This is a genomic window from Pseudomonas sp. LB3P93 (assembly GCF_054898025.1).
Window position 1 is genome coordinate 5,784,878 of sequence record NZ_CM142713.1, and the last position, 55,704, is coordinate 5,840,581.

61 protein-coding genes (2 of these 61 only partly in view) are annotated in these 55,704 nt (G+C 57.0%); 16 read left to right on the forward strand and 45 right to left on the reverse strand.

Annotated elements, in window-relative coordinates; genetic code table 11:
• A protein-coding gene (locus ACYZT8_RS26430; RefSeq protein ID WP_461977132.1) for a mechanosensitive ion channel family protein crosses the window boundary here: on the reverse strand, positions 1-1,449 show its 5' portion. The gene continues 669 nt to the left of window position 1, outside the view; 1,449 of the gene's 2,118 nt are visible here — the first part of the coding sequence; the start codon lies at positions 1,447-1,449; its stop codon lies beyond the left edge, outside the window.
• A gap of 353 nt (positions 1,450-1,802) precedes the next feature.
• Between ACYZT8_RS26430 and ACYZT8_RS26435 the strand changes: the two genes are divergently transcribed.
• From ACYZT8_RS26435 to ACYZT8_RS26455, 5 genes are all read left to right on the forward strand, one after another.
• Positions 1,803-3,005: an MFS transporter gene (locus ACYZT8_RS26435; protein ID WP_461977134.1), complete on the forward strand. Its 1,203-nt coding sequence runs from the start codon at positions 1,803-1,805 to the stop codon at positions 3,003-3,005.
• Positions 3,006-3,215: 210 nt separating this feature from the next.
• On the forward strand, positions 3,216-4,142 hold the full coding sequence (locus ACYZT8_RS26440) for a DUF72 domain-containing protein (protein ID WP_461977136.1): 927 nt from the start codon (positions 3,216-3,218) through the stop codon (positions 4,140-4,142).
• Complete coding sequence (locus ACYZT8_RS26445) at positions 4,139-4,936, forward strand: endonuclease/exonuclease/phosphatase family protein (RefSeq protein WP_461977138.1); 798 nt, start codon at positions 4,139-4,141, stop codon at positions 4,934-4,936. Before ACYZT8_RS26440 ends, ACYZT8_RS26445 begins: the two co-directional genes overlap by 4 nt.
• Positions 4,933-6,228, forward strand: coding sequence for a cardiolipin synthase ClsB (gene clsB / locus ACYZT8_RS26450; RefSeq protein WP_461977140.1), 1,296 nt, complete (start codon positions 4,933-4,935; stop codon positions 6,226-6,228). The genes ACYZT8_RS26445 and clsB overlap by 4 nt, the downstream gene beginning before the upstream one ends.
• Positions 6,215-7,201, forward strand: coding sequence for a lysylphosphatidylglycerol synthase domain-containing protein (locus tag ACYZT8_RS26455; RefSeq protein ID WP_461977142.1), 987 nt, complete (start codon positions 6,215-6,217; stop codon positions 7,199-7,201). The genes clsB and ACYZT8_RS26455 overlap by 14 nt, the downstream gene beginning before the upstream one ends.
• Positions 7,202-7,336: 135 nt before the next feature.
• Here the strand turns inward: ACYZT8_RS26455 and ACYZT8_RS26460 are convergent, their stop codons facing one another.
• From ACYZT8_RS26460 to ACYZT8_RS26470, 3 genes are all read right to left on the reverse strand, one after another.
• Positions 7,337-8,095: an alpha/beta hydrolase family protein gene (locus tag ACYZT8_RS26460; protein WP_461977144.1), complete on the reverse strand. Its 759-nt coding sequence runs from the start codon at positions 8,093-8,095 to the stop codon at positions 7,337-7,339.
• Positions 8,085-9,194, reverse strand: a complete 1,110-nt coding sequence (locus tag ACYZT8_RS26465; protein ID WP_461977146.1) for a DUF3182 family protein — start codon at positions 9,192-9,194, stop codon at positions 8,085-8,087. The genes ACYZT8_RS26460 and ACYZT8_RS26465 overlap by 11 nt, the downstream gene beginning before the upstream one ends.
• A 296-nt stretch (positions 9,195-9,490) precedes the next feature.
• Positions 9,491-10,489: a GlxA family transcriptional regulator gene (locus ACYZT8_RS26470; RefSeq protein WP_461977148.1), complete on the reverse strand. Its 999-nt coding sequence runs from the start codon at positions 10,487-10,489 to the stop codon at positions 9,491-9,493.
• 104 nt (positions 10,490-10,593) lie between these two features.
• Between ACYZT8_RS26470 and ACYZT8_RS26475 the strand changes: the two genes are divergently transcribed.
• From ACYZT8_RS26475 to ACYZT8_RS26520, 10 genes are all read left to right on the forward strand, one after another.
• On the forward strand, positions 10,594-11,148 hold the full coding sequence (locus ACYZT8_RS26475) for a cysteine hydrolase family protein (RefSeq protein ID WP_461977150.1): 555 nt from the start codon (positions 10,594-10,596) through the stop codon (positions 11,146-11,148).
• A 282-nt stretch (positions 11,149-11,430) separates the two neighbouring features.
• On the forward strand, positions 11,431-12,012 hold the full coding sequence (locus ACYZT8_RS26480; protein ID WP_461977152.1) for a YjfI family protein: 582 nt from the start codon (positions 11,431-11,433) through the stop codon (positions 12,010-12,012).
• A gap of 24 nt (positions 12,013-12,036) precedes the next feature.
• Positions 12,037-12,735: a PspA/IM30 family protein gene (locus ACYZT8_RS26485; RefSeq protein ID WP_150638493.1), complete on the forward strand. Its 699-nt coding sequence runs from the start codon at positions 12,037-12,039 to the stop codon at positions 12,733-12,735.
• 169 nt (positions 12,736-12,904) lie between these two features.
• Positions 12,905-13,468 (forward strand): rhomboid family intramembrane serine protease, encoded by a 564-nt coding sequence (locus ACYZT8_RS26490; RefSeq protein WP_461977155.1) that lies wholly within the window; start codon positions 12,905-12,907, stop codon positions 13,466-13,468.
• Positions 13,469-13,539: 71 nt separating this feature from the next.
• Positions 13,540-14,574, forward strand: coding sequence for an ion channel (locus tag ACYZT8_RS26495; RefSeq protein ID WP_461977157.1), 1,035 nt, complete (start codon positions 13,540-13,542; stop codon positions 14,572-14,574).
• Entirely contained in the window at positions 14,561-15,238 is a 678-nt protein-coding gene (locus tag ACYZT8_RS26500; RefSeq protein ID WP_461977159.1) for a DUF2491 family protein, read from the forward strand. Before ACYZT8_RS26495 ends, ACYZT8_RS26500 begins: the two co-directional genes overlap by 14 nt.
• Positions 15,239-15,252: 14 nt before the next feature.
• Entirely contained in the window at positions 15,253-15,681 is a 429-nt protein-coding gene (locus ACYZT8_RS26505) for a DUF350 domain-containing protein (RefSeq protein WP_131062034.1), read from the forward strand.
• An 18-nt stretch (positions 15,682-15,699) separates the two neighbouring features.
• Complete coding sequence (locus ACYZT8_RS26510) at positions 15,700-16,419, forward strand: DUF1190 domain-containing protein (RefSeq protein WP_461977161.1); 720 nt, start codon at positions 15,700-15,702, stop codon at positions 16,417-16,419.
• Positions 16,420-16,431: 12 nt separating this feature from the next.
• The gene (locus ACYZT8_RS26515) at positions 16,432-17,589 is read left to right on the forward strand and encodes a glutathionylspermidine synthase family protein (protein ID WP_461977163.1); all 1,158 of its coding nucleotides are present in this window, start codon (positions 16,432-16,434) and stop codon (positions 17,587-17,589) included.
• A gap of 158 nt (positions 17,590-17,747) precedes the next feature.
• Positions 17,748-19,952, forward strand: coding sequence for an OsmC domain/YcaO domain-containing protein (locus ACYZT8_RS26520; RefSeq protein WP_461977165.1), 2,205 nt, complete (start codon positions 17,748-17,750; stop codon positions 19,950-19,952).
• 70 nt (positions 19,953-20,022) lie between these two features.
• Here ACYZT8_RS26520 and ACYZT8_RS26525 read toward each other — a convergent pair whose 3' ends face one another.
• The gene (locus tag ACYZT8_RS26525; protein ID WP_149420155.1) at positions 20,023-20,553 is read right to left on the reverse strand and encodes a single-stranded DNA-binding protein; all 531 of its coding nucleotides are present in this window, start codon (positions 20,551-20,553) and stop codon (positions 20,023-20,025) included.
• A 9-nt stretch (positions 20,554-20,562) separates the two neighbouring features.
• Entirely contained in the window at positions 20,563-21,960 is a 1,398-nt protein-coding gene (locus tag ACYZT8_RS26530) for an MFS transporter (RefSeq protein ID WP_461955945.1), read from the reverse strand.
• A gap of 191 nt (positions 21,961-22,151) precedes the next feature.
• On the opposite strand from ACYZT8_RS26530, the gene uvrA reads away from it, so the two are divergent.
• Positions 22,152-24,986: an excinuclease ABC subunit UvrA gene (gene uvrA, locus ACYZT8_RS26535; RefSeq protein WP_461955946.1), complete on the forward strand. Its 2,835-nt coding sequence runs from the start codon at positions 22,152-22,154 to the stop codon at positions 24,984-24,986.
• 65 nt (positions 24,987-25,051) lie between these two features.
• Here the strand turns inward: uvrA and bfr are convergent, their stop codons facing one another.
• From bfr to rplA, 39 genes are all read right to left on the reverse strand, one after another.
• On the reverse strand, positions 25,052-25,516 hold the full coding sequence (bfr, locus tag ACYZT8_RS26540; protein ID WP_007943775.1) for a bacterioferritin: 465 nt from the start codon (positions 25,514-25,516) through the stop codon (positions 25,052-25,054).
• Positions 25,517-25,665: 149 nt separating this feature from the next.
• Positions 25,666-27,120 (reverse strand): catalase, encoded by a 1,455-nt coding sequence (locus ACYZT8_RS26545; protein ID WP_461977168.1) that lies wholly within the window; start codon positions 27,118-27,120, stop codon positions 25,666-25,668.
• 209 nt (positions 27,121-27,329) lie between these two features.
• The gene (gene rplQ, locus ACYZT8_RS26550) at positions 27,330-27,716 is read right to left on the reverse strand and encodes a 50S ribosomal protein L17 (RefSeq protein ID WP_008145500.1); all 387 of its coding nucleotides are present in this window, start codon (positions 27,714-27,716) and stop codon (positions 27,330-27,332) included.
• Between the two features lie 42 nt (positions 27,717-27,758).
• Complete coding sequence (locus ACYZT8_RS26555; protein ID WP_003186012.1) at positions 27,759-28,760, reverse strand: DNA-directed RNA polymerase subunit alpha; 1,002 nt, start codon at positions 28,758-28,760, stop codon at positions 27,759-27,761.
• Positions 28,761-28,782: 22 nt separating this feature from the next.
• Positions 28,783-29,403 carry a 30S ribosomal protein S4 gene (gene rpsD / locus ACYZT8_RS26560; protein WP_003210056.1) on the reverse strand — a complete coding sequence of 207 codons (621 nt, stop codon included), beginning with the start codon at positions 29,401-29,403 and terminating at the stop codon, positions 28,783-28,785.
• An 18-nt stretch (positions 29,404-29,421) separates the two neighbouring features.
• Complete coding sequence (gene rpsK, locus ACYZT8_RS26565) at positions 29,422-29,811, reverse strand: 30S ribosomal protein S11 (protein ID WP_002555466.1); 390 nt, start codon at positions 29,809-29,811, stop codon at positions 29,422-29,424.
• Between the two features lie 30 nt (positions 29,812-29,841).
• Positions 29,842-30,198 (reverse strand): 30S ribosomal protein S13, encoded by a 357-nt coding sequence (gene rpsM / locus ACYZT8_RS26570; protein ID WP_003186020.1) that lies wholly within the window; start codon positions 30,196-30,198, stop codon positions 29,842-29,844.
• A gap of 130 nt (positions 30,199-30,328) precedes the next feature.
• On the reverse strand, positions 30,329-30,445 hold the full coding sequence (gene rpmJ / locus ACYZT8_RS26575) for a 50S ribosomal protein L36 (RefSeq protein ID WP_002555468.1): 117 nt from the start codon (positions 30,443-30,445) through the stop codon (positions 30,329-30,331).
• Positions 30,446-30,473: 28 nt separating this feature from the next.
• On the reverse strand, positions 30,474-31,802 hold the full coding sequence (gene secY / locus ACYZT8_RS26580; protein WP_461977170.1) for a preprotein translocase subunit SecY: 1,329 nt from the start codon (positions 31,800-31,802) through the stop codon (positions 30,474-30,476).
• Complete coding sequence (gene rplO, locus ACYZT8_RS26585) at positions 31,803-32,240, reverse strand: 50S ribosomal protein L15 (RefSeq protein WP_007896782.1); 438 nt, start codon at positions 32,238-32,240, stop codon at positions 31,803-31,805.
• A 3-nt stretch (positions 32,241-32,243) separates the two neighbouring features.
• A complete protein-coding gene (rpmD, locus tag ACYZT8_RS26590) occupies positions 32,244-32,420 on the reverse strand; it encodes a 50S ribosomal protein L30 (RefSeq protein ID WP_003186033.1) in 177 nt (58 codons plus the stop codon).
• A 2-nt stretch (positions 32,421-32,422) separates the two neighbouring features.
• Positions 32,423-32,923 carry a 30S ribosomal protein S5 gene (gene rpsE / locus ACYZT8_RS26595; protein WP_007943782.1) on the reverse strand — a complete coding sequence of 167 codons (501 nt, stop codon included), beginning with the start codon at positions 32,921-32,923 and terminating at the stop codon, positions 32,423-32,425.
• 3 nt (positions 32,924-32,926) lie between these two features.
• Positions 32,927-33,277 (reverse strand): 50S ribosomal protein L18, encoded by a 351-nt coding sequence (gene rplR / locus ACYZT8_RS26600; RefSeq protein WP_003186037.1) that lies wholly within the window; start codon positions 33,275-33,277, stop codon positions 32,927-32,929.
• Between the two features lie 10 nt (positions 33,278-33,287).
• A complete protein-coding gene (gene rplF, locus ACYZT8_RS26605) occupies positions 33,288-33,821 on the reverse strand; it encodes a 50S ribosomal protein L6 (protein ID WP_007896774.1) in 534 nt (177 codons plus the stop codon).
• Between the two features lie 12 nt (positions 33,822-33,833).
• On the reverse strand, positions 33,834-34,226 hold the full coding sequence (gene rpsH, locus ACYZT8_RS26610) for a 30S ribosomal protein S8 (protein ID WP_003186040.1): 393 nt from the start codon (positions 34,224-34,226) through the stop codon (positions 33,834-33,836).
• A gap of 209 nt (positions 34,227-34,435) precedes the next feature.
• Positions 34,436-34,741 (reverse strand): 30S ribosomal protein S14, encoded by a 306-nt coding sequence (rpsN, locus tag ACYZT8_RS26615; RefSeq protein WP_003176414.1) that lies wholly within the window; start codon positions 34,739-34,741, stop codon positions 34,436-34,438.
• A 13-nt stretch (positions 34,742-34,754) separates the two neighbouring features.
• Positions 34,755-35,294, reverse strand: coding sequence for a 50S ribosomal protein L5 (rplE, locus tag ACYZT8_RS26620; protein ID WP_003176415.1), 540 nt, complete (start codon positions 35,292-35,294; stop codon positions 34,755-34,757).
• A 20-nt stretch (positions 35,295-35,314) separates the two neighbouring features.
• Positions 35,315-35,629 carry a 50S ribosomal protein L24 gene (gene rplX / locus ACYZT8_RS26625; protein ID WP_003176416.1) on the reverse strand — a complete coding sequence of 105 codons (315 nt, stop codon included), beginning with the start codon at positions 35,627-35,629 and terminating at the stop codon, positions 35,315-35,317.
• An 11-nt stretch (positions 35,630-35,640) separates the two neighbouring features.
• Positions 35,641-36,009 (reverse strand): 50S ribosomal protein L14, encoded by a 369-nt coding sequence (gene rplN / locus ACYZT8_RS26630; RefSeq protein ID WP_002555479.1) that lies wholly within the window; start codon positions 36,007-36,009, stop codon positions 35,641-35,643.
• A 23-nt stretch (positions 36,010-36,032) separates the two neighbouring features.
• Positions 36,033-36,299, reverse strand: a complete 267-nt coding sequence (gene rpsQ, locus ACYZT8_RS26635) for a 30S ribosomal protein S17 (protein ID WP_003176419.1) — start codon at positions 36,297-36,299, stop codon at positions 36,033-36,035.
• Positions 36,300-36,301: 2 nt separating this feature from the next.
• Positions 36,302-36,493 (reverse strand): 50S ribosomal protein L29, encoded by a 192-nt coding sequence (rpmC, locus tag ACYZT8_RS26640; RefSeq protein ID WP_002555481.1) that lies wholly within the window; start codon positions 36,491-36,493, stop codon positions 36,302-36,304.
• Positions 36,493-36,906, reverse strand: a complete 414-nt coding sequence (gene rplP, locus ACYZT8_RS26645) for a 50S ribosomal protein L16 (RefSeq protein ID WP_008145497.1) — start codon at positions 36,904-36,906, stop codon at positions 36,493-36,495. The genes rpmC and rplP overlap by 1 nt, the downstream gene beginning before the upstream one ends.
• Before the next feature lie 12 nt (positions 36,907-36,918).
• A complete protein-coding gene (gene rpsC / locus ACYZT8_RS26650; RefSeq protein ID WP_003176422.1) occupies positions 36,919-37,605 on the reverse strand; it encodes a 30S ribosomal protein S3 in 687 nt (228 codons plus the stop codon).
• Between the two features lie 13 nt (positions 37,606-37,618).
• Complete coding sequence (rplV, locus tag ACYZT8_RS26655) at positions 37,619-37,951, reverse strand: 50S ribosomal protein L22 (RefSeq protein ID WP_003103908.1); 333 nt, start codon at positions 37,949-37,951, stop codon at positions 37,619-37,621.
• Positions 37,952-37,964: 13 nt separating this feature from the next.
• Positions 37,965-38,240, reverse strand: a complete 276-nt coding sequence (rpsS, locus tag ACYZT8_RS26660) for a 30S ribosomal protein S19 (RefSeq protein ID WP_002555486.1) — start codon at positions 38,238-38,240, stop codon at positions 37,965-37,967.
• 16 nt (positions 38,241-38,256) lie between these two features.
• The gene (rplB, locus tag ACYZT8_RS26665; RefSeq protein WP_003176423.1) at positions 38,257-39,081 is read right to left on the reverse strand and encodes a 50S ribosomal protein L2; all 825 of its coding nucleotides are present in this window, start codon (positions 39,079-39,081) and stop codon (positions 38,257-38,259) included.
• A 14-nt stretch (positions 39,082-39,095) separates the two neighbouring features.
• Positions 39,096-39,395, reverse strand: coding sequence for a 50S ribosomal protein L23 (gene rplW / locus ACYZT8_RS26670; RefSeq protein ID WP_002555488.1), 300 nt, complete (start codon positions 39,393-39,395; stop codon positions 39,096-39,098).
• Entirely contained in the window at positions 39,392-39,994 is a 603-nt protein-coding gene (rplD, locus tag ACYZT8_RS26675; RefSeq protein ID WP_007896707.1) for a 50S ribosomal protein L4, read from the reverse strand. Before rplD ends, rplW begins: the two co-directional genes overlap by 4 nt.
• Before the next feature lie 12 nt (positions 39,995-40,006).
• Positions 40,007-40,642, reverse strand: coding sequence for a 50S ribosomal protein L3 (gene rplC / locus ACYZT8_RS26680; protein ID WP_003186059.1), 636 nt, complete (start codon positions 40,640-40,642; stop codon positions 40,007-40,009).
• A gap of 80 nt (positions 40,643-40,722) precedes the next feature.
• The gene (gene rpsJ / locus ACYZT8_RS26685) at positions 40,723-41,034 is read right to left on the reverse strand and encodes a 30S ribosomal protein S10 (protein WP_003186070.1); all 312 of its coding nucleotides are present in this window, start codon (positions 41,032-41,034) and stop codon (positions 40,723-40,725) included.
• A 156-nt stretch (positions 41,035-41,190) separates the two neighbouring features.
• The gene (tuf, locus tag ACYZT8_RS26690) at positions 41,191-42,384 is read right to left on the reverse strand and encodes an elongation factor Tu (protein ID WP_007896660.1); all 1,194 of its coding nucleotides are present in this window, start codon (positions 42,382-42,384) and stop codon (positions 41,191-41,193) included.
• Positions 42,385-42,415: 31 nt separating this feature from the next.
• Entirely contained in the window at positions 42,416-44,521 is a 2,106-nt protein-coding gene (gene fusA, locus ACYZT8_RS26695) for an elongation factor G (protein ID WP_438662389.1), read from the reverse strand.
• 30 nt (positions 44,522-44,551) lie between these two features.
• Positions 44,552-45,022, reverse strand: coding sequence for a 30S ribosomal protein S7 (gene rpsG / locus ACYZT8_RS26700; RefSeq protein WP_002555493.1), 471 nt, complete (start codon positions 45,020-45,022; stop codon positions 44,552-44,554).
• A gap of 117 nt (positions 45,023-45,139) precedes the next feature.
• Positions 45,140-45,511 carry a 30S ribosomal protein S12 gene (gene rpsL, locus ACYZT8_RS26705; RefSeq protein ID WP_002555494.1) on the reverse strand — a complete coding sequence of 124 codons (372 nt, stop codon included), beginning with the start codon at positions 45,509-45,511 and terminating at the stop codon, positions 45,140-45,142.
• Between the two features lie 216 nt (positions 45,512-45,727).
• On the reverse strand, positions 45,728-49,927 hold the full coding sequence (gene rpoC / locus ACYZT8_RS26710; protein ID WP_008145492.1) for a DNA-directed RNA polymerase subunit beta': 4,200 nt from the start codon (positions 49,925-49,927) through the stop codon (positions 45,728-45,730).
• A 64-nt stretch (positions 49,928-49,991) separates the two neighbouring features.
• Complete coding sequence (gene rpoB, locus ACYZT8_RS26715) at positions 49,992-54,065, reverse strand: DNA-directed RNA polymerase subunit beta (RefSeq protein WP_028621541.1); 4,074 nt, start codon at positions 54,063-54,065, stop codon at positions 49,992-49,994.
• Positions 54,066-54,285: 220 nt separating this feature from the next.
• Positions 54,286-54,651 carry a 50S ribosomal protein L7/L12 gene (gene rplL, locus ACYZT8_RS26720; RefSeq protein ID WP_010467258.1) on the reverse strand — a complete coding sequence of 122 codons (366 nt, stop codon included), beginning with the start codon at positions 54,649-54,651 and terminating at the stop codon, positions 54,286-54,288.
• Between the two features lie 80 nt (positions 54,652-54,731).
• Complete coding sequence (rplJ, locus tag ACYZT8_RS26725) at positions 54,732-55,232, reverse strand: 50S ribosomal protein L10 (protein WP_010467255.1); 501 nt, start codon at positions 55,230-55,232, stop codon at positions 54,732-54,734.
• Between the two features lie 198 nt (positions 55,233-55,430).
• Positions 55,431-55,704: the end of a 50S ribosomal protein L1 gene (rplA, locus tag ACYZT8_RS26730; RefSeq protein ID WP_007896626.1), read on the reverse strand. 422 nt of this gene lie beyond the right edge of the window; the window shows 274 of its 696 coding nt (coding positions 423-696); its start codon lies off the right edge, out of view — the gene reads right to left on this strand; it ends in the stop codon at positions 55,431-55,433.

The window sequence follows — 55,704 nt, forward strand, 5'->3', positions numbered from 1 at the left end:
CCCGAGATTGGCCATGGTCGTGATCGCGCAAATTACCACCAGGATGATTTTGATCGCGTTGCGCAGCAGCGGCAGGATGGTTTTGACCCGCGTGCTGGGCTGCGTCGTGCGTTTGTTGAGCGGCGGTTTCAGCGCTTCCTGGATTGCCGTATCCAGCACAACCCACAACAACCAGGTCACCAAAAAGATCAGACCCATGCTGCTCAACGCCTCACTGAGCGCCCGGCCCACCGAGTTGCGCTCGGCGAATTCGAACAGCGACACACCCCAGATCCGCCCAAGGATTTCGATGAAGGCGACGGCCATGACGATCCGCAGCAACGCATGCAGCAGACTGAGGAAACGCTCCTTGTAGGCGCTGCTGTGCTGGATTGCTGTGACCTGACGGGACTTGAACATGTGCTGGAAAATCGTGCTGAGAAACACCGTGGCGATCAGCAGGATGGTGGTGAACAACGCACAGCGCAGGGCTTTCTGATTGTCCTCGCCGACGCCGAGCAGGTTGATCGCCGAGACCATCACCATCAGCAGGATCGGCCAGTACCAGAGCCCGGAAAAGATCCGCAGGGATTCCTGCAGCGACGGCTGTTTGAGGCGCTGGGCCAGCGGCCGGTTACGGATCAGATGCGCCACCGGACGCCTTAGACGAATCACCAGTAATCCGAAGATGATCGAAACGAAAAAACCGGTCAGCACTGCAACGCTGCTGGTGATGTTGCCGCCCAGTTGTCGGGCGATTTGCGGGCTGGTCAACGCATCGCTGAGCGCGGCGAGGAAGCCGATCAGGAACAGCGGTCGTGGGCAGAAATCGCGGATGATCTGCACCGCCGTCCGCTTGTGGCCGGTGTTGAACATGACGATTACGCAGAGCAGCATCGAGGTCGAGAAAATACCGCTGCTGGTGGCGTAGGCGAAACACAGCGCCAGCGCGCGGCCCACCGAGGCGGGCAGGAAATGGCTGACGTAGAGGGTTAGCGGCAGACAGACCAAGGCCGGTAGCGTGTAAGGCAACACATAATTGAGCAAATCCTGACTGCGTTGGCGGGTGCTTAGCCAGCGGCCCTGGTTCAAGCGTTTGGCGAGGATCCCGCCGAGCACCGTGAGCAAGGCAAAGGTGCCGAGCCAGACGCCGGACAACATCAGGAAGTCGCCGATCACGCTCCAGCCTGAACGGCTCGAGGGTCGATTGACCAGTTTGTCCACCTCATCCGCCGCCCGATCGGCCCGCAGGCGCCAGGCGTCGACCAGGTTTTCGTTAAGGTCGAGCTTGTCCTGGACGTCGTCGATGCTGGAACTGATGGCCCCGAGCAGACCGCCCTGGACCAGTGGTTCCGGCGCAGCGGGTTCCTCGGCAGCAGCGGGAACACCCGGCAGCGCGGCGGCTTCCAATTCGTTGCTGCCCAGAAACAGCAGCGCCCCCAGTAGTATCGCGGTCTTGAACTTGAGCAAAACGGGAAGCTCCTTGGGAAGGGTCTGTAAGGAACTGATCGGCAAATGGCGGGCAAGTTCGGTTTTGCCCGTGAGATAACAGCCAGCACATCCCCCTGTGGCGAGGGAGCTTGCTCCCGCTGGGGTGCGAAGCGCCCCCAAAAACATGCAAACCCGAGCTCTCCAGGTACACCGCGCTGTATGGCTTTGCGACTGCTGCGCAGCCGAGCGGGAGCAAGCTCCCTCGCCACAGGGTTTCATTTGCCTGCGAGATATTTGACCTGAACGCAAATATCAAATGCCCGCCCCTCTATTTTTCCGCACAACCCAAACCCCGACACTGCGCTCCATCAATCAATCCCGGAGTTGCAGTCATGCCCATTGCTTTGCTCGCGCTGACCCTCAGCGCCTTCGCCATCGGGACGACCGAGTTCGTCATCGTTGGCCTGTTACCCACCATCGGCGCCGACCTCGGCGTCAGCCTGCCGTCCGCCGGCCTGTTGGTCAGCCTCTACGCCCTGGGCGTTGCCATTGGCGCCCCGGTGCTGACCGCACTCACTGGCAAAGTCCCGCGCAAATTGCTGCTGTTGTCGCTGATGGTGCTGTTCACCCTTGGCAACCTGCTGGCGTGGAAAGCCCCCAGCTATGAATCGCTGATCCTGGCGCGGATCGTTACAGGCCTGGCTCACGGGGTGTTTTTCTCGATTGGCTCGACCATCGCCACCAGCCTGGTGCCGAAGGAGAAAGCTGCCAGTGCCATTGCGATCATGTTCACCGGCCTGACCGTGGCGCTGGTCACCGGCGTGCCGCTGGGGACGTTCATTGGTCAGCATTTCGGCTGGCGTGAAACCTTCCTCGCCGTGTCTGCGCTGGGCGTGATCGCCTTTATCGGCAGCCTGCTTTATGTGCCGAAAAACATCGCCCACAGCAAACCTGCTTCGCTGTTGCAGCAATTGCAGGTGCTCAAGCAACCTCGCCTGCTGCTGGTGTACGCCATGACTGCGGTCGGCTACGGCGGTTCGTTCATCGCCTTCACCTTCCTGGCGCCGATTCTTCAGGACATTTCCGGCTTCAGCGCCGGCACCGTCAGCCTGGTATTGCTGGTCTACGGTATCTCGGTAGCTGTCGGCAATATCTGGGGCGGCAAACTGGCGGACAAACGCGGCCCGATCAGCGCGCTGAAAATCATCTTCGCCTTGCTCGCTGCTGTGCTTTTCGTGCTGACCTTCACCGCCGGTAACCCGTGGCTGGCGCTGGCCACTGTACTGGTCTGGGGCGCGGTTGCGTTCGGCAACGTGCCGGGGCTGCAAGTGTATGTGGTGCGTCAGGCCGAACATTACACCCCGCATGCGGTGGACGTGGCGTCGGGGCTGAACATCGCGGCCTTCAACCTTGGCATCGCCGGTGGCGCGTGGGGCGGTGGCTTGATCGTTGCTCATTTGGGCCTGATCCACACGGCGTGGATTGGCGGGCTGGTGGTGTTGGTGGCGCTGGCGCTGACGGCGTGGAGTGGGCGTCTTGATCGCCTCGGCCCGGTCTATTCCGAAGGCTCAACCCGCATCGTCGCCAGTCACTAAACCCCTGTAGGAGCGAGCCTGCTCGCGATGGCGGCGGTACATATTGCATCAATGTGGCTGACAGACCGCTATCGCGAGCAGGCTCACTCCTACAGTAGGTCGGTGTAGTTTCCTGGAACGCGAACCGTCCGTAGCCCCGTCGAAACTTTCTCTGTTGCCCCACGGTCATCAAAAGACGGGGCAACCGAGGACCATTAGACGGGAGGCGACATGGCGGCGATTCACATTGGTATTTCAGGCTGGCGCTACACGCCCTGGCGGGGAGGTTTCTACCCGAAGGGGCTGACCCAGAAGCGCGAATTGCAATTCGCGTCACGGGCGGTCAACAGCATCGAAATCAATGGATCGTTTTACGCCCTGCAACGGCCTGAACGTTATGCCCAGTGGTACGCCGAAACCCCGGCGGACTTCGTGTTCAGCGTCAAAGCCCCACGCTTCATCACCCACATCAAACGCCTGCGGGACATTCACAAGCCGCTGGCGAATTTCTTTGCCTCCGGGATCCTGGAGCTCAAGGAAAAACTCGGCCCGATCCTCTGGCAGTTCCCGCCCAATTTCAAATTCGACGTCGAGCTGTTCGAAAGCTTCCTCGAGCAACTACCCCACGACACCCAACAAGCGGCCGCCCTCGCCCGTCAGCACGATTCGCACCTGCACGGCCCCGCCAGCCTGAAGGCTTACCAGAAAAAGCCGCTGCGCCACGCCGTTGAAATCAGGAACGAGACCTTTGTTGATCCGTCGTTCGTGCGCCTGCTCAAGCGCTACAACGTTGCCCTGGTCATCGCCGACACCGCCGGTAAATGGCCGTACCGCGAAGACGTCACCAGTGATTTCGTTTACCTGCGCCTGCACGGCGCGGAAGAGCTCTACGCCAGCGGTTACACCCCCGAGGCGCTGGAACGCTGGGGTGAGCGGATCGAAGCCTGGAACCACGGCCAGCAACCGACGGATCCGCAGCTGATCGCTCCTCGGCAGAAGCCGAAAGCGCGCAAGTCCCGCGAAGTGTTCTGCTATTTCGACAACGACATCAAAGTCCGTGCCCCCTTCGATGCGCGGCGCTTGCTTGAGCACTTCCATCTCGACAAAGACCTCGCCACCCGTCCCGGGGAACCGGTCGCCGAAGGAGTACTGTCATGAGTATTTCCGAGCCGGTCGGCACCACTGACGAACAGCAACCCATCATCACCGCCGTGCGCAGTTTCACCGTGCTGACGGTCAATACCCACAAGGGTTTCACCGCGCTCAACCGGCGCTTCATCCTGCCGGAATTGCGCGAAGCGGTACGTAGCGTGTCCGCCGACGTGGTGTTTTTGCAGGAAGTCCACGGCACCCACGAGCATCATCCGCAGCGCTACACCAACTGGCCGACGATGCCGCAGTACGAATTCCTCGCCGACACCCTGTGGCCGCAATTTGCCTACGGCCGCAATGCCGTGTACCCGGCGGGTGATCACGGTAATGCGCTGCTGTCGAAATTCCAGATCACTCGCCATGAAAACCTCGACGTCTCGATCAGCGGCCATGAGAACCGCGGCATCCTGCATTGCGTGCTGCGTCTGCCCGGCGATGGCCGGGAAGTGCACGCGATTTGCGTGCATCTGGGGCTGCGTGAATCCCACCGGACGGAACAACTCAAGTTGCTGGCGCGACGCCTTGAAGACCTGCCAGATGATGCACCGGTGATCGTCGCCGGCGACTTCAACGATTGGCGCCAACGGGCCGATGCCTTGCTCAAGCCCTGTGGTCTGCGTGAGGTGTTCGCTGAACACCATGGAAAACCGGCGCGCAGTTTTCCCGCGCGGTTGCCGGCCTTACGCCTGGACCGCATCTATGTGCGCAACCTCAAGGCCCGCCGTCCGCAAGTGCTGGCGGCGCGCCCCTGGTCACACCTTTCCGACCACGCACCGCTATCGGTGGAGATCGAGCTATGAGCAGTGCACCAATGGAAAAAGCCACCGTTGATCACATACCCGCCACCCCACCGGTGCGTGAACCCGGCGTGGTCGATGTTGAATACGGCTGGCAGGGCAACAACCTCGTGGAAATGCTGGAAAACGGCGAAGCCTACTTCCCGCGGGTATTCGAGGCCATGCGCCAGGCCAAGACTGAGATCCTTCTGGAAACCTTCATTGTGTTCGAGGACAAGGTCGGCAATGAGCTGCAGCAGGTGCTGATCGAGGCCGCTCAACGCGGCGTTCGGGTCACCGCCAGCCTCGACGGGTTTGGCTGCGGCGAGTTGACGACCGGGTATCTCACTGCATTGAGCCAGGCCGGCGTACGCCTGCAAATATTTGATCCGGCGCCCAAGCGTCTGGGCATCCGCACCAACTGGTTCCGCCGCCTGCACCGCAAGATCGTGGTGGTGGACGGCACGATTGCGTTCATCGGCGGGATCAACTTTTCCGCCGACCATCTGGCCGACTTCGGCCCCGAGGCCAAGCAGGATTACTCCGTTGAAGTGCAAGGCCCGGCAGTGGCCGACATTCATCACTTCGCGCTGCTGCAAAGTGGCCGCCCGGGTCGCGCCAAATACTGGTGGCAACGCCGCCGGCAACGGCGCTCGGAACTGGCGTTCAGCGACCACGACGGCCAGGTGCGCCTGGTGTTCCGCGACAACGGCGACCATCGCACGGACATCGAAGAGGTTTACCGGCAGGTGCTGCGCAGTGCCCAGCGCCGCGTGGTGATCGCCAATGCCTACTTTTTTCCGGGTTACCGCTTGCTGCGGGAAATCCGCAACGCCGCTCGTCGTGGCGTCGACGTGCGCCTGATTCTGCAAGGGCAACCGGACATGCTGGTGGCCAAACTGGCCGCGCGCATGACCTACGACTATTTGCTCAAGTCTGGCGTGCAGATCTTCGAGTATTGCGAACGCCCGCTGCACGGCAAAGTCGCGCTGGTGGATGAGGACTGGAGCACTGTCGGTTCAAGCAATCTCGACCCATTGAGCCTGTCCATGAACCTGGAAGCCAATGTGCTGATCCGCGACCGCGCCTTCAACCACGATCTGTTCGAACGGCTCGAAGTGCTGAGCAATAACCATTGCAAAGCCATGTCAGCGGACAAGTCACCGCGCGGACGGATCTGGCACATGACTGTCGGCTTCCTGGTGTTTCACTTCCTGCGTCACTTCCCGGCATGGGCCGGTTGGCTGCCGGCGCATAAACCACGCCTGAAACCCTTCACCCATTCGGCCGGGAGCGACCACCATGAGCCACGTTGAAGCGCACTCGGCGGTTCACGGCGACAGCGCAAAAAAGTCCCGTTGGAGCCGCTGGAAGAAACCGCTGACGATGCTGTTTTTCCTGGCGCTGATCGTGCTGTTCACGATGCTCGCCCAGCGCATCGAATGGAACGAAGTCTTCGACACCCTGGCCGATTTCAAGGTGCGCACGCTGATCATTGCGTCGGGCCTGACGCTGGTGAGTTTTCTGGTGTACGCCTGCTTTGACCTGATCGGCCGGACTTACATTCGTCAGGACCTGACCTGGAAGCAGATCTTGCCGGTGGGGATCATCAGCTACGCGTTCAACCTCAACCTGAGTGCCTGGGTCGGCGGCATCGCCATGCGTTATCGCCTGTATTCGCGACTCGGGGTGAGCAAAAGCAACATCGCGAAAATCCTCGGGCTGAGCCTGGCGACCAATTGGTTCGGCTACATGGTCATTGCCGGCGCAGTGTTCAGCAGCGGACTGGTCAGAATGCCCCCGGGCTGGAAGTTGAGCAGCGATGCATTGCAAGGTGTGGGGGTGTTGTTGCTGCTGGTGAGCGCGGGATATCTGGCGGCGTGCCGGTTTTCCAAGCGTCGGGAATGGTCGATACGCGGGGTGGAAATCAACCTGCCGTCCCTGCGCATGGCGGTGCTGCAACTGGCCCTCGGCGCGCTCAACTGGTCGCTGATGGCGGCGGTGATATTCACGCTGCTGCCGAGCAAGCTGGATTATCCGTTGGTGTTGGGCGTGTTGCTGATCAGTGCGATTGCCGGGGTGATTACCCACATTCCTGCCGGGCTTGGGGTACTGGAAGCGGTGTTTGTGGCGTTGCTTCAGCATGAGGCTTCGCGAGGGAGCCTGGTGGCGGGGTTGCTGGCGTATCGGGCGATCTATTTTATTTTGCCGTTGTTGATTACGTTGGTGATGTATTTGGTGGTGGAGGCCAAGGCCAAGTCGCTGCGGATCGCGAAGAAACCTACCTGAGATTTTTGGCGAGGCGGATGACGCCTTCGCGGGCAAGCCCGCTCCCACAGGTTCAGCGGTGTCACGCAGATAGCATGACCACCGAAAACCCTGTGGGAGCGGGCTTGCCCGCGATGGCGTCCGCAAGACCACCACTCATTTCGATTGAATAATGCTCAACCGTTCGCCAACGACCATCTCGGTAATCCAGTCCACCAGAATCGAGGTATACGCCTGTTGCGAAACCGGCTCGCTCAATGCGTGATCGGCGCCGTCGATAATCCGGTGCGTCAGCGAATGCGTCTGCTGGCACGCGGCGCGGTAGCTCATGATCGTCGCGTGAGGCACATAATCGTCGGTCTCGGACTCGACCAGCAGCACATCCCCGGTGAATTGCGAACAGGCATGCAGCGCGCGATTGCTGTCCGCGCGCACCAGCGTATTTCGGTAATCGCGTAAATCCGCCTTGTCCAGTTCACGCTTGGGCGTGTGCCATTCATCGTCGCGATACAGCGCTGGCACCCGCAGCGCCAGCCAGCGCACCGGGCGCAACGAGGTCAGGATCGAGGCCAGATAACCGCCGTAGCTGGTGCCGACCACCGCAATCGCGGAGGTGTCGAGCGCCGGGTGGGCGAGCAAGCGGTCGTACGCCGCCAGCAGATCACGCAGGTTGTCATCACGCGTTACGCGAGTGAGCGGGATGCCGGTGCCGCCGGTGTGCCCGCGCAAGTCGAACGTCAGGCACACGCAGCCCAAACCGGCGATGCCTTTGGCCCGTTCCAGGTCCCGCTCCTGGCTGCCGCCCCAACCGTGCACAAACAACACGCCGGGGACTTTCGATTTGGGGCTGAGAAAAGTCCCGCTCATCTGTTCATCGTCGATGTCGATCTGAATGGTTTCGCTTCTAGCCGTCATAGGATTTGACCGTTACGTACTTGAGAAGAAATTCACTGTTTTCCGCCGGCCCGCGGTACACCTCGATGGCGTCCGCCGGCAGCGGTTGATCGATGTAGGTTTCTACCGAAGATACGCGAATCGCGCGCATCCCCGGGTCGTTGACGAAACTCTGCAACGCGGCCACTTCGGCGCTGCTGGCACCGCCCATGCGCCAGGATTGTTCGAGCACGCCGCTGCGCTGTTGGCCATTGCTGTCCAGGCCTTGGGCGATGTCGTAGTTGCGGCGCGAGGCGTAGAAACCGGGATAGGCTTCGTCCGCTGCACTGTCGAACACTTGCGCCTGCTGGATCGCCAGTCGCACATCGTCGGGCAGATCCAGTTTTAGCAGCTCGTCGTAATCACCCTGCACCACCAGCAGATTGGAACCTCCATAAACCTGCTCGCCTCGACCGTCTTCGGTCAAGTATTGATCACCGCAATAGCTCAGCACCTTGCCGCCCATAAAGCTCTGGCCGACGCTGTGGGTGATCACTTTGTCGAGATCCTGCTCGAGCACCACGCCTTCGGTGAACAGTGCCTTGGCATCCGGGCGAGCCAGAACGGCGTCGAACTGGTCGAGGTTTTTGATCACTTCCTGTCCACGTCCGGCGCAGGCATGAATCGGTTTGATGCGAATAGGGCCGGCGCAGAGCAAATGCTCCGCCGCCGGTCGCGCATCGTCGAGCGAGAACACGCTGAGGCCATCAAGCACGACGTTGCGCACCCGTTCGGAAAACAGCGCAGACCAGCCTTCCGGGGCCTGCGCAGTCTTGTTGCGCAATCCGTGGCTAATGGCTTTGGTGCAGATGAAATCGTGGTCGACGTAACCGCCCCACAAATCTTCGGGGCCCTTGACGCCTAGTGCCCGGGCGGCAGCGACGCCCACCAGGGTCTGGGTCGGCAACAGATAAAGATCCCGCCCGTTGTGAAGTTCGGGGTCGTAACTGCCGCCGAACTTGAGCCCGAGGATTTGCGCCAGCCAACGGGCCAGCGCGCGATTGGTCTCGACTTCGTGCAGGGGCGCCTCGGAGCGGACCGAGTGGGCGACCACCAGCTTCTTGCGATTTGTTGGGGTCATGCGTCCCCCTTCAATCTGCGTTTGATGAATGTAGTTGAAGGGGTGCAGAGATCAAGCCATTGCGGGCTGTATAGAAACGACTTTCGAATCAGGTAGTTGATGAGAGGGCAATGGCACTAAGCCTGTTTTATTCTGCACGAAGCCCCTCTCGTTCCCTGCAATTTGCACGATCCAAGCCTTGTACAGAGCCAATGTGGGAGTGAGCCTGCTCGCGATAGCGGTCTGTCAGGCGCCATCAATGTTGAATGTTATGGCCTCATCGCAAGCAGGCTCACTCCCACAGGGGGTTTGGCGCACTAAGCCAATCGGGTTGCAGCGGAGGGCATCACGCCAAACCGTGACCGGTAATCACTCGGCGCCAGCCCGGTGATTTTCTTGAACGTCGCCCGGAACGCCCCCGGGTCCTGATAACCCACGGTCCACGCAATGTGATCGATGGTGCCGTTGGTGAACTCGAGCATTTCCCGCGCCTTGCCGACCCGCAGGTGCTGGCAGTATTCGGTGGGTTTCAACCCGGTCGCCGCGCGGAATCGGCGCAGGAACGTGCGTTCTTCCAGCCCTGCCCGCTCAGCCATCGCCGTCAACGACACATCAGTAGCCCCGGTGCTTTGCAGCCAATGCTGAACCTTGAGAATCGACGCATCGCCATGGCTGAGAATCGGTGAAAAATTGCTGCCGCATTCACTCGCGCTGTCGCTGTGTTCCACCACCAGGAAACGCGCGGTGCCGGTGGCGATACTCGGGCCGAGCAGACGGTCCACCAGGCGCAAGCCCAGCTCGGACCAGGCCATCAGCCCGGCGGTGGTGATCAGGTCGCCGTCGTCGACAATCGGGGTATCGGCCTTGAGGTTGATCGCCGGGTAACGCTCGGCGAAGGTTTTGGCCGAGGTCCAGTGGGTGGTGGCGCTGCGGCCATCGAGCAAGCCACTTTCCGCCAGCAGAATCGAACCGACGCAGACCCCACCGAGGGTCGCGCCTTGTGCATGTTGCTGACGCATCCAGCGGATCAACGCCTGGGGTGCCTGGCCTTCGGAAAATCCGGCAATCGACGGCGGAATCAACACCGCCACCAATGGGCGGTCGGGCCCCGGATGACTGTCGTAAACCCGCTCGGGCGTCTGCTCGCCATCAACCTGCCAATGGCTGACCCGCAGCAGCGGCAACTGCGTGGCCTGATGCTCGGCGGCAATCCGGTTGGCCACCCCGAACAAGTCCGTCAGCCCATGCACCGCCGCCATCTGCGCGCCGGGATAAATCAGCACGCCGAGCTCAGCGATTGCCCTTTCTGCGTCCATTGTCAGTTTTCCCCCTTCTATTGTCGGTGCGGCCAATCCCCGGTCGGCCTTCCAGAGCCAATACTTCATTCCACACCCAACGCACACATTTCGAGGAATCAGTCATGGCCAAGCAAGCACTCATCGTAGTCGATATCCAAAATGACTACTTCCCCCAAGGCAAGTGGCCGCTGGTCGGCGCCGACGCTGCAGCCGACAACGCCGTCCGTCTGCTCAAAGCCTTTCGCGATGCCGGTGATTCGGTGGTGCACATCCGTCACGAATTCACCTCCGAAGAAGCCCCTTTCTTCACCCCAGGTTCGGAAGGCGCGAAGCTGCACCCCAAAGTCTTGAACCGCGCCGATGAGCCGGTGGTGCTCAAGCACTTCGTCAACTCGTTCCGTGAAACCGAACTGAAGTCGATCCTCGACGAGCAAGGCATCAAGGAACTGGTGGTTGTCGGCAGCATGAGCCACATGTGCGTCGATGGCATCACCCGCGCCGCTGCCGATTTCGGCTACACCGTTACCGTGATCCACGATGCCTGTGCCTCACGTGACCTGGAGTTCAACGGTGTCACGGTGCCAGCTGCCCACGTTCACGCGGCCTTCATGTCGGCCCTGGGATTCGCCTATGCGAGCGTGATCTCCACTGACGAATTCCTGGCGGCCAGCCACTAACGTCTTAACCTATTGATCAAATTCCGAAAAGGGCCCGCCGCGTTTTAGCGCTGCGGGCCTTTTCCGTGGGTCAGGAAAAGTAATACAAAAAATCTCACGCGTGAGCTATTGAGAGTGGCAAAAATTGCCTGTAGTGTTTCCCACGCGTGAGTTTTTCACTACGAGGTCAGCTCCATGAAAAGCAGCTCTCCATCGAGCCCCCCAACCGGGCCCGATACCGATACAGCAAGCCGCAAGGGAGAGCGCGCGAAACCGTCCGCGAAAAAACCGTCGAGCTTTTACATGAAGCAGATGCGCGCGGGCCTGGGTGCCGCCGGTTATGTGAAACACGAGACTTGGGTGCTTCCCGAAAACCGAAGCCTGCTCAAGCAGATGGAGAAACAGCTTCGCCAACCGATTCTGGCTGGCTCATTCATGTCGGAGAATTACATGAGCGCAGGTACTAACTGGAACATCGATCGCCTCTTCAGCGCCCTTCAAGCCCTGGACGAAGTGGTTTCGAACGACATCACGCTTTCTCTCGTTCAAGGCTCCGAGTCCAGCATCAAGCTGGAAATGAACGATTTCGGTGGCTTGCCTATTTACATCGCGGTGGTGGGCGAACAGATCATCGTCGATACCGTTCTGGTCGACGTCGAATCCATCAACGACGTACCGGCCTTCAATGACGCCGTGCTGCGCAGCCGGGAGATGTTCCCGCTGTCCTCGATCGGTATCGAGTCCATGCCGAACGGGCAGGTTGTTTACAACATGTTCGGCGCGCTGAGCTCCGACTCCAGCCTGACGAACATCGTGACCGAGGTTAAAACCCTGGTCGACAACGTCCAGCGCGCCAGCGAAGCCTTCGAACGTTTCTTCAATTAATTATTCGGGAATAGGGAATATCCAATGACTCAGTCCATCTGGAGCAAATTGTTCACCGCGCTGCGCGGCGGTGCCAACGAAGTCGGCGAATCGATCGTCGACCAACAGGCCCTGCGTATCCTCGACCAGGAAATTCGCGATGCTGACAGCGCCCTGGCCAACGCCAAGCGTGAGCTGGTCACCATCATGGCCAAGCACAAACTGTCGGCTGATCGCGTCAGCGAGTACAACGCCAAGATCAAGGACCTGGAATCCAAGGCCCTGGCTGCGATCCAGGCCAACCGTGAAGACCTGGCGCTGGAAGTGGCCGAAGCCATTTCGACCCTGACCAACGAACTGGACGTCGAGCAGAAGCAGGCCACTGAATTCGGCGGTTACGCTGAAAACATGCGCAAAGACATCACCAAGGCCGAAAACCGCATCAAAAGCCTGCGCCAGCAAGTCGACATGGCCAAGGCCCGCGAAAGCGTACAGAAAGCCCAGGTCAGCGCTTCGATTGCCAGTGGCGGCGCCAACGGCAAGCTGGAAACTGCCGTCGGCACGCTGAACCGTCTGCAGGCCAAGCAGCAGCAACGCGCTGCTGAACTGGAAGCCCAGGACCAACTGGCCGATGCGTCGACCGGCACTGACCTGGAACGCAAACTGCGCGAAGCCGGCATCACACCGGACGCGGGCAGCGCCAACGCGATTCTGGAACGCCTGAAGCAGAAATCGGCTGAGTAACCGATTCCGCCGCCGAACGCATAACCTGTGGGAGCTAGCCTGCTAGCGATTGCGATCTGCCAGTCGACATTAATGCTGACTGATACATCGCCATCGTCGGAACGCCGCCCGGAGCAGGCTCGCTCCCACAATGGATTGCGTTTCAGTTTTCGTTGATTCGAGGTCAAGGATGGATGCCCTGAAGGGTTTCAAGACAATCGCCGGCCTGGCCCTCGTCATGGTCGCACTGCAACTGCTCAACGTTGCAACCGGCTACAGCCTCATGGCATTCGGCCTGATTCCGAGAACCGTGCACGGTCTGCTCGGCATCATCACCTCGCCTTTTCTGCACGCGTCCTTTGCGCACCTGAGCGCAAACCTGGTGGCCTTTTTGATACTGGGCACCCTGGTCATTATCGAAGGGCTCAACCGCTTCATTGCCGTCAGCGCGATCATTATTTTGCTGGGCGGCTCGCTGGTCTGGCTATTCGGTTTTGCAGGCGTCCACATTGGTGCCAGCGGCTGGGTATTCGGGTTATGGGCCTACCTCCTGTCCCGCGCCTGGTTCCACAGAAGCTGGGGCAACCTGATAACGGCCGGCGTCGTGGCCCTGCTCTATGGCGGCCTGATATTTGGCTTCCTTCCTCGCCAGGGCGTTTCATTCGAAGGTCATCTCTTCGGTGCACTCGCCGGATTTATTGCAGCGAAGGTACTTTTCTCCGCATCGCGCAGCAGGTTTAATGCCGCCGGTTGAACGCACTTGCGCATTCAGACGCCGAGGCGATGAAATCGCCAGGAACGAGTACCCACGGAGTCAGGGACGAAATGTCGATTTTCCTTTTGTTGCGCAGGTACGCCTCGTCCCTCTTCCACCGCTTCGGCTGGGCAGGCCTGGTCATTGCCTTGGGCGTGCACCTGATCGCGGCGTATCTGGGCCTGGTGTTTCTGGGCGAACAACACCTCACCGCCCCCGCCACGTTTACTTACTTCTATCTCACCACCACACTCACCGTCGGCTATGGCGATCTCGCGCCACAGACAGCGGCGGGACGTATTTTCGTGGCCACCTGGGTCATGCTCGGGGGCATTGCGCTGCTGACGGCAGCCATTGGCAAAACTACCAGCAGCGTCATCGATGCATGGAGAAAAGGCATGAAGGGCAAAGGCGATTTCACCGGCAAGGTCGGCCATACGGTTCTCATCGGCTGGGAAGGCGCGTCCAGTGAGCGGGTCATTGAATTGTTGCTTCAGGACGAAACCTCGAACGACAACCTGATCGTCATTTGCGATTGCACCCTTGAAGAAAACCCGATGCCGGGCAAAGCGACCTTCATCAAAGGTGAAAGCCTGTCCTCTGTGGCGTTGCTGCTGCGCGCCGGCGTTCCGGGTGCCGAACGCGTCCTGGTGCGAACCCATTCAGACGACCTGACCCTGGCCACCGTGCTGGCGGTCAATCAACTGAAACCTGTCGGGCATGTGGTCGCCCATTTCAATGACAGTGAAGTCGCTGCGCTCGCCAGTGCCTATGCCCCCAGCCTGGAATGCACCTCAAGCATGGCCATCGAGATGCTGGTGCGCGCCTCTCAGGATCCGGGCTCGTCAGTGGTCATCAATGAATTGCTGTGCGTCGGCCAGGGCGCCACCCAATACCTGATGAAACTGCCCGAGGCCTTCGAAGCCACGTTCGGCGATCTGTACACTCGGATGAAAGAACACCACAACGCCACGCTCATCGGCTATCGCGCCAAAGGTGCCCAACAACCGTCGATCAACCCGCCCAGCGCTACGCGCATTGAGGGCGGCGAACTCTTCTACATCGCCTCCACTCGCCTCAAGGAAATCTCCAATGGGATGGTTTAAACAGTTGATGGGGCTTGAGGCCCCGAACGCGACCCCAGAGTCGAAATGGACCGCCAACGAAACCTCGCCGCCAGCCACCGGGCCATTGGGCCTGGGATTGGGCAAGGGCGTGATGTTCGACACCTCCCTGAGATTGTTGCTCGACGGCAACACCACGGTAACCATCCCGGGGTCCCAGCAGATCTGGAGCAACGGCACCGTCGATCTCGGGCAATCGACCTGGCTGTCGCGCTATTACATGAACGACGAAGATTACTGGCTGCAGGTGCACACTACCGGTGACATTGCCGGACAGGTCGAGTCGGTGATTCTGTTCAACTACCTCAGTTACATCACCATCAGCAGCGAAGCAGAGCTGCGTCGACTGGCCGGTCCGCAGAGCCTGATCGGGCTGCCGACCTACACCCATAACGGCGTCGAATACACCCGCGAATGGGGCACCGAGAATGGTCAGACCGAATTGGTGGCATTGAGCGAACAGCTGAAAAATCCGGAGGAGTCCTACAACATCGAGCACCGTTCGATGCTGTACGCCCGTGAAACCGGCCTGACCGATCGCCGGGAGTTCCTGCTGTTTTCCGTCGAAGAAGACGCCGAAGGCACCATCAGTTTGAGCACGTCGCTGGGCATCTCGCTGTACACAACCGACCTGAATACGTTCTAAAAAGGAAGCAGTCCATGCTCGAAGCACTCTCCATCTCTCTGAACAAAGCCGCCGTGTTCGGGTTTGTCGCGTACATCCTCGGCGCCGCTGTGCTGTTCGCGCTGTTCCAGTTCATCTACACCCGTATCACACCGCACAAGGAATTCGAACTGATCCGCTCGGGCAACGTCGCAGCCGCAATCGCTCTGGGCGGAGCGCTCATCGGTTTCGCGATTCCGGCCAGCAATGTGATTGCCTACTCGATCAGCCTGCTCGACTTCGTCGTCTGGTCGCTGATCGCGGCAGTCGTGCAACTGCTGGCGTTCCTGGTGACCAGCCTGGTGTTGAAAGGCACTTCTGAACGGATCAAGAAAGGCGAAATCGCGGCGGGTGTCTATGTCGCGGCCGTGGCCATCAGCGTTGGCATGTTGAACGCCGCCTGCATGACCCCAACCCCGAACTGATTGCGCACGGAGCTCCCGATGAAACGAAGCAAGTACGTTCAACTGTCGCTGGCAGCCTCGGTCGCTATGGCGATATCAGGCTGCGGGCCGACGGAAAAAACTTACCCGGTGCAGAAGAAATACAACTTCCAGTCCGTTCAGCAGTGTGCCGATGAAAAGCTTCCCGTAGACGTCTGCTCGGACGCCTACATGACGGCCATGGCCGAGCATCGCCGCATTGCGCCGGTGTACGACAGCCAGGCCGATTGCGATGCCGACTTTGTCGCCGACTGGTGCCAGCAGGACTCCGCCGGCAAGTTCATCCCCAAGCTCGGCGGTTTCGAACTGACCGCCGATGGCCAGGTCACCCAATCCCAGGTGGACGCGGCCAAGGCGCAATTACCCGCCTCGGAAGCGGCGAACAGTGGCGGCTCAGGCTTCTCCACCAGCAGCCTGCTGACCGGCCTGCTGATCGGCAATATGCTGAGCAGCAACCGCAACAGCTATTACTCGGAGCCGGTGTACCGCTATCGCGATGATCGCGGCAGCTATTCGAACTCGACACTCAGTCAGCGGATTTCCAAGGGTTCGACGTTTAACAAGTCCAATCAGGCGAGGTACGGCAGCAGCAACTACGCCGACTCGGTCCGTTCTTCTACCAGCAAGCCGGTTTCCGTAGCCTCGTCCACCTCCCGTGGCGGTTTTGGCAGCAAGGCCAGCGCACGCAGCGGCTGGGGCGGCGGCGGGTCGAGCAGTTAAGGAAACCGGGCCATGAAGAAAATCCAATGCGCAGAGCGTCCTGACTGGAAACAGACGGCCGAGGGTCTCGGCTTTCTGTTCCATACCATCGACAACGAACCCTACTGGGACGAGAGCGCGTACTACCAGTTCTCGCTCAAGCAGATCGAGAACGATCTCGAAGACCCGACCACCGAGATTCATGAGATGTGCATGGACCTGGTGGCCCGCGTGGTACAGAGCGAGGAGTTGCTGGAGCGCCTGAGCATTCCCGCGCCATTCTTCGACTTGGTTCGCACCTCATGGCTCGAAGGTCATCCGCACCTGTACGGACGCATGGACTTCTCCTACAACGGCACCGGCCCCGCCAAGTTGCTGGAACTCAACTACGACACGCCAACCAGCCTGTATGAGGCCGCGGCGTTTCAGTGGGGTTGGCTGGAGCAGTGCATCGAACGCGGTTTGCTGCCCAAGCATGCCGACCAGTTCAACAGCATCGACACCAAACTGCATCAGGCCTTCGCTCAATTGCAGCTCAAACAGCCCTTCTACTTCGCTTCGATGAAAGATTCGGTCGAAGACAAGGGCACTACCGACTACCTGCGGCTGGTGGCGGAAAAAGTCGGCATCGAATCACGCCACATCGATATCGAAGACATCGGCCTGACCAGCGACGGACGTTTCGTCGACCTCGAAGATCGCTGGATTCCTCACCTGTTCAAGCTGCACGCCTGGGAATTCATCTTCCACGAGCCCTTTGGTGCAGCGATTGCCCAGAGTGATACGCAGTTTTTCGAGCCAGCGTGGAAATCCATCATCTCCAACAAAGGCATCCTGCCGCTATTGTGGGAGTTCAACAAAGGTCATCCGAATCTGCTTGCAGCGCATCTGGATACCGATCCGGGCAAAGCCGTGCCGAAAGGCTGGGTGCGCAAGCCGTTCTTCTCGCGGGAAGGCGCCAACATCGAGCTGCAAACAGCCGACGGTCTGATCGTGAAAGAGGACGGGCCCTACACCGATGCGCCGTTTATCCTTCAGGAGTTCGCGCCGCTTCCGCAGTTCGGCGACAGCTACACGCTGATCGGTTCCTGGGTGATCGGCGATCAGGCGGCCGGTATCGGTGTGCGCGAGGACAACAGCTTGATCACCAAGGATTCGAGCCGGTTCTTGCCGCATCTGATACTCGACTGACCCCTCTATCGCCCCATTAAAAAGGCCCGGTGCCGTGCATCGGGCGCTGGGGCGAAACAGGTGTAAACCTGATCGAAAACTAGACAACCACAAGACTTACCGCTGAAAAGCCGGATAATGGCGGCCAAATCGTCTAGCCGTTATTCTGGTAATCCCCCATGGAAATCAAGGTCAACTTTCTCGACAACCTTCGACTTGAAGCCAAGTTCGATGACTTCACGGTGGTGGCCGATCAACCTATCCGCTACAAGGGCGATGGCTCGGCACCGGGCCCGTTCGACTACTTCCTGGCTTCGTCGGCGTTGTGCGCGGCGTACTTTGTGAAGTTGTACTGCAGCACGCGCAATATCCCCACGGATAACATCCGCCTGTCGCAGAACAATATTGTTGACCCGGAAAACCGCTACAACCAGATTTTCAAGATCCAGGTCGAGTTGCCGGCGGACATCTCCGACAAGGACCGCCAAGGCATCCTGCGTTCCATCGACCGTTGCACCGTGAAAAAAGTGGTGCAGGCCGGGCCTGAGTTTGTGATCGAAGAGGTGGACAACCTCGACGCCGATGCCCAGGCGTTGCTGATGCCGGCTTCCAGTTCAGAGGCGAGCACTTATATCGCCGGCAAGGATCTGCCGCTGGAGCAAACCATCGCCAATATGTCGGCCATTCTGGCGGACCTGGGCATGAAGATTGAAATCGCCTCGTGGCGCAATATCGTGCCCAATGTCTGGTCGCTGCATATCCGCGATGCGCACTCACCGATGTGTTTCACCAACGGCAAGGGTGCAACCAAGGAAGGCGCGCTGGCGTCGGCGTTGGGCGAGTTTATCGAGCGACTCAACTGCAACTTCTTCTACAACGACCAGTTCTGGGGCGAAGACATCGCCAACGCGGCGTTCGTGCACTACCCGGACGAACGCTGGTTCAAGCCTGGCCGTAAAGATGAACTGCCGACCGAGATTCTCGACGCGTACTGCCTGAAGATCTACAACCGCGACGGCGAGCTGCGTGGTTCCCATCTGATCGATACCAACTCGGGCAATGAAGAGCGCGGCATCTGCTCGCTGCCGTACGTGCGCCAGTCCGATGGCGAGGTGGTGTATTTCCCGTCCAACCTGATTGAAAACCTGTTCCTGAGCAACGGCATGAGTGCCGGCAACACGCTGGCCGAAGCCCAGGTGCAGTGCCTGTCGGAGATCTTCGAGCGCGCGGTCAAACGCGAAATCATCGAAGGTGAATTTGCCCTGCCGGATGTGCCGGCCGACGTGCTGGCGAAGTACCCCGGGATACTGGCCGGTATTCAGGCGCTGGAAGAGCAAGGGTTCCCCGTGCTGGTGAAGGATGCGTCCCTGGGCGGTGAATTCCCGGTGATGTGCGTCACGTTGATGAACCCGCGTACTGGCGGTGTGTTCGCCTCGTTCGGCGCGCACCCGAGCCTGGAAGTGGCGCTGGAACGTAGCCTCACCGAATTGCTCCAGGGCCGCAGCTTCGAAGGCCTCAACGACTTGCCTCAGCCGACGTTTGAAGGTCACGCGGTGACCGAGCCGAATAACTTCGTCGAGCACTTCATCGACTCCAGCGGCGTGGTGTCGTGGCGCTTCTTCAGCTCCAAGTCGGATTACGAGTTCGTGGAGTGGGACTTCTCCGGCCAGGGTGAAAACTCCAATACCGACGAAGCCGCGACCTTATTCGGCATTCTCAAAGGCATGGGCAAAGAAGTTTACATGGCGGTCTACGAGCACATCGGCGCGACGGCCTGCCGCATCCTGGTACCGGACTATTCGGAAATCTATCCTGCAGACGATCTGATCTGGGATAACACCAACAAAGCGCTGTTCTTCCGCGCCGACATCCTGAACCTGCATCGCCTGGACGAAGAGGAGCTGAAAGCGCTGGTTGAGCGTCTGGTGGAAAGTGAACTGGACGACTACACCGACATCACGTCCTTGATCGGCATCGAATTTGACGACAATACCGCCTGGGGTCAGCTGACGATCCTGGAATTGAAGCTGCTGATTTATCTCGCCTTGCAGCAGTATGAAGAGGCGAAAGAGGCGGTGGAAATGTTCCTGCAGTACAACGACAACACGGTTGAGCGCGGCTTGTTCTACCAGGCTGTCAATGTGGTGCTGGAGATGAAGCTGGACGAAGACCTGGAACTGGAAGACTACGAGGCCAACTTCCGCCGGATGTTTGGCAGCGAGCGGACGGATGCAGCGATCGGCTCGGTGGACGGCAGCGTGCGCTTCCATGGTTTGACGCCGACCAGCATGAAACTGGAGGGGCTCGATAGGCACCTGCGGTTGATCGAGAGCTACAAGAAACTGCACACCGCTCGGGCCAACGTGACTGCTTTATCCCGTTAAACAGCGCCAACAAAAAAGCGAAGCCAGATGGCTTCGCTTTTTTTGTTTACGGTTCTGAAAAAGCTGCGGATCAGAACGGGATATCGTCATCAAAGCTGTCGAAATCCGGAGCCGGTTGCGGAGCAGCCTGCTGTGGAGCCGGAGCCTGACGCGACTGTTGCGGTGCTGACGACTGCTGCGGACGCGGAGCCTGCTGGCGCGGGGCCGGAGCGGACTGCTGGTAGTTATTGCCCCCGCCTTGTTGGTCGCCCTGTTGTGGACGGCCGCCGAGCAGTTGCATGGTGCCTTGCATGTCGACCACGATTTCGGTGGTGTAACGCTTGATACCGTCTTTTTCCCACTCGCGGGTCTGCAGCTTGCCTTCGATGTAGACCTGCGAACCTTTACGCAGGTATTCACCGGCGATCTCGGCAACCTTGCCGAACATCGAAACACGGTGCCATTCGGTCTTCTCGACCTTCTGACCGGTTTGCTTGTCGGTCCACTGTTCGCTGGTCGCCAGACTCAGGTTGGTCACGGCGTTACCGTTAGGCAAGTAGCGAACTTCGGGATCCTGGCCGCAAGTGCCGACCAATATGACTTTGTTAACCCCACGGGCCATAACGTTCTCCTAGGCTACGCACGCTGCCCCGGCCGGGTTATTCACCAGGCGCTCAAGGGTGGTGCGATCCAATAGTTCGGTGTCCAATTTTATGTAAATCGCCGCTTCATCTTCGACGATCACTGCATCTGTTACCCCTACGACGGCCTTCAGGCGCTCGACCAGACCCGCTTCGCGGATCGCCTCGGGCGACAACGGCAAGCGCAGGCTCGTCACGTAAGGTGGTTCGCGCATGGTAACAGCAAAGGCCAGCCAGAGGGCAGCCAGGCCGGCGCATCCGAGGAATACAACCGACAAACCGCCGTGCTGGAACATCCAGCCGCCGAGGATCCCGCCCAGTGCCGAACCGAGGAACTGGCTGGTGGAATAAACCCCCATCGCCGTGCCCTTGCCGCCGGCCGGTGAAACCTTGCTGATCAGCGATGGCAACGAAGCTTCCAGTAGATTGAACGCGGTAAAGAAAACCACCGTGCCAATCACCAGAGCCCGCAGGCTATCGCCGAACTGCCAGAAGAATAGCTCAGTGAGCATCAGCGTCAGCACCGCGCCCAATAAAACTCGTTTCATTTTGCGTTTCTTCTCGCCGTAGATAATGAACGGGATCATGGCGAAGAAGGAAATCAGCAGCGCGGTGAGGTAGACCCACCAGTGCTGCTCTTTGGGCAGCCCGGCTTTTTCGACCAGGGCCAGGGGCAATGCAACGAAGCTCGACATCAACATCGCGTGCAACACAAAAATGCCCAGGTCCAGGCGCAACAGGTCCGGATGTTTGAGAGTCGGTATCAGCGCCGAACGCGCGACGCCGGACTCACGGTGCTGCAACGGGCCGGTGGACCGCGGCACCATGAACATCACGATCACGATGCCAAACAGCGCCATGCCGCCCGTGGCGAGGAACAGCCCGGACAGACCAAAGGCGCGGGTCAGCAACGGTCCTACAACCATGGCCACAGCGAACGACAGACCAATCGTCATACCGATCATGGCCATGGCTTTGGTCCGATGCTGTTCCCGGGTCAGGTCTGACAGCAGGGCCATCACCGCTGCGGATATCGCCCCGGCGCCTTGCAGGATACGTCCGGCGATGACGCCCCAGATCGAATCGGCATTGGCCGCCAGCACACTGCCGAGGGCGAAGATAATCAGCCCGAGGTAAATCACCGGACGGCGGCCGATGCGATCGGAAATGAAGCCGAAAGGAATCTGGAAAATTGCCTGGGTCAGGCCATAAGCGCCAATCGCCAGCCCGATGAGGGCCGGGGTCGCTCCCGCCAGATCCATCCCATAGGTCGCCAGTACCGGCAACACCATGAACATGCCAAGCATACGGAAGGCGAACACAAGGGCCAGACCGCTTGCTGCGCGGGTCTCACTGCCACTCATGCGTTCGCTGTGGGGATCGTGCATGGAAAAACCTCATGTGAACCGGCGGCGATTCTACCAGTCCCATCGATTGACGGGGTATATCGCGACGCTTTGACGCGCTCCGCTGACAGACTCTTCATGTAAGACATCATCCCGCTCGTTTGATAGTGTGCATCCATCCAGTATTTGGCCGTATACTCCTACGTTTTCGACGCCCGCCAAGCGAGGCCACTTTGGACAAGATCCTGATTCGTGGGGCCCGAACCCACAACCTGAAGAACATCGACCTGACCCTGCCACGGGACAAACTGATCGTCATCACCGGCTTGTCCGGATCCGGCAAATCGTCCCTGGCATTCGACACGCTGTATGCCGAAGGCCAGCGCCGCTACGTCGAATCACTGTCGGCTTATGCCCGGCAGTTTTTGTCGATGATGGAAAAACCTGACGTCGACACCATCGAAGGTTTGTCGCCAGCCATTTCCATCGAGCAGAAATCGACCTCGCACAACCCGCGCTCGACGGTCGGCACCATCACCGAAATCTACGACTACCTGCGTTTGCTTTACGCACGCGTTGGTATTCCACGCTGCCCGGATCACGACATTCCGCTGGAAGCGCAAACCGTCAGCCAGATGGTCGACCTGGTCCTCGCCCAGCCGGAGGGCAGCAAGCTGATGCTGCTGGCCCCGGTGATTCGCGAGCGCAAAGGCGAACACTTGTCGGTCTTCGAAGAACTGCGCGCTCAGGGTTTTGTGCGGGCTCGGGTCAACGGCCGGCTCTGCGAGCTGGACGAGTTGCCGAAGCTGGATAAACAGAAGAAGCACTCAATCGATGTCGTGGTCGACCGCTTCAAGGTCCGCGCCGATCTGCAACAGCGCCTGGCCGAGTCGTTCGAGACCGCGCTGAAGCTGGCGGATGGCATTGCTCTGGTCGCGCCGATGGACGACGAGCCCGGCGAAGAGATCATCTTCTCCGCGCGCTTCGCTTGCCCGATTTGCGGCCATGCAATCAGCGAACTGGAACCCAAGCTGTTCTCCTTCAACAACCCGGCCGGCGCTTGCCCGACGTGCGATGGTCTGGGGGTGAAGCAGTTCTTCGACATCAAGCGTTTGGTGAACGGCGAGCTGACGCTGGCCGAGGGCGCGATTCGCGGGTGGGACAGGCGCAACGTCTATTACTTCCAGATGCTCGGCTCGCTGGCTTCGCACTACAAGTTCAGCCTCGAAGTGCCGTTCAACGACCTGCCGGCCGATCAGCAGAAATACATCCTGCACGGTAGCGGCTCGCAAAACGTTGACTTCAAATACCTGAACGACCGCGGCGACATCGTCAAACGCTCGCACCCGTTCGAAGGCATCGTGCCGAACCTGGAACGCCGCTACCGCGAAACCGAGTCGGCTTCGGTGCGTGAAGAACTGGCCAAATTCCTCAGCACCCAGCCTTGCCCGGATTGCCGTGGCACGCGCTTGCGTCGAGAGGCGCGGCACGTTTGGGTAGGTGAGAAGACGCTGCCGGCGGTGACCAATCTGCCGATTGGCGATGCCTGTGAGTATTTCGGCGTGCTGAAGCTCACCGGTCGCCGCGGCGAAATTGCCGACAAGATTCTCAAGGAAATTCGCGAGCGCCTGCAGTTCCTGGTCAACGTTGGGCTCGATTATCTTTCGCTGGATCGCAGTGCCGACACATTGTCCGGCGGTGAAGCTCAACGGATTCGTTTGGCCAGTCAGATTGGCGCCGGTCTGGTAGGGGTTCTGTACATCCTCGATGAGCCGTCGATTGGTCTGCACCAACGTGATAACGATCGGTTGCTCGGCACGCTCAAGCACCTGCGCGACATCGGCAACACGGTGATCGTGGTAGAGCACGACGAAGATGCGATTCGCCTGGCGGATTATGTGGTGGATATTGGCCCGGGCGCGGGTGTACACGGCGGGCATATTGTCGCCGAAGGTACGCCGGCCGAGGTCATGGCTCACCCTGATTCGTTGACCGGTAAATACCTGTCTGGTCGAGTGAAGATTGCCGTTCCAGCCAAGCGCACCCCGCGTAACAAAAAGCTTTCGCTGTCCCTCAAGGGTGCTCGCGGCAACAACTTGCGCAATGTCGATCTGGACATTCCGATTGGTCTATTGACGTGTGTGACCGGCGTGTCTGGCTCGGGCAAGTCAACACTGATCAACAACACGCTGTTTCCGTTGAGTGCTACGGCACTCAACGGAGCAACGACGCTTGAGGCGGCCGCGCACGACAGCATCAAGGGCCTTGAGCACCTGGACAAGGTCGTCGATATCGACCAGAGCCCGATCGGCCGTACGCCGCGCTCCAACCCGGCGACCTACACCGGTTTGTTCACGCCGATTCGTGAACTGTTCGCCGGTGTACCAGAGTCCCGCTCACGCGGTTATGGCCCGGGGCGCTTCTCCTTCAACGTGAAGGGAGGACGCTGCGAAGCGTGCCAGGGCGATGGCCTGATCAAGGTGGAAATGCACTTCCTGCCGGACATCTATGTCCCGTGCGACGTCTGCAAGAGCAAGCGCTACAACCGCGAAACCCTTGAGATCAAGTACAAGGGCAAGAGCATCCACGAAACCCTCGAGATGACCATCGAGGAAGCGCGGGTTTTCTTCGATGCGGTTCCGGCGCTGGCGCGCAAGCTTCAGACGCTGATGGATGTGGGTCTGTCCTACATCAAGCTGGGGCAGTCGGCGACCACGCTGTCCGGCGGTGAAGCCCAGCGGGTTAAGCTGTCCCGCGAACTGTCCAAGCGCGATACCGGCAAGACGCTGTATATCCTCGACGAGCCGACCACCGGCCTGCACTTCGCGGATATTCAGCAACTGCTCGACGTCCTGCATCGATTGCGCGATCACGGCAACACCGTAGTGGTGATCGAGCACAACCTTGATGTGATCAAGACGGCTGACTGGCTGGTGGACCTGGGGCCGGAAGGCGGCTCAAAGGGCGGACAGATCATTGCTGTCGGTACGCCGGAAGAAGTGTCCGAGATGAAGCAGTCTCACACCGGCTTCTATCTCAAGCCGCTACTGGCTCGCGACCGGGACTGATTCGGGCCCATGAAAAAGCCCCTGTCACTTTATCGGTGAGAGGGGCTTTTTCGTATCGGGAGCAATCAGGCGTGGGATTGCAGGTAGTTCTCAAGACCGATCAGCTTGATCAGACCCATCTGCTTTTCAAGCCAGTAGGTGTGATCTTCTTCGGTGTCATGCAACTGAACCCGCAGCATCTCGCGGCTGACATAGTCCTTGTGCTGCTCGCAGAGTTTGATGCCCTTGCAGAGCGCAGCGCGGACTTTGTATTCCAGACGCAGGTCAGCGGCGAGCATGTCCGGCACGGTAGTGCCGACATCAAGATCGTCCGGACGCATGCGAGGGGTGCCTTCGAGCATCAGGATTCGGCGCATCAGGGCATCAGCGTGCCCGGCTTCTTCTTCCATTTCGTGGTTGATACGTTCGTAGAGCTTGGTGAAACCCCAGTCCTCATACATCCGCGAATGGACGAAATATTGATCACGCGCGGCCAGTTCGCCGGTCAGCAACGTGTTGAGGTAATCGATTACGTCTGGGTGGCCTTGCATCGCCCTACATCTCCCTGCTTGAAAGTCTGTAGTTTGAACCAAGGCGACTGTTTGGTCACTTCGTTTGCGGGATAAAAGCGAAGATATTCTGAGAAAAGTAGTTTAAATAACGCAAAAACCGCCCAAATGAGGGCGGTTCTGCTTCTCGTTTAGACTTCGTTAAGCTGTACGTTGAGTGCCTTTGCGATTGCTTCTCCATACGCCGGGTCAGCCTTGAAGAAATGCTGCAACTGGCGATCAACCACATCACTGGAAACACCGCCCATCGCCCCGGCAATGTTGTTGACCAGCAGCGCTTTCTGCTCGTCATTCATGAGTCGGAACAACGCACCGGCTTGGCTGTAGTAGTCGGTGTCTTCACGATGATCGTAACGATCAGCGGCACCGCTCAATGCCAACGGTGGTTCAGCGTAGCGCGGCGCTTGTTTCGGCGACTCGACGTAGCTGTTCGGCTCATAGTTAGGTGCCGCACCGCCATTGCTGCCGTACGCCATCGAACCATCTCGCTGGTAGCTATTCACCGGACTGCGAGGGGCGTTCACCGGCAGTTGCTGATGGTTGGTGCCAATGCGGTAGCGGTGAGCGTCGGCGTAAGCGAACACGCGGCCCTGGAGCATGCGATCCGGCGAGAGGCTAACACCCGGGACCATGTTGCTCGGACCGAACGCCGCTTGCTCGACTTCAGCAAAGTAGTTCTGCGGATTGCGGTTGAGCTCCAACTCGCCCACTTCAATCAGCGGAAACTCTTTCTGCGACCAGGTTTTGGTCACGTCGAACGGGTTTTCGTAATGTGCGGCGGCCTGGTCCTCGGTCATGATCTGGATGCACACACGCCATTTCGGGAAGTCACCGCGCTCAATCGCCCCGAACAGGTCACGCTGCGCGTAATCCGGATCGGTACCGGCCAATCGCGCAGCATCTGCAGGCGCCAGGTTCTTGATCCCTTGCTGGGTCTTGTAGTGCCACTTCACCCAGTGCCGCTTGCCATTGGCGTTGATCAGGCTGTAGGTGTGGCTGCCGAAGCCGTGCATGTGACGATAGCCGTCAGGAATGCCGCGGTCGGAGAACAGAATGGTGACCTGGTGCAGCGCCTCAGGTGAGTGCGACCAGAAATCCCACATCATCTGTGCGCTTTTCAGATTGCTTTGCGGCAGACGCTTTTGGGTATGGATAAAGTCCGGGAATTTCAGCGGATCACGGATGAAAAACACGGGCGTGTTGTTGCCAACGATGTCCCAGTTACCTTCTTCGGTGTAGAACTTCAGGGCAAAACCACGCGGATCGCGCTCGGTGTCGGCCGAACCGCGTTCGCCGCCGACAGTGGAAAACCGCAGGAACGTCGGGGTTTGTTTGCCGACCGATTCAAACAGTTTGGCACTGGTGTATTCAGTGATGTCGCGAGTAACGGTGAACGTGCCGTAAGCACCCGAGCCTTTGGCGTGTACACGGCGCTCAGGGATGTTCTCACGGTTGAAGTGGGCAAGCTTCTCGATCAGGTGGAAATCGTCGAGCAGCAGTGGGCCACGGGGGCCGGCGGAACGGGAATTCTGGTTGTCGGCGACAGGAGCGCCACTGGCGGTGGTAAGCGTTTTATTTTGGCTCATGCGATCTCTTCCTCTGTCAGTCTTTAACTGCCGGCTAATCGGCTGAGAGGGAGTATTGATCACGAACGTTACAGCTACAAATTCATTAACTTGCGGTTATCGATAGAAAATTTCTAATTACGTTTTGGGTTTTGTATCGATGGCGATGCTTTTCGAGCGCGCACAAAAAACCGGGCACTAGGCCCGGTTCTTCGTTTCAGACTGACGTCTTACTCAGCGGATACAGCTTCACCACCGGCAGGACGATCAACCAACTCGACGTACGCCATAGGCGCGTTGTCGCCAGTGCGGAAACCGCACTTGAGGATGCGCAGGTAGCCACCCTCACGGGTAGCGTAACGCTTGCCCAGGTCGTTGAAGAGCTTACCAACGATAGCTTTCGAACGAGTGCGGTCGAAAGCCAGACGGCGGTTAGCCAGGCTGTCTGTCTTGGCCAAAGTGATCAGCGGCTCAGCAACGCGACGCAGTTCTTTAGCTTTCGGCAGTGTAGTTTTGATCAGCTCGTGCTCGAACAGCGACACTGCCATGTTTTGAAACATGGCCTTGCGGTGCGAGCTAGTGCGGCTCAGGTGACGACCACTTTTACGATGACGCATGGTTCATTCCTTACCAAACACAACGTTCGGTGATTACGACGATCAGGCAGTCGCCTTGTCGTCCTTCTTAAGACTTGCAGGCGGCCAGTTGTCGAGGCGCATGCCGAGGGACAGACCGCGGGAGGCCAGAACGTCCTTGATTTCAGTCAAGGATTTCTTGCCAAGGTTCGGAGTCTTCAACAGCTCTACTTCGGTACGCTGAATCAGGTCACCGATGTAGTAGATGTTTTCCGCCTTAAGGCAGTTAGCCGAACGTACAGTCAGTTCCAGATCGTCAACCGGGCGAAGCAGGATCGGATCGATCTCGTCTTCCTGCTCGACAACCACTGGCTCACTGTCACCTTTGAGGTCGACGAACGCAGCCAACTGCTGTTGCAGAATGGTTGCAGCGCGGCGAATAGCCTCTTCAGGATCCAGGGTACCGTTGGTTTCCAGATCAATAACCAGCTTGTCCAGGTTAGTACGCTGCTCGACACGGGCGTTTTCCACCACGTATGCGATACGGCGAACCGGGCTGAACGAAGAGTCAAGCTGCAAGCGACCGATGCTGCGGCTTTCGTCTTCATCGCTCTGACGCGAGTCTGCCGGTTCATAACCACGACCACGAGCTACGGTGAGCTTCATGTTCAGGGCGCCGTTAGACGCCAGGTTAGCGATTACGTGATCGGGGTTAACGATCTCGACATCATGATCCAGCTGAATATCGGCAGCGGTAACCACCCCCGAACCCTTCTTCGACAAGGTCAGCGTAACTTCGTCACGACCGTGCAGCTTGATAGCCAGACCTTTAAGGTTCAACAGGATTTCAATTACGTCTTCCTGTACGCCTTCGATGGCGCTGTACTCATGGAGCACACCGTCAATCTCGGCCTCGACTACTGCACAGCCGGGCATTGAGGACAACAGGATGCGTCGCAGCGCGTTGCCCAGGGTGTGGCCGAAACCACGCTCGAGAGGCTCGAGAGTGATCTTGGCGCGGGTTGGACTGACAACCTGCACATCAATATGGCGGGGTGTCAGGAACTCATTTACCGAAATCTGCATGGATGCACCTATTTTCTAGCCCTTACTTGGAGTAGAGCTCGACAATCAGGCTTTCGTTGATGTCGGCGGACAGATCACTGCGAGCAGGAACGTTCTTGAAAACGCCCGACTTCTTCTCAGTGTCTACTTCTACCCATTCTACGCGGCCACGTTGGGCACACAGATCGAGAGCTTGGACAATGCGAAGTTGGTTCTTTGCTTTCTCGCGAATCGCGACCACGTCACCAGCACGAACCTGGTAGGACGGTACGTTTACGGTCTGACCGTTAACGCTGACGGATTTGTGCGATACCAGCTGACGGGATTCGGCACGAGTAGAGCCAAAACCCATACGGTATACAACGTTGTCCAGACGGCATTCGAGCAGTTGCAGCAGGTTTTCACCGGTTGCACCTTTCTTGCCAGCAGCTTCTTTGTAGTAGCCGCTGAATTGACGCTCGAGAACGCCGTAGATACGACGGACCTTCTGCTTTTCACGCAGTTGGGTGCCGTAATCGGACTGGCGACCGCGGCGTTGGCCGTGGATACCAGGTGCTGCTTCGATGTTGCACTTCGATTCGATCGCGCGCACGCCGCTCTTCAGAAAGAGATCGGTGCCTTCGCGACGAGCGAGTTTGCATTTTGGACCAATGTAACGAGCCATTCTTTACAATCTCCTGGATTACACGCGGCGCTTCTTCGGCGGACGGCACCCGTTGTGCGGGATTGGCGTCACGTCGGTGATGCTGGCGATCTTGTAGCCACAGCCGTTCAAAGCGCGGACTGCAGATTCACGACCTGGGCCTGGACCTTTGACGTTAACGTCGAGGTTTTTCAGACCGTATTCCAGCGCAGCTTGACCAGCACGTTCAGCAGCTACTTGAGCAGCAAACGGGGTGGACTTGCGGGAACCGCGGAAACCCGAACCACCGGAGGTAGCCCAGGAAAGAGCGTTGCCTTGACGGTCGGTGATGGTCACGATTGTGTTGTTAAAAGAAGCGTGGATGTGGGCAATGCCATCAACCACTGTCTTTTTAACTTTTTTACGAGGACGAGCAGCAGGTTTAGCCATGATTAATTTCCTGTCGATTCGCTGGGGCGATTACTTGCGGATCGGCTTACGCGGACCTTTACGGGTACGCGCGTTAGTCTTGGTACGCTGACCGCGTACTGGAAGACCACGACGATGACGCAGACCGCGATAGCAACCGAGGTCCATCAAACGCTTGATTTTCATGTTGATTTCGCGACGCAGGTCACCTTCAGTGGTGAACTTCGCCACTTCGCCACGCAGCTGTTCAATCTGCTCGTCGCTCAGATCCTTGATCTTTGCGGCTGGGTTTACCCCAGTCACTGCACAGATCTTCTGCGCAGTAGTGCGACCAACACCATAGATGTAGGTCAGCGAGATAACAGTATGCTTGTTATCTGGAATGTTAACGCCTGCAATACGGGCCATTCAGTGGGACTCCAATTGACAGCTACCTACGCCCCGGAAGCCAAGAAATAGGGCGCGAGATAATATCGCTGTAATAACAAATAATCAACCCGGTAGCGCACTAGCTACCGGGCTTGAAGCACAATCACACTCAGCCTTGGCGCTGTTTGTGACGCGGTTCCGCGCTGCAAATTACTCGAACAACACCTTCGCGGCGAATAATCTTGCAGTTACGGCACAGCTTTTTCACCGATGCACGAACTTTCATCACCAACTCCTCGAACCTTATGGGTACCTCAGCGCAACATGCCGCTGCCGTAACCCTTCAGGCTGGCTTTCTTCATCAGGGATTCGTACTGGTGCGAAACGAGGTGCGATTGTACTTGGGACATGAAGTCCATCACAACCACGACGACGATCAGCAACGAGGTCCCGCCAAGGTAGAACGGAACGTTTGCTGCAACCACCAGGAACTGGGGCAACAGGCATACGGCCGTCATATATAGAGCACCGAACAGGGTCAAACGAGTCAGAACGCCATCAATGTAGCGCGCAGACTGCTCACCTGGACGGATGCCCGGAATAAAGGCACCGGACTTCTTCAGGTTTTCCGCTACGTCTTTCGGATTGAACATCAACGCCGTATAGAAGAAGCAGAAGAAAATAATCCCTGCACTAAACAGCAGAATATTCAACGGCTGACCAGGAGCGATCGACTGCGAGATGTCCTGCAGCCAGCCCATACCTTCAGACTGACCGAACCAGGTACCCAACGAAGCCGGGAACAGCAAAATGCTGCTCGCGAAAATGGCCGGAATAACACCGGCCATGTTCACCTTCAACGGCAAGTGGCTAGTCTGCGCAGCAAAGACCTTACGGCCCTGCTGACGCTTGGCGTAATGAACAGCAATACGACGCTGACCACGCTCAATGAACACCACGAAACCGATAATCGCTACTGCCAGCAAACCGATGGCAACCAGGGCAAAAATGTTGATATCACCCTGACGCGCAGACTCGAAAGACTGCCCGATCGCTCTCGGAAGACCGGCTACGATACCTGCGAAAATCAACATCGAGATACCGTTGCCAACACCACGCTCAGTAATCTGCTCACCCAGCCACATCATGAACATCGCACCAGCCACAAACGTGGATACCGCGACGAAATGGAAGCCAAAGTCACCAGTGAACGCAACGCCCTGCCCTGCCAGACCAATGGACATGCCAATTGCCTGAACAAGAGCGAGGACGACAGTGCCGTAGCGGGTGTACTGAGCAATCTTGCGACGCCCAGCTTCACCTTCCTTCTTCAACTGTTCCAGCTGCGGGCTGACGGCTGTCATCAGTTGCATGATGATCGATGCCGAGATGTACGGCATGATCCCCAGTGCAAAGATGCTCATCCGCTCCAGCGCGCCGCCGGAAAACATGTTGAACAAGCTAAGAATGGTCCCCTCATTCTGTCGAAACAGGTCCGCGAGTCGGTCCGGGTTGATACCTGGAACCGGGATGTGTGCGCCTATTCGGTAGACGATAATCGCCAGGAACAGAAAACGCAGACGAGCCCAGAGTTCAGACATACCGCCTTTGCCGAGCGCAGAGAGAGCACCTTGCTTAGCCATTTATTCCTCGAACTTGCCGCCAGCTGCTTCGATAGCCGCACGCGCACCTTTGGTGGCGCCGATTCCCTTTCCGATGGTCACAGCGCGAGTAACTTCGCCGGACAGCATGATTTTCACACGCTGTACGTTGACGTTGATCACGTTGGCATCTTTCAGGGACTGCACGGTGACGATGTCGCCTTCCACTTTAGCCAGCTCGGACAGACGCACTTCTGCGCGATCCATGGCCTTCAGGGAAACGAAACCGAATTTCGGCAGGCGACGATGCAGCGGCTGTTGACCGCCTTCAAAGCCTGGAGCAATGGTGCCACCGGAGCGGGAGGATTGACCTTTGTGGCCACGGCCACCGGTCTTGCCCAAACCACTACCGATACCACGGCCCGGACGATGCTTTTCGCGACGGGAACCCGGCGCTGGACTCAGATCATTGAGTTTCATCGATTAACCCTCGACACGCAGCATGTAGTAAGCCTTGTTGATCATCCCGCGATTCTCGGGAGTATCAAGTACTTCTACAGTGTGACCGATGCGACGCAGACCCAGACCCTTAACGCACAGTTTGTGGTTAGGGATGCGGCCGGTCATGCTTTTGATCAGCGTAACTTTAACGGTAGCCATGATCAGAAGATCTCCTTGACGCTTTTGCCACGCTTGGCGGCAATGGATTCAGGAGATTGCATAGCTTTCAAACCTTTAAAAGTGGCGTGAACCACGTTTACCGGGTTAGTCGAGCCGTAGCACTTGGCCAGAACGTTCTGAACGCCAGCAACTTCGAGGACAGCACGCATAGCGCCGCCAGCGATGATACCGGTACCTTCAGAAGCAGGCTGCATGTACACCTTCGAAGCGCCGTGACCGGACTTCATTGCGTACTGCAGAGTGGTGCCGTTCAGATCAACTTGGATCATGTTGCGACGAGCAGCTTCCATTGCCTTCTGGATCGCAGCAGGCACTTCACGTGACTTGCCACGGCCGAAGCCAACACGCCCTTTACCATCACCAACCACGGTCAACGCGGTGAAAGTGAAGATACGGCCGCCTTTAACGGTTTTGGCTACGCGGTTAACTTGAACCAGCTTCTCAATGTAGCCTTCGTCGCGCTTTTGGTCGTTATTTGACATAACTTAGAACTCCAGCCCAGCTTCACGAGCAGCATCAGCCAGCGCCTTGACGCGGCCGTGGTACTTGAAGCCAGAGCGGTCGAAAGCCACCTGCGAGACACCAGCGGCTTTAGCACGCGTAGCGACCAGCTGGCCAACCTTAGTGGCCGCGTCGATGTTGCCAGTGGCGCCATCACGCAGTTCTTTATCCAAAGTCGAGGCAGATGCCAGAACTTTGTTGCCGTCGGCCGAAATGACCTGGGCGTAGATGTGCTGCGACGAGCGGAACACGCAGAGACGCACGACTTCGAGTTCGTGCATTTTCAGGCGTGCTTTGCGAGCGCGACGCAGTCGAGTAACTTTTTTGTCGGTCATTTGCTATGCCCTACTTCTTCTTGGCTTCTTTACGACGGACGACTTCGTCCGCGTAGCGCACACCTTTGCCTTTGTACGGCTCTGGTGGACGGAAGTCGCGGATCTCGGCGGCCACTTGACCTACCAGCTGCTTATCGATACCCCGGATCAGGATGTCGGTTTGGCTAGGAGTCTCAGCGGTGATGCCTTCCGGCAGTTCATAATCCACTGGGTGCGAGAAGCCAAGAGCCAGGTTCAGCACTGTGCCTTTTGCTTGCGCTTTGTAACCAACACCGACCAGCTGGAGCTTACGCTCGAAGCCTTGGCTTACGCCTTGGACCATGTTGTTTACCAACGCACGAGTGGTACCAGCCATTGCGCGAGTTTGTTGATCGCCATTGCGAGCAGCGAAACGCAGCTCACCAGCTTCTTCAACGATCTCAACGGACGAATGGATGTTCAGTTCGAGAGTGCCCTTGGCACCCTTCACCGAAAGCTGTTGGCCTGCGAATTTTACTTCGACACCGGCTGGCAGCTTAACGGGGTTCTTAGCGACGCGTGACATGCTTATCCCCCCTTAGAACACAGTGCAAAGAACTTCGCCGCCGACACCGGCAGCGCGCGCAGCACGATCCGTCATCACACCTTTGTTGGTGGAGACGATAGACACACCGAGACCGCCACGAACTTTTGGCAGATCATCGACGGACTTGTACTGACGCAGGCCTGGACGGCTAACGCGCTTCACTTCCTCGATGACCGGACGGCCTTCGAAGTACTTCAGCTCGATGGACAGCAGTGGCTTGATTTCGCTGCTGATCTGATAACCCGCAATGTAACCTTCGTCCTTCAGGACTTTGGCAACAGCTACCTTCAAAGTAGAAGATGGCATGCTTACGACGGACTTTTCAGCCATCTGGGCATTACGGATTCGAGTTAGCATGTCCGCTAACGGGTCCTGCATACTCATGGGCTAGACGCTCCTAATACAAAAAAATTAGCCTTGCGGCTACTACGTGTCGCCGAGGACATCCGCGCGGAAAAAGCACGGGCTCAGGCGAGCCGGGTATTCTAGACACACCCCACAAATGAATCAAGCCCCAAAAGGGGCTTGATTCAAGTTCAAGGTCACCGATGGTCAGGATCTTGCGATCCCGAGCACCGAGACTTTGATAGTGCTTACCAGCTGGCTTTAACCAGACCAGGTACGTCACCACGCATTGCAGCTTCACGCAATTTGTTACGGCCGAGGCCGAACTTGCGGTAAACGCCGTGTGGACGACCGGTCAGGCGGCAGCGGTTACGCATGCGCGAAGCGCTTGCGTCACGTGGCTGCTTCTGCAGAGCTACTGTAGCTTCCCAACGCGCTTCTGGACTTGCGTTCAGATCAACGATGATAGCTTTCAGTGCTGCACGCTTTTTGGCGTACTTGGCAACCGTGAGCTGACGCTTCAGCTCGCGGTTTTTCATGCTCATCTTGGCCATTTTCCTACTCCAATCAGTTGCGGAACGGGAATTTGAAAGCACGCAGCAGCGCGCGACCTTCATCATCGTTCTTGGCAGTGGTGGTCAGGGTAATGTCCAGACCGCGGAGAGCATCGATCTTGTCGTAGTCGATTTCCGGGAAGATGATCTGCTCTTTAACGCCCATGCTGTAGTTACCACGACCATCGAAGGACTTGGCATTCAGGCCGCGGAAGTCGCGAACCCGAGGCAGGGAGATCGACAGCAGACGATCCAGGAATTCGTACATACGCTCACGGCGCAGAGTCACTTTGACGCCGATCGGCCAACCTTCACGGACTTTAAAGCCAGCGATGGATTTCCGAGCGTAAGTCACAACGACTTTCTGACCGGTGATCTTTTCCAGGTCGGCAACAGCGTGCTCGATGACTTTTTTGTCACCGACCGCTTCGCCCAGACCCATGTTCAGGGTGATTTTGGTAACGCGTGGAACTTCCATCACGTTCGAAAGCTTAAGTTCTTCCTTAAGCTTCGGTGCGATTTCCTTCCAGTAAATCTCTTTTAGTCGTGCCATGGTCTTCTACCTAGCAGTGTTCAAGCATCAACCGCTTTTTGGGTCGACTTGAAGACACGAATTTTCTTGCCGTCTTCTACTTTGAAACCAACGCGATCAGCCTTGTTGGTTTCGCCGTTGAAAATGGCGACGTTAGAAGCGTCCAGTGGAGCTTCTTTTTCGACGATACCGCCTTGTACGCCCGACATCGGGTTAGGCTTGGTATGACGCTTAACCAGGTTCAGACCACCAATAACCAGACGGTTATTAGCGAGAACCTTAAGCACCTTACCGCGCTTACCTTTGTCTTTGCCGGCGATCACGATGATCTCGTCGTCACGACGAATCTTTTGCATGTCGGATCTCCTTACAGCACTTCTGGGGCGAGCGAGACGATCTTCATGAACTTCTCAGTACGAAGTTCACGGGTCACTGGCCCAAAGATACGGGTGCCGATCGGCTCTTGCTTGTTGTTCAGAAGAACAGCAGCGTTGCCATCAAAGCGGATAATGGAGCCATCAGCACGACGTACGCCGTGACGAGTGCGGACTACAACAGCAGTCATCACTTGGCCTTTTTTCACTTTACCGCGAGGAATTGCTTCCTTCACGGTAACTTTGATGATGTCACCGATACCAGCGTAACGACGATGGGAGCCACCCAGCACCTTGATGCACATAACGCGGCGAGCGCCGCTGTTATCGGCCACATCGAGCATGGATTGAGTCTGAATCATATAATTTCTCCGACCCCTAGTCCTTAGACTTCCACAGCGCGTTCGAGAACATCAACCAGCGCCCAAGACTTGGTCTTGGCCAAAGGACGAGTTTCACGAATAGTGACTTTGTCGCCGATGTGGCACTGATTGGTTTCGTCGTGCGCGTGCAGCTTAGTCGAACGCTTAACGTATTTACCGTAGATCGGGTGCTTAACGCGACGCTCGATCAGAACGGTGATGGTTTTGTCCATCTTGTCGCTGACAACACGGCCAGTCAGCGTACGGACAGTTTTTTCGGCTTCAGCCATGATTACTTACCTGCCTGCTGGTTGAGCACAGTCTTCACGCGAGCGATGTCACGCTTAACTTGCGAGAGCAGATGAGACTGCCCCAACTGGCCAGTTGCTTTCTGCATACGCAGATTGAACTGGTCGCGCAGCAAGCCGAGCAGTTGCTCGTTCAGCTGCTGTGCGGATTTTTCACGAAGTTCATTCGCTTTCATCACATCACCGTCCGTTTAACAAAGGCGGTGGCGAGCGGCAGCTTTGCAGCAGCCAGGGCAAAAGCCTCACGCGCCAGCTCTTCAGTAACACCCTCGATTTCATACAGGACTTTGCCTGGCTGAATCTGGGCAACCCAGTACTCCACACTACCCTTACCTTTACCCATCCGAACTTCGAGTGGCTTTTTGGAAATAGGCTTGTCCGGGAATACACGGATCCAGATCTTGCCGCCACGTTTAACGTGACGGGTCAGAGCGCGACGCGCTGACTCGATCTGACGAGCGGTGAGACGACCACGAGCTACAGACTTCAGCGCGAACTCGCCGAAGCTGACTTTGCTACCGCGCTGAGCCAGACCACGGTTGTGGCCTGTCATCTGCTTGCGGAACTTCGTACGCTTTGGTTGCAACATTTGGCGTACCCCTTACTTAGCAGCTTTTTTACGAGGCGCTGGTGCTTGTGGTTTCAGTTCTTCTTGGCGACCACCAATTACTTCGCCTTTGAAGATCCAAACCTTTACACCGATCACACCGTAAGTGGTGTGAGCTTCGTAGTTGGCATAGTCGATGTCGGCACGCAGGGTGTGCAGTGGCACACGACCTTCGCGATACCATTCAGTACGTGCGATTTCAGCACCGCCGAGACGACCGCTCACTTGGATTTTGATGCCTTTGGCACCAATGCGCATGGCGTTCTGAACAGCGCGCTTCATAGCGCGACGGAACATTACACGACGCTCCAGCTGCTGAGCTACGCTCTGCGCAACCAGCATACCGTCGAGCTCCGGCTTGCGGATCTCTTCGATATTGATGTGCACAGGCACACCCATTTGCTTGGTCAGGTCCTGACGCAGTTTCTCAACATCTTCACCTTTCTTCCCGATAACGATACCTGGACGAGCGGTGTGGATGGTGATACGTGCAGTTTGAGCCGGACGATGGATATCGATACGGCTTACGGACGCGCTTTTTAGTTTGTCTTGGAGATACTCGCGCACCTTCAGATCAGCGAACAAATAGTCCGCATAAGTCCGACCGTCTGCGTACCAGACGGAGGTGTGCTCCTTGACGATTCCCAGGCGAATGCCAATGGGATGTACTTTCTGACCCATCTCTTCGACTCCGTTACTTGTCAGCAACCTTGACAGTGATATGGCAAGACCGCTTGACGATGCGATCAGCACGGCCTTTGGCACGTGGCATGATTCGCTTCAGCGAACGCCCTTCGTTGACGAAAACGGTGCTGACTTTAAGGTCATCAACGTCTGCGCCTTCGTTATGCTCGGCGTTGGCTACGGCCGACTCCAGCACTTTCTTCATGATCTCGGCGGCTTTCTTACTGCTGAAAGCCAACAGGTTGAGCGCTTCGCCCACCTTCTTCCCGCGGATCTGGTCGGCGACCAAGCGGGCTTTCTGGGCGGAGATTCGAGCGCCCGACAACTTAGCGGCTACTTCCATCGTTCCTTACCCCTTAACGCTTGGCTTTCTTGTCTGCCACGTGCCCACGATATGTGCGGGTACCGGCAAACTCGCCTAGTTTGTGGCCGACCATGTCTTCGTTCACGAGAACTGGAACATGTTGACGACCGTTATGCACAGCAATGGTCAAACCGACCATTTGTGGCAGGATCATGGAACGGCGCGACCAGGTCTTAACTGGTTTGCGATCGTTCTTTTCCGCCGCCACTTCGATCTTCTTCAGTAGGTGAAGATCAATAAAAGGACCTTTTTTCAGAGAACGTGGCACTGTCGTATCCCTCTATTTACTTGCGACGACGGACGATCATTTTGTCGGTACGCTTATTACCACGAGTCTTCGCGCCCTTAGTCGGGAAGCCCCATGGCGATACCGGATGACGACCACCAGAGGTACGACCTTCACCACCACCATGTGGGTGGTCAACCGGGTTCATGGCAACACCACGAACGGTTGGGCGAACGCCACGCCAGCGTTTGGCACCAGCTTTACCCAGCGAACGCAGGCTGTGCTCGGAGTTCGAGACTTCACCCAGGGTCGCGCGGCATTCAGCCAGCACTTTACGCATCTCACCAGAACGCAGACGCAGGGTCACGTAGACACCTTCACGAGCGATCAGCTGAGCCGAAGCACCAGCGGAACGAGCGATTTGCGCGCCTTTACCTGGCTTCAATTCGATGCCGTGTACGGTGCTACCAACTGGAATGTTACGCAGTTGCAGAGCGTTGCCCGGCTTGATCGGCGCCAAAGCACCTGCGATCAGCTGGTCACCAGCACTCACGCCTTTAGGGGCGATGATGTAGCGACGCTCGCCATCTGCGTACAGCAGCAGAGCGATGTGAGCAGTACGGTTTGGATCGTATTCAATACGCTCGACAGTGGCAGAGATGCCATCTTTGTCGTTGCGACGGAAATCGACCAGACGATAATGCTGCTTATGGCCACCACCGATGTGACGAGTGGTAATGCGACCATTGTTGTTACGACCACCAGTCTTCGATTTTTTCTCGAGCAGCGGTGCGTGAGGAGCGCCTTTATGCAGCTCCTGGTTGACCACCTTGACCACAAAACGGCGGCCAGGGGAAGTCGGTTTGCATTTAACGATTGCCATGATGCACCCCTTCCTTACTCAGCACTGCTGCTGAAATCGAGATCTTGGCCTGGCTGAAGGGAGATAACTGCCTTCTTCCAGTCATTACGCTTGCCCAGACCGCGAGCAGTGCGCTTGCTCTTACCCAGAACATTCAGGGTAGTAACACGCTCTACTTTCACGCTGAACAGGCTTTCGACGGCCTTCTTGATTTCCAGCTTGGTTGCGTCAGTTGCAACCTTGAAAACGAACTGGCCTTTCTTGTCAGCCAGAACCGTAGCCTTCTCGGAAACGTGCGGGCCAAGCAGAACTTTAAATACGCGTTCCTGGTTCATCCCAGCAGCTCCTCGAATTTCTTCACGGCCGACACGGTGATCAACACCTTGTCGTATGCGATCAGACTAACTGGATCGGAACCTTGCACGTCACGTACATCAACGTGTGGCAGGTTGCGAGCAGCCAGGTACAGGTTCTGATCAACTACTTCAGACACGATCAAGACGTCAGTCAGGCCCATGCCGGTCAGTTTGTTCAGCAGATCTTTGGTCTTCGGTGCATCAACAGCGAAGTCCTGAACCACAACCAGACGATCAGTACGCACCAGCTCAGCAAGGATGGAACGCATTGCTGCGCGATACATCTTCTTGTTCAGCTTCTGGGTGTGATCCTGAGGACGAGCTGCGAAAGTGGTACCGCCGCCACGCCAGATTGGGCTACGGATAGTACCGGCACGAGCACGGCCAGTACCTTTCTGACGCCATGGGCGCTTACCGCCACCACGAACGTCGGAACGGGTCTTTTGCTGCTTGCTACCTTGACGGCCGCCGGCCATGTAGGCCACGACTGCTTGGTGAACCAGCGTCTCGTTGAATTCGCCGCCAAATGTCAGTTCGGAAACTTCGATCGCTTGAGCGTCATTTACATTTAATTGCATGTCAGCTTCCCCTTAACCGCGAGCCTTGGCTGCTGGACGTACAACCAAGTTGCCGCCAGTAGCGCCAGGAACAGCGCCCTTGACCAACAACAGATTGCGTTCAGCGTCCACGCGCACTACTTCGAGGGACTGCACGGTCACGCGCTCAGCGCCCATATGACCGGACATTTTTTTGCCCTTGAATACACGACCAGGAGTCTGGCACTGGCCGATAGAGCCTGGAACGCGGTGGGACACGGAGTTACCGTGGGTATTATCTTGCCCGCGGAAGTTCCAACGCTTGATCGTACCCTGGAAGCCTTTACCCTTGGACTGACCGGTTACATCAACCAGTTGACCAGCGGCGAAGATTTCAGCGTTGATCAGATCGCCAGCCTGGTACTCGCCTTCTTCAAGGCGGAATTCCATTACGGTACGACCAGCGGCAACGTTCGCTTTAGCGAAGTGGCCAGCTTGAGCAGCTGTAACACGCGAAGCACGACGCTCGCCTACAGTGACTTGCACTGCACGATAGCCATCGGTTTCTTCAGTTTTGAACTGGGTGACGCGATTCGGCTCGATCTCAATGACCGTGACCGGAATGGAGACACCTTCTTCGGTGAAAATACGGGTCATACCGCATTTACGACCGACTACACCAATAGTCATGTTGTAAACCTCATGAGTGTACGGGGCTTTCACCCGCTATGGCCGCCCATTTCAGAGCGTTACACGACTAAGACCGAGTCTTAGCCGAGGCTGATCTGCACTTCCACACCGGCCGCAAGATCAAGCTTCATAAGAGCATCAACGGTTTTATCCGTTGGCTGGACGATGTCCAGAACGCGCTTATGAGTACGGATCTCGTACTGGTCACGCGCGTCTTTGTTGACGTGCGGGGAGACCAGAACGGTGAACCGCTCTTTACGGGTAGGCAGTGGAATTGGACCACGCACTTGAGCACCAGTACGTTTCGCGGTTTCCACGATTTCCTGGGTGGATTGGTCGATCAGGCGATGGTCAAAAGCCTTCAACCTGATACGGATTTGCTGATTTTGCATTGGATTTCAGACTCCGGCTGCTATTCCCACCGAGCGCAATACGCCCGTTAAAAGGAGGCGCAATTCTATAGACGCCCCATATAGGTGTCAACCCAATAAAAAAGCCCCCGCTAAGCGGGGGCTTTTTCAATTCATCAAAGCTTACTCAAAAAGAGCTTACTCGATGATTTTGGCTACGACGCCAGCGCCGACGGTACGACCGCCTTCACGGATAGCGAAACGCAGACCGTCTTCCATTGCGATGGTTTTGATCAGGGTGACAACCATTTTGATGTTGTCGCCTGGCATTACCATTTCAACGCCTTCCGGCAGCTCGCAGTTACCAGTCACGTCAGTAGTACGGAAGTAGAACTGTGGACGGTAGCCTTTGAAGAACGGAGTGTGACGGCCGCCTTCTTCTTTGCTCAGAACGTAGACTTCAGCTTCGAACTTGGTGTGCGGCTTAACCGAACCTGGCTTAACCAGAACCTGGCCACGCTCAACGTCGTCACGCTTGGTGCCACGCAGCAGAACGCCGCAGTTCTCGCCAGCACGACCTTCGTCGAGCAGCTTACGGAACATTTCAACACCGGTGCAGGTGGTGACGGTAGTGTCACGCAGACCAACGATTTCCAGTGGATCCTGAACCTTGACGATACCGCGCTCGATACGGCCAGTTACAACAGTACCGCGACCGGAGATCGAGAATACGTCTTCGATTGGCATCAGGAACGGCTTGTCGATAACACGGACTGGATCTGGAATGTAGCTGTCCAGAGTCTCAACCAGTTTACGAACGGCAGTGGTGCCCATTTCGTTGTCGTCTTGGCCGTTCAGAGCCATCAGAGCGGAACCGATGATGATCGGAGTGTCGTCGCCTGGGAAGTCGTAAGTGCTCAGCAGATCGCGCACTTCCATCTCAACCAGTTCCAGCAGCTCAGCGTCGTCAACCATGTCAGCCTTGTTCAGGAAGACAACGATGTACGGAACGCCAACCTGACGGGACAGCAGGATGTGCTCACGGGTTTGTGGCATCGGACCATCAGCGGCCGAGCAAACCAGGATAGCGCCGTCCATCTGAGCAGCACCGGTGATCATGTTCTTCACATAGTCAGCGTGACCTGGGCAGTCAACGTGAGCGTAGTGACGGATCAGCGAGTTGTATTCAACGTGCGCGGTGTTGATGGTGATACCACGAGCCTTTTCTTCCGGAGCGCTGTCGATCTTGTCGAAAGCAACAACGGCCGAACCGAAAACTTCGGAGCAGACGCGAGTCAGAGCAGCGGTCAGCGTGGTTTTACCGTGGTCGACGTGACCGATGGTGCCAACGTTGACGTGCGGGAGGGTACGGTCAAATTTTTCTTTAGCCACGACAATTAACTCCTAGCCTAAAGGGGCTGAATCAGCCTTGTTTTTTGGTAACGGTTTCGACGATGTGCGACGGAGCCGTATTGTATTTTTTGAATTCCATAGAGTAGCTTGCGCGACCTTGGGACATGGAACGGACGTCAGTTGCATAACCGAACATCTCGCCCAGCGGAACTTCGGCACGAATTACTTTGCCGGAGACCGTGTCTTCCATACCCAGGATCATGCCGCGACGACGGTTAAGGTCGCCCATCACGTCACCCATATAGTCTTCAGGTGTAACAACCTCTACCGCCATGATCGGCTCGAGCAACTCACCACCGCCCTTCTGGGCCAGTTGCTTGGTCGCCATGGAAGCAGCCACCTTAAACGCCATCTCGTTGGAGTCGACGTCATGGTAGGAACCATCAAACACGGTAGCCTTCAGGCCGATCAGCGGATAGCCGGCAACAACGCCGTTCTTCATCTGCTCTTCGATACCCTTCTGGATAGCCGGGATGTATTCCTTAGGAACCACACCACCCACTACTTCGTTCAGGAATTGCAGACCTTCCTGACCTTCGTCAGCAGGAGCAAAACGAATCCAGCAATGACCGAACTGGCCACGACCGCCGGACTGACGAACGAACTTGCCTTCGATTTCGCAGCTCTTCGTGATGCGCTCACGGTACGAAACTTGAGGCTTACCGATGTTGGCTTCGACGTTGAACTCACGGCGCATCCGGTCAACCAGGATGTCCAAGTGCAACTCGCCCATGCCGGAGATGATCGTTTGACCAGTCTCTTCATCAGTCTTGACGCGGAAAGAAGGGTCTTCCTGAGCAAGTTTGCCCAGAGCGATACCCATTTTTTCCTGGTCATCCTTGGTCTTAGGCTCTACGGCAACCGAGATAACCGGCTCCGGGAAATCCATGCGAACCAGGATGATTGGCTTGTCAGCGTTGCACAAAGTCTCACCAGTGGTGACGTCCTTCATGCCGATCAAGGCCGCGATGTCACCAGCGCGTACTTCCTTGATTTCTTCACGGGCGTTTGCGTGCATTTGCACCATACGACCCACGCGCTCTTTCTTGCCTTTAACCGAGTTGATCACGCCGTCGCCGGAGGCCAACACGCCCGAGTAAACTCGAACAAAGGTCAAGGTACCCACGAATGGGTCGGTGGCAATTTTGAATGCCAGAGCGGAGAACGGTTCGTTGTCATCCGCATGACGCTCCAGATCGATAGTCTCGTCATCCGGGTCAGTACCCTTGATGGCAGGAATATCAACAGGCGCAGGCAGGTAGTCGATAACGGCGTCGAGAACCAGGGGAACGCCCTTGTTCTTGAAGGAAGAACCGCAAACAGCCAGAACGATCTCACCAGCGATAGTACGCTGACGCAGAGCGGCCTTGATTTCCGCGTTGGTGAGTTCTTCACCTTCGAGGTACTTGTTCATCAGCTCTTCGCTGGCTTCGGCCGCAGCCTCAACCATGTTACCGCGCCACTCGTCAGCCAGTTCCTGCAGCTCAGCAGGGATAGGCTTGCGAACTGGGACCATGCCTTTGTCAGCGTCATTCCAGTAAACAGCTTCCATGGACATCAGATCGATCTGACCCTGGAAGTTGTCTTCGGAACCGATAGCCAACTGGATTGGAACCGGGGTGTGACCCAGACGCTGCTTGATCTGACCGATCACTCGCAGGAAGTTTGCACCAGCACGGTCCATCTTGTTTACGTAAACAAGACGTGGAACGCCGTATTTGTTGGCTTGACGCCATACGGTTTCCGACTGAGGCTCAACACCCGAGGTGCCGCAGAACACAACGACCGCGCCGTCGAGAACACGCAGGGAACGTTCAACTTCAATAGTGAAGTCAACGTGGCCCGGAGTGTCGATGACGTTGAAGCGGTATTGGTCCTTGTGCTGCTTCTCGGAACCCTGCCAGAAGGCGGTAATGGCAGCAGAAGTAATGGTAATACCACGCTCCTGCTCCTGAACCATCCAGTCTGTGGTCGCGGCGCCGTCATGCACCTCGCCCATTTTGTGACTTTTGCCAGTGTAAAAAAGGACGCGCTCGGTGGTGGTGGTTTTACCAGCATCCACGTGAGCAACGATACCAATGTTACGGTAGCGGTTAATCGGTGTTGTACGAGCCATAAAGCCCTCGCAAAATTAGTGACGCTAAAATTAGAAGCGGTAGTGCGAGAAAGCCTTGTTGGCTTCAGCCATACGGTGCACGTCTTCACGCTTCTTAACTGCAGCACCTTTGCCTTCAGCGGCGTCCAACAGTTCGCCAGCCAAACGCAGAGCCATAGACTTCTCGCCGCGCTTACGGGCGAAGTCTACCAACCAGCGCATTGCCAGAGCGTTACGACGGGACGGACGAACTTCGACCGGAACCTGGTAAGTAGCACCGCCTACACGGCGCGACTTTACTTCGACCAGCGGAGCGATGGCGTCGAGAGCTTTCTCGAAGATTTCCAGGGGATCGCTGTTCTTGCGTTCTTTAACCTTTTCCAGCGCGCCATAAACGATACGCTCGGCAACGGCTTTCTTGCCGCTTTCCATCACGTGGTTCATGAACTTGGCCAGGATCTGGCTGCCGTATTTTGGATCGTCAAGCACTTCGCGCTTGGCTGCTACGCGTCTTCTTGGCATGGATAAGCCCTCAAACGGTCTTCAGGTTCGCTCGGAATCGGTGCCCTTTCGGGACGCCTCCGACCTTACTCTTATCGACTCAGAAAAATAGAAAATCAGTTTTACAAAAAGCCGCTACTACTTAGGCTTCTTGGTACCGTACTTCGAACGACCTTGGTTACGACCTTTAACGCCGGAAGTATCCAAAGAGCCGCGAACGGTGTGGTAACGAACACCTGGCAAGTCTTTTACACGACCGCCGCGGATCAGTACCACGCTGTGTTCTTGCAGGTTGTGGCCTTCACCGCCGATGTACGAGGAAACCTCGAAACCGTTGGTCAGACGCACACGGCATACTTTACGCAGTGCCGAGTTAGGTTTTTTCGGCGTGGTGGTATACACACGGGTGCATACGCCACGACGTTGCGGGCAGTTCTGCAGCGCAGGTACGTCGGATTTCTCGACGATACGCTTACGCGGCTGACGTACCAGCTGGTTGATAGTTGCCATCTACTAGCTCCACTGTTGTCTTGCGACGCTATTGTCTTGCAAGAAAAGCAAAATGGCAGGAACGAATTCCCGCCAAATTTAGGGGTACAAGAGTCTAAAGAGGATCTTGCCCCCAGTCAAGGCAAGGCCCCGACCTCCCCGCTCATCCAACCTCGACAAATTGTCTCGATTCGATGAACGGAACGGCCAGGGCCTTACGCTCATTTATCGCAGAACTCAGTTACCGCTCGAGTTCAGCGCTTCGGTCAGTGCAGCTTCCACTTCACTGGCGCTTACGCGCAACGGCTTGTCAGCATCACGGCGACGCTTGCGCTCGCTGTGATAAGCCAGACCGGTACCGGCCGGGATCAGACGACCCACGACCACGTTTTCTTTCAGGCCGCGCAGGTAATCGCGCTTGCCGGTTACCGCCGCTTCGGTCAGTACGCGAGTGGTTTCCTGGAAGGAAGCCGCCGAGATGAACGATTCGGTGGACAACGACGCCTTGGTGATACCCAAAAGCACGCGAGTGAACTTGGAAACGAATTTCTCGTCGCCAGCCAGACGCTCGTTCTCTACCAGAACGTGAGTCAATTCCATCTGGTCGCCCTTGATGAAAGTCGAGTCGCCAGATTCAGCGATTTCAACCTTACGCAACATCTGACGCAGAATGGTCTCGATGTGCTTGTCGTTGATCTTCACGCCTTGCAGACGGTAAACGTCCTGGATCTCGTTCACGATGTACTTGGCCAGCGCACTTACACCCAGCAGACGCAGGATGTCGTGTGGATCGCTCGGGCCGTCGGAGATAACTTCGCCGCGGTTTACCTGTTCGCCTTCGAAGACGTTCAGGTGACGCCACTTCGGAATCAGCTCTTCGTACGGATCAGTACCGTCGTTCGGGGTGATAACCAGACGGCGCTTGCCTTTGGTCTCTTTACCGAACGCGATGGTGCCGCTGACTTCAGCCAGAATCGAGGCTTCTTTCGGACGACGTGCTTCGAACAAGTCGGCAACACGTGGCAGACCACCAGTGATGTCACGGGTCTTCGAAGTCTCTTGCGGGATACGAGCGATAACATCACCGATCGCAATCTTCGCACCATCCGCAACACCGACCAGGGCGTTGGCTGGCAGGAAGTACTGAGCGATAACGTCAGTGCCTGGCAGCAACAGATCCTTGCCGTTGTCATCAACCATCTTCACAGCAGGACGGATATCTTTACCGGCAGCTGGACGGTCTTTGGCGTCGAGTACTTCAATGTTGGTCATACCGGTCAATTCGTCAGTCTGACGCTTGATCGTGATGCCTTCTTCCATGCCCACGTAGGTCACGGTACCTTTCATTTCGGTAACGATTGGGTGAGTGTGCGGATCCCACTTGGCCACGATTGCGCCAGCGTCGACCTTGTCACCTTCTTTAACCGAAATCACAGCACCGTACGGCAGCTTGTAACGCTCACGCTCACGACCGAAGTCATCAGCGATCGCCAGCTCACCGGAACGGGACACAGCAACCAGGCAACCATCCACTCGCTCAACGTGCTTCAGGTTATGCAGACGGACGGTACCGCCATTCTTCACCTGAACGCTGTCAGCTGCGGAGGTCCGGCTAGCCGCACCACCGATGTGGAACGTACGCATGGTCAGCTGGGTACCCGGCTCACCGATGGACTGGGCAGCGATAACGCCGACCGCTTCACCGATGTTGACCTGGTGACCACGAGCCAAATCACGGCCGTAGCACTTGGCGCAAATGCCGTAGCGGGTTTCGCAGCTGATCGGCGAACGCACGATCACTTCGTCGATGCTGTTCAGCTCGATGAACTCGACCCACTTCTCGTCTACCAGCGTACCGGCAGGAACGATGATTTCTTCGGTACCAGGTTTAAACACGTCACGGGCAATGACTCGACCCAATACGCGCTCACCCAATGGCTCAACAACGTCACCGCCTTCAATGTGCGGAGTCATTACCAGGCCATGTTCGGTGCCGCAATCGATCTCGGTCACAACCAGATCCTGCGCTACGTCTACCAGACGACGAGTCAGGTAACCGGAGTTCGCAGTTTTCAACGCGGTATCCGCCAAACCTTTACGAGCACCGTGAGTGGAGATGAAGTACTGAAGTACGCTCAAACCTTCACGGAAGTTCGCAGTAATCGGCGTTTCGATGATGGAGCCGTCCGGCTTGGCCATCAGGCCACGCATACCGGCGAGCTGACGGATCTGCGCAGCAGAACCCCGTGCGCCCGAGTCGGCCATCATGTACATCGAGTTGAAGGATTCCTGGTCGACTTCGACGCCATGGCGGTCGATGACTTTCTCTTTCGAGAGGTTGGCCATCATCGCCTTGGAAACTTCGTCGTTCGCCTTGGACCAAAGGTCGATCACTTTGTTGTACTTCTCGCCCTGGGTTACCAGGCCGGAAGCGTACTGACTTTCGATCTCTTTCACTTCATCAGTAGCAGCATTGATGATGCGGGCTTTTTCATCCGGGATAACGAAGTCGTTAACACCGATGGAGACGCCGGAAATGGTCGAATAGGCAAAACCGGTGTACATCAACTGGTCAGCGAAGATCACGGTCTCTTTCAAACCAACCACGCGGTAGCACTGGTTGATCAGCTTGGAGATCGCCTTTTTCTTCATCGGCTGGTTGACGACGTCGTACGACAGGCCAGGTGGAACAACCTGGAACAACAGCGCACGGCCGACAGTGGTGTCGACGATACGGGTGTTCTTGACGCTGCCACCATCACGATCGTTGACGGTTTCGTTGATCCGCACTTTGACTTTAGCGTGCAGTGCGGCTTCGCCGGCACGGAACACACGGTCAACTTCTTGCAGATCCGCGAACACACGACCTTCGCCCTTGGCGTTGATCGCTTCACGAGTCATGTAGTACAGACCCAATACAACGTCCTGCGACGGAACGATGATTGGCTCACCGTTGGCTGGCGACAGAATGTTGTTGGTCGACATCATCAACGCACGCGCTTCCAACTGGGCTTCCAGTGTCAGCGGTACGTGCACGGCCATTTGGTCGCCGTCGAAGTCGGCGTTGTACGCGGCACAGACCAGAGGGTGCAGCTGGATAGCCTTACCTTCGATCAGTACTGGTTCAAATGCCTGGATACCCAGACGGTGAAGGGTCGGCGCACGGTTGAGGAGAACCGGGTGTTCACGGATCACTTCAGCTAGAACGTCCCAAACTTCCGGCAGCTCGCGCTCGACCATCTTCTTGGCAGCTTTGATGGTGGTCGCGAGACCACGCATTTCCAGCTTGCCGAAAATGAACGGTTTGAACAGCTCGAGGGCCATTTTCTTCGGCAGACCGCACTGATGCAAACGCAGGGTCGGACCTACGGTAATTACCGAACGACCGGAGTAGTCAACACGCTTACCGAGCAAGTTCTGACGGAAACGACCTTGCTTACCCTTGATCATGTCAGCCAGGGATTTCAGAGGACGCTTGTTCGAACCGGTGATAGCGCGGCCACGACGGCCGTTGTCGAGCAGTGCATCGACGGCTTCCTGCAACATACGCTTTTCGTTGCGCACGATGATGTCCGGAGCGGACAGATCGAGCAGACGCTTCAAGCGGTTGTTACGGTTGATCACTCGACGATACAGATCGTTGAGGTCGGAAGTCGCGAAGCGACCGCCATCCAGCGGGACCAGTGGACGCAGATCTGGCGGCAGAACCGGCAGAACGGTCAGCACCATCCATTCTGGAAGGTTGCCGGAACCCTGGAAGGCTTCCATCAACTTCAGACGCTTGGACAGCTTCTTGATCTTGGTTTCGGAGTTGGTTTGCGGAATTTCTTCACGCAGACGGCCAATCTCGTGTTCCAGGTCGATAGCGTGCAGCAGTTCACGGACAGCTTCGGCACCCATGCGGGCATCGAAATCGTCGCCGAACTCTTCCAGCGCTTCGAAGTATTGCTCGTCGTTCAGCAGCTGACCTTTTTCAAGGGTGGTCATGCCTGGGTCGATAACGACATAGCTCTCGAAGTAGAGAACGCGTTCGATATCACGCAGGGTCATGTCCATCAGCAAGCCGATACGCGACGGCAGCGATTTCAGGAACCAGATGTGGGCAACTGGCGAGGCCAGTTCGATGTGCGCCATGCGCTCACGACGAACTTTAGCCAGCGCGACTTCAACGCCGCACTTCTCGCAGATCACACCACGGTGCTTCAAGCGCTTGTACTTACCGCACAGGCACTCGTAATCCTTTACCGGGCCAAAGATCTTGGCGCAGAACAGGCCGTCACGTTCAGGTTTGAACGTACGGTAGTTAATGGTTTCCGGCTTTTTAACTTCACCGAACGACCACGAACGGATCATCTCAGGCGATGCCAATCCAATACGGATGGCGTCGAACTCTTCGACTTGACCCTGGTTTTTCAGCAAATTCAGTAGGTCTTTCAAGGCCTTTCCTCCTGGCGGAGCAGAGAGCGGGCAATCCTGCCCCGCTCTCGATTCGCGTCACGTGTTATTCGGTTTCCAGATCGATATCGATGCCGAGGGAACGAATTTCCTTGATCAACACGTTGAAGGACTCGGGCATGCCCGGCTCCATACGGTGATCGCCATCCACGATGTTTTTGTACATCTTGGTACGGCCGTTCACATCGTCCGACTTCACTGTGAGCATTTCTTGCAGAGTGTAAGCAGCACCGTATGCTTCCAGTGCCCAGACCTCCATCTCCCCGAAACGCTGACCACCGAACTGCGCCTTACCACCCAGCGGCTGCTGGGTAACCAGGCTGTACGAACCGGTAGAACGAGCGTGCATCTTGTCGTCTACCAAGTGGTTCAGCTTCAGCATGTACATGTAGCCAACAGTAACCGGGCGCTCGAACTTGTTGCCGGTACGGCCGTCGGTCAGCTGCATCTGGCCGCTTTCTGGCAGGTCTGCCAGTTTCAGCATGGCCTTGATTTCGCTTTCCTTGGCACCGTCGAACACTGGAGTGGCCATTGGAACGCCGCCACGCAGGTTCTTCGCCAGATCCAGGATTTCCTGGTCGGAGAAGCTATCCAGATCTTCGTTACGACCGCCGATCTGGTTGTAGATCTCGTCGAGGAATTTACGAAGCTCAGCGACTTTGCGCTGCTCTTCGATCATCCGGTTGATCTTCTCGCCCAGACCTTTAGCCGCGAGGCCCAGGTGGGTTTCAAGGATCTGACCAACGTTCATACGCGAAGGTACGCCCAACGGGTTGAGGACGACGTCGACCGGGGTGCCATTGGCATCGTGCGGCATGTCTTCAACCGGCATGATCACGGAGACCACACCTTTGTTACCGTGACGACCGGCCATCTTGTCGCCCGGCTGGATGCGGCGACGGATTGCCAGGTAAACCTTGACGATTTTCAGCACGCCTGGAGCCAGGTCATCGCCCTGCTGCAGTTTGCGCTTCTTGTCTTCGAACTTGTCGTCCAGCAGACGGCGGCGATCAACGATGTAGGCCTGAGCCTTCTCGAGCTGCTCGTTCAGAGCATCTTCAGCCATGCGCAGTTTGAACCACTGACCATGCTCAAGACCGTCGAGAACTTCGTCGGTGATCTCCTGACCTTTCTTCAGACCGGCGCCGCCTTCGGCTTTATGGCCGACCAGAGCGGAACGCAGACGTTCGAAAGTGGCGCCTTCAACGATACGGAACTCTTCGTTCAGATCCTTGCGGATCTCGTCGAGTTGAGTCTTCTCGATCGACAGTGCACGAGCATCACGCTCAACGCCGTCGCGGGTGAAGACCTGTACGTCGATGACGGTACCCTTGGTGCCGGTGGGCACACGCAGGGAGGTGTCTTTAACGTCGCTGGCTTTTTCACCGAAGATGGCACGCAGCAGTTTTTCTTCCGGAGTGAGTTGAGTCTCGCCTTTCGGAGTGACCTTACCCACCAGGATGTCGCCTGCGCCTACTTCAGCACCTACATAAACGATACCGGCTTCGTCCAGCTTGTTCAGTGCAGCTTCACCCACGTTCGGGATGTCTGCAGTGATTTCCTCTGGCCCAAGCTTGGTGTCACGCGCCACACAGGTCAGTTCCTGAATGTGGATCGTGGTGAAGCGGTCTTCCTGAACCACACGCTCGGACAGGCAGATGGAGTCTTCGAAGTTGAAGCCGTTCCATGCCATGAACGCGATGCGCATGTTCTGACCCAGAGCCAGCTCACCCATATCGGTGGACGGACCATCAGCCATGATGTCGCTGCGCTGAACCCGATCACCTTTACGCACCAGCGGACGCTGGTTGATGCAGGTGTTCTGGTTGGAGCGGGTGTACTTGGTCAGGTTGTAGATGTCGACGCCAGCTTCGCCGGTTTCAACTTCGTCATCAGCAACTCGAACCACGATACGGCTGGCATCGACGGAATCGATAACGCCACCACGACGAGCCACGACGCAAACGCCGGAGTCACGGGCTACGTTACGCTCCATGCCGGTACCGACCAGCGGCTTGTCAGCGCGCAGGGTTGGTACAGCTTGACGCTGCATGTTCGAACCCATCAACGCACGGTTGGCGTCGTCGTGCTCGAGGAACGGGATCAGCGACGCAGCAACCGAAACTACCTGCTTCGGCGATACGTCCATCAAGGTGACATCTTCCGGCGCCTTGACGGTGAACTCGTTCAAGTGACGAACAGCTACCAGCTCGTCGATCAGGACTTTCTTGTCGTTCATCGTGGCGGAAGCCTGAGCGATCACGTGATCAGCTTCTTCGATGGCGGACAGGAACACGATCTCGTCGGTGACCAGAGCGTCTTTCACCACACGGTACGGGCTCTCGAGGAAGCCGTACTGGTTGGTGCGCGCATAGGCAGCCAGGGAGTTGATCAGACCGATGTTCGGACCTTCCGGCGTTTCAATCGGGCATACACGACCGTAGTGAGTCGGGTGTACGTCACGAACTTCAAAGCCAGCACGCTCACGAGTCAAACCGCCAGGGCCGAGTGCAGAAACACGACGCTTGTGGGTGATCTCGGACAGCGGGTTGTTCTGGTCCATGAACTGGGAAAGCTGGCTGGAACCGAAGAACTCTTTCACCGCCGCAGCCACTGGCTTGGCGTTGATCAGGTCTTGCGGCATCAGGCCTTCGCTTTCAGCCATCGACAGACGCTCTTTGACCGCACGCTCAACACGCACCAGGCCAACGCGGAACTGGTTCTCGGCCATTTCGCCTACGCAGCGAACACGACGGTTACCCAGGTGATCGATGTCATCGACGATGCCTTTACCGTTACGGATGTCGACCAGAGTCTTCAGTACGGCGACGATGTCTTCTTTGCACAACACGCCCGAACCTTCGATCTCGGTACGACCGATACGACGGTTGAACTTCATCCGGCCGACCGCAGACAGGTCATAGCGCTCAGGGCTGAAGAACAGGTTGTTGAACAGAGTCTCGGCAGCGTCTTTGGTTGGCGGCTCGCCTGGACGCATCATGCGATAGATCTCGACCAGCGCTTCCAATTGGTTGCTGGTGGAGTCGATCTTCAGCGTGTCGGAGACGAATGGACCGCAGTCGATGTCGTTGGTGTACAGAGTTTCGATGCGAACAACCTGGGACTTGGCGATTTTTGCCAGGATCTCGGTGTTCAGCTCGGTGTTGCACTCTGCCAGGATTTCGCCGGTTGCCGGATGCACGATGGCCTTGGCGGTAGTGCGACCCAGGACGTAGTCCAGAGGCACTTCCAGGGTCTTGAGACCGGCTTTTTCGATCTGGTTGATGTGGCGCGCAGTAATACGACGACCAGCCTCAACGATGACCTTGCCCTTCTCGTCCTGAATATCCAGAACAGCGATTTCACCACGCAGACGCGAAGCAATCAGTTCCAGACTGAGGGTTTCGCCGCTCAGATGGAAAACGTTGGTGGTGTAGAACGCGTCGAGCACTTCTTCAGTGGTATAGCCGAGCGCGCGCAGCAGTACCGATGCAGGCAGCTTGCGACGACGGTCGATACGCACGAATACGCAGTCTTTCGGGTCGAACTCGAAGTCCAGCCACGAACCGCGGTATGGAATGATGCGCGCGGAGTACAGCAGTTTGCCGGAGCTATGCGTCTTGCCGCGGTCGTGGTCGAAGAACACGCCCGGGGAACGGTGCAGCTGGGAAACGATTACACGCTCGGTACCGTTGATTACGAAGGTACCGTTCTCAGTCATCAGGGGGATTTCACCCATGTAGACTTCTTGCTCTTTAATGTCCTTGATCGCTTTGTTCGACGATTCTTTGTCGAAAATGATCAGGCGCACTTTTACCCGCAAAGGTACGGCGTAAGTTACACCGCGCAATACGCATTCTTTGACATCAAATGCCGGTTCGCCCAGGCGATAACCGACGTACTCCAGCGCAGCATTGCCGGAGTAGCTGATGATCGGGAAAACGGATTTGAAGGCCGCATGCAGGCCCACGTCGCGGAACTGATCTTTAGTCGCTCCCGCTTGCAAGAATTCACGATACGAATCCAGCTGGATGGCCAGGAGGTACGGCACATCCATGACGTCCGGCAACTTGCTAAAGTCCTTGCGGATACGTTTTTTCTCAGTATATGAGTAAGCCATCAGCGTTCCCCAGCTTGGTCACCTGCTTGTTTGGCCCCTCCCGACGGGAGCAGCCAGAAAATCGTGCAAACCCCATGGTTTGCGCCACCGCATCGGGTGGTTACAGCTCGTTACCAGCACCGACCCAGTCGGCTGCCAATAACGGAAAAAGGCCGGTGGCAAGAGCCACCAGCCATCAGCCTTTCGCTTAACGCTCGGGCTGGAGGAGCAAAGTCGATGCTTACTTCAGCTCGACTTTAGCGCCTGCTTCTTCCAGAGTGGCTTTGGCTTTGTCAGCTGCGTCTTTCGAAACAGCTTCCAGAACCATGCCAGGAGCGCCGTCAACTACAGCCTTGGCTTCTTTCAAGCCCAGACCGGTCAGTTCACGTACTGCCTTGATCACGTTAACTTTCTTCTCGCCAGCTTCCAGCAGCATGACGTTGAATTCAGTTTGTTCTTCAACAACAGCAGCGACAGCAGCTGGACCAGCGGAAGCAGCGGCAGCGGAAACGCCGAACTTCTCTTCCATGGCCTTGATCAGCTCAACGATTTCCAGAACGGATTTTTCGCCGATTGCTTCGATGATTTGGTCGTTAGTCAGAGACATGACTATAAATTCCTGTATTGGGGTGACAGCCTACGCGGCCATCGAAATAAACAATAAACGCTGAAAGGAGTCGCTCAGCCTTAGGCTGCAGCAGCTTCTTTCTGGTCGCGAAGAGCCGCCAGAGTACGAGCCAATTTGCTGGTTGCGCCTTGAATCACGCTCATCAGCTGAGAAATTGCTTCGTCACGGGTCGGCAGGCTTGCCAGTACGTCGATCTGATTAGCTGCGAGGAACTTGCCCTCGAACGCAGCTGCCTTGATCTCGAACTTATCCTGACCTTTTGCGAACTCTTTGAAGATACGAGCAGCAGCGCCCGGATGTTCTTTGGAGAATGCAATCAAGGTCGGGCCAGTGAACACGTCGTTGAGCACGTCATATTGAGTGCCAGCAACGGCGCGCTTGAGCAGGGTGTTACGTACAACACGTACGTAAACGCCAGCTTCACGAGCCTCTTTACGGAGTCCGGTCATAGCGCCTACTGTTACGCCACGGGCATCAGCCACGACAGCGGACAGAGCAACTTGGGCAGCCTTGTTGACTTCAGCGACGATGGCCTTCTTGTCTTCAAGTTTAATTGCCACGGGAAAAACTCCTGCTTGTTACCGTTTCATCCAACCGAGGCCAGATGTCGTTTTGGTGTCTGATTCGGTAAGGAACCGGGAGCACCATCTGCGTAGGCTTGAGGTTTAAGACTTGCGTCGCCTACGGTCTTGGATAGCCCCCGCCAGGCAGGGACCCCAATCTTTCAATTGGCGCAATCGCTTGCGCCAATCTTTGTCTTACGCGTCGAGCGAGCCTTGGTCGATGACCAGACCTGGACCCATGGTGGTGCTCAGGGTAACGCGCTTGACGTAAATACCTTTCGAGGAAGCAGGCTTGATACGCTTCAGATCAGCGATCAGGGCTTCAACGTTTTCCTTCAGCTTGACGGCATCAAAGCCGACTTTGCCAACGGAGGTGTGGATGATGCCGTTTTTGTCGGTGCGATAACGAACCTGACCAGCCTTGGCGTTTTTAACCGCGGTAGCTACGTCTGGAGTTACGGTGCCGACT

Excerpts from the sequence above, each read along its gene's own strand:
- ACYZT8_RS26435 (WP_461977134.1), top strand. The coding sequence starts at position 1,803 with ATGCCCATTGCTTTGCTCGCGCTGACCCTCAGCGCCTTCGCCATCGGG.
- ACYZT8_RS26440 (WP_461977136.1), top strand. The coding sequence starts at position 3,216 with ATGGCGGCGATTCACATTGGTATTTCAGGCTGGCGCTACACGCCCTGG.
- ACYZT8_RS26445 (WP_461977138.1), top strand. The coding sequence starts at position 4,139 with ATGAGTATTTCCGAGCCGGTCGGCACCACTGACGAACAGCAACCCATC.
- clsB (WP_461977140.1), top strand. The coding sequence starts at position 4,933 with ATGAGCAGTGCACCAATGGAAAAAGCCACCGTTGATCACATACCCGCC.
- ACYZT8_RS26455 (WP_461977142.1), top strand. The coding sequence starts at position 6,215 with ATGAGCCACGTTGAAGCGCACTCGGCGGTTCACGGCGACAGCGCAAAA.
- ACYZT8_RS26460 (WP_461977144.1), bottom strand. The coding sequence starts at position 8,095 with ATGACGGCTAGAAGCGAAACCATTCAGATCGACATCGACGATGAACAG.
- ACYZT8_RS26465 (WP_461977146.1), bottom strand. The coding sequence starts at position 9,194 with ATGACCCCAACAAATCGCAAGAAGCTGGTGGTCGCCCACTCGGTCCGC.
- ACYZT8_RS26470 (WP_461977148.1), bottom strand. The coding sequence starts at position 10,489 with ATGGACGCAGAAAGGGCAATCGCTGAGCTCGGCGTGCTGATTTATCCC.
- ACYZT8_RS26475 (WP_461977150.1), top strand. The coding sequence starts at position 10,594 with ATGGCCAAGCAAGCACTCATCGTAGTCGATATCCAAAATGACTACTTC.
- ACYZT8_RS26480 (WP_461977152.1), top strand. The coding sequence starts at position 11,431 with ATGAAGCAGATGCGCGCGGGCCTGGGTGCCGCCGGTTATGTGAAACAC.
- ACYZT8_RS26485 (WP_150638493.1), top strand. The coding sequence starts at position 12,037 with ATGACTCAGTCCATCTGGAGCAAATTGTTCACCGCGCTGCGCGGCGGT.
- ACYZT8_RS26490 (WP_461977155.1), top strand. The coding sequence starts at position 12,905 with ATGGATGCCCTGAAGGGTTTCAAGACAATCGCCGGCCTGGCCCTCGTC.
- ACYZT8_RS26495 (WP_461977157.1), top strand. The coding sequence starts at position 13,540 with ATGTCGATTTTCCTTTTGTTGCGCAGGTACGCCTCGTCCCTCTTCCAC.
- ACYZT8_RS26500 (WP_461977159.1), top strand. The coding sequence starts at position 14,561 with ATGGGATGGTTTAAACAGTTGATGGGGCTTGAGGCCCCGAACGCGACC.
- ACYZT8_RS26505 (WP_131062034.1), top strand. The coding sequence starts at position 15,253 with ATGCTCGAAGCACTCTCCATCTCTCTGAACAAAGCCGCCGTGTTCGGG.
- ACYZT8_RS26510 (WP_461977161.1), top strand. The coding sequence starts at position 15,700 with ATGAAACGAAGCAAGTACGTTCAACTGTCGCTGGCAGCCTCGGTCGCT.
- ACYZT8_RS26515 (WP_461977163.1), top strand. The coding sequence starts at position 16,432 with ATGAAGAAAATCCAATGCGCAGAGCGTCCTGACTGGAAACAGACGGCC.
- ACYZT8_RS26520 (WP_461977165.1), top strand. The coding sequence starts at position 17,748 with ATGGAAATCAAGGTCAACTTTCTCGACAACCTTCGACTTGAAGCCAAG.
- ACYZT8_RS26525 (WP_149420155.1), bottom strand. The coding sequence starts at position 20,553 with ATGGCCCGTGGGGTTAACAAAGTCATATTGGTCGGCACTTGCGGCCAG.
- ACYZT8_RS26530 (WP_461955945.1), bottom strand. The coding sequence starts at position 21,960 with ATGCACGATCCCCACAGCGAACGCATGAGTGGCAGTGAGACCCGCGCA.
- bfr (WP_007943775.1), bottom strand. The coding sequence starts at position 25,516 with ATGCAAGGCCACCCAGACGTAATCGATTACCTCAACACGTTGCTGACC.
- ACYZT8_RS26545 (WP_461977168.1), bottom strand. The coding sequence starts at position 27,120 with ATGAGCCAAAATAAAACGCTTACCACCGCCAGTGGCGCTCCTGTCGCC.
- rplQ (WP_008145500.1), bottom strand. The coding sequence starts at position 27,716 with ATGCGTCATCGTAAAAGTGGTCGTCACCTGAGCCGCACTAGCTCGCAC.
- ACYZT8_RS26555 (WP_003186012.1), bottom strand. The coding sequence starts at position 28,760 with ATGCAGATTTCGGTAAATGAGTTCCTGACACCCCGCCATATTGATGTG.
- rpsD (WP_003210056.1), bottom strand. The coding sequence starts at position 29,403 with ATGGCTCGTTACATTGGTCCAAAATGCAAACTCGCTCGTCGCGAAGGC.
- rpsK (WP_002555466.1), bottom strand. The coding sequence starts at position 29,811 with ATGGCTAAACCTGCTGCTCGTCCTCGTAAAAAAGTTAAAAAGACAGTG.
- rpsM (WP_003186020.1), bottom strand. The coding sequence starts at position 30,198 with ATGGCCCGTATTGCAGGCGTTAACATTCCAGATAACAAGCATACTGTT.
- rpmJ (WP_002555468.1), bottom strand. The coding sequence starts at position 30,445 with ATGAAAGTTCGTGCATCGGTGAAAAAGCTGTGCCGTAACTGCAAGATT.
- secY (WP_461977170.1), bottom strand. The coding sequence starts at position 31,802 with ATGGCTAAGCAAGGTGCTCTCTCTGCGCTCGGCAAAGGCGGTATGTCT.
- rplO (WP_007896782.1), bottom strand. The coding sequence starts at position 32,240 with ATGAAACTCAATGATCTGAGTCCAGCGCCGGGTTCCCGTCGCGAAAAG.
- rpmD (WP_003186033.1), bottom strand. The coding sequence starts at position 32,420 with ATGGCTACCGTTAAAGTTACGCTGATCAAAAGCATGACCGGCCGCATC.
- rpsE (WP_007943782.1), bottom strand. The coding sequence starts at position 32,923 with ATGTCAAATAACGACCAAAAGCGCGACGAAGGCTACATTGAGAAGCTG.
- rplR (WP_003186037.1), bottom strand. The coding sequence starts at position 33,277 with ATGACCGACAAAAAAGTTACTCGACTGCGTCGCGCTCGCAAAGCACGC.
- rplF (WP_007896774.1), bottom strand. The coding sequence starts at position 33,821 with ATGTCACGCGTCGCTAAGAACCCCGTTAAGCTGCCAGCCGGTGTCGAA.
- rpsH (WP_003186040.1), bottom strand. The coding sequence starts at position 34,226 with ATGAGTATGCAGGACCCGTTAGCGGACATGCTAACTCGAATCCGTAAT.
- rpsN (WP_003176414.1), bottom strand. The coding sequence starts at position 34,741 with ATGGCCAAGATGAGCATGAAAAACCGCGAGCTGAAGCGTCAGCTCACG.
- rplE (WP_003176415.1), bottom strand. The coding sequence starts at position 35,294 with ATGGCACGACTAAAAGAGATTTACTGGAAGGAAATCGCACCGAAGCTT.
- rplX (WP_003176416.1), bottom strand. The coding sequence starts at position 35,629 with ATGCAAAAGATTCGTCGTGACGACGAGATCATCGTGATCGCCGGCAAA.
- rplN (WP_002555479.1), bottom strand. The coding sequence starts at position 36,009 with ATGATTCAGACTCAATCCATGCTCGATGTGGCCGATAACAGCGGCGCT.
- rpsQ (WP_003176419.1), bottom strand. The coding sequence starts at position 36,299 with ATGGCTGAAGCCGAAAAAACTGTCCGTACGCTGACTGGCCGTGTTGTC.
- rpmC (WP_002555481.1), bottom strand. The coding sequence starts at position 36,493 with ATGAAAGCGAATGAACTTCGTGAAAAATCCGCACAGCAGCTGAACGAG.
- rplP (WP_008145497.1), bottom strand. The coding sequence starts at position 36,906 with ATGTTGCAACCAAAGCGTACGAAGTTCCGCAAGCAGATGACAGGCCAC.
- rpsC (WP_003176422.1), bottom strand. The coding sequence starts at position 37,605 with ATGGGTCAGAAAGTACATCCCATTGGCATTCGCCTGGGAATCGTCAAG.
- rplV (WP_003103908.1), bottom strand. The coding sequence starts at position 37,951 with ATGGAAGTAGCCGCTAAGTTGTCGGGCGCTCGAATCTCCGCCCAGAAA.
- rplB (WP_003176423.1), bottom strand. The coding sequence starts at position 39,081 with ATGGCAATCGTTAAATGCAAACCGACTTCCCCTGGCCGCCGTTTTGTG.
- rplW (WP_002555488.1), bottom strand. The coding sequence starts at position 39,395 with ATGAACCAGGAACGCGTATTTAAAGTTCTGCTTGGCCCGCACGTTTCC.
- rplD (WP_007896707.1), bottom strand. The coding sequence starts at position 39,994 with ATGCAATTAAATGTAAATGACGCTCAAGCGATCGAAGTTTCCGAACTG.
- rplC (WP_003186059.1), bottom strand. The coding sequence starts at position 40,642 with ATGACTATTGGTGTAGTCGGTCGTAAATGCGGTATGACCCGTATTTTC.
- rpsJ (WP_003186070.1), bottom strand. The coding sequence starts at position 41,034 with ATGCAAAATCAGCAAATCCGTATCAGGTTGAAGGCTTTTGACCATCGC.
- fusA (WP_438662389.1), bottom strand. The coding sequence starts at position 44,521 with ATGGCTCGTACAACACCGATTAACCGCTACCGTAACATTGGTATCGTT.
- rpsG (WP_002555493.1), bottom strand. The coding sequence starts at position 45,022 with ATGCCAAGAAGACGCGTAGCAGCCAAGCGCGAAGTGCTTGACGATCCA.
- rpsL (WP_002555494.1), bottom strand. The coding sequence starts at position 45,511 with ATGGCAACTATCAACCAGCTGGTACGTCAGCCGCGTAAGCGTATCGTC.
- rpoB (WP_028621541.1), bottom strand. The coding sequence starts at position 54,065 with ATGGCTTACTCATATACTGAGAAAAAACGTATCCGCAAGGACTTTAGC.
- rplL (WP_010467258.1), bottom strand. The coding sequence starts at position 54,651 with ATGTCTCTGACTAACGACCAAATCATCGAAGCAATCGGCGAAAAATCC.